At 72.2% G+C, this 54,883-nt stretch carries 57 protein-coding genes and 1 tRNA gene (2 of these 58 only partly in view); 29 read left to right on the top strand and 29 right to left on the bottom strand.

Annotated features, from left to right (window positions below):
* Together ABZ621_RS24710 and ABZ621_RS24705 are read left to right on the top strand one after the other, a co-directional pair.
* Positions 1-447, top strand: the 3' portion of a protein-coding gene (locus ABZ621_RS24710; RefSeq protein ID WP_360608037.1) for a hypothetical protein. Its footprint begins 264 nt before the window's first position; the window shows 447 of its 711 coding nt (coding positions 265-711); its start codon lies beyond the left edge, outside the window; it ends in the stop codon at positions 445-447.
* Positions 444-989: a GNAT family N-acetyltransferase gene (locus ABZ621_RS24705; RefSeq protein WP_360608035.1), complete on the top strand. Its 546-nt coding sequence runs from the start codon at positions 444-446 to the stop codon at positions 987-989. The genes ABZ621_RS24710 and ABZ621_RS24705 overlap by 4 nt, the downstream gene beginning before the upstream one ends.
* On the opposite strand, the gene ABZ621_RS24700 is transcribed toward ABZ621_RS24705, so the two are convergent.
* Positions 986-1,462 (bottom strand): helix-turn-helix domain-containing protein, encoded by a 477-nt coding sequence (locus ABZ621_RS24700; protein ID WP_360608033.1) that lies wholly within the window; start codon positions 1,460-1,462, stop codon positions 986-988. The two genes, ABZ621_RS24705 and ABZ621_RS24700, sit on opposite strands and share 4 nt — an antisense overlap.
* 736 nt (positions 1,463-2,198) lie before the next feature.
* Between ABZ621_RS24700 and ABZ621_RS24695 the strand changes: the two genes are divergently transcribed.
* On the top strand, positions 2,199-4,505 hold the full coding sequence (locus ABZ621_RS24695) for an immune inhibitor A domain-containing protein (protein WP_360608031.1): 2,307 nt from the start codon (positions 2,199-2,201) through the stop codon (positions 4,503-4,505).
* A 47-nt stretch (positions 4,506-4,552) separates the two neighbouring features.
* Here the strand turns inward: ABZ621_RS24695 and otsB are convergent, their stop codons facing one another.
* From otsB to ABZ621_RS24680, 3 genes are all read right to left on the bottom strand, one after another.
* Positions 4,553-5,395 carry a trehalose-phosphatase gene (gene otsB / locus ABZ621_RS24690; protein ID WP_360608029.1) on the bottom strand — a complete coding sequence of 281 codons (843 nt, stop codon included), beginning with the start codon at positions 5,393-5,395 and terminating at the stop codon, positions 4,553-4,555.
* Between the two features lie 65 nt (positions 5,396-5,460).
* On the bottom strand, positions 5,461-5,736 hold the full coding sequence (locus ABZ621_RS24685) for a DUF3263 domain-containing protein (protein WP_360608027.1): 276 nt from the start codon (positions 5,734-5,736) through the stop codon (positions 5,461-5,463).
* A gap of 34 nt (positions 5,737-5,770) precedes the next feature.
* Positions 5,771-7,054, bottom strand: coding sequence for an extracellular solute-binding protein (locus ABZ621_RS24680; protein WP_360608025.1), 1,284 nt, complete (start codon positions 7,052-7,054; stop codon positions 5,771-5,773).
* A 229-nt stretch (positions 7,055-7,283) separates the two neighbouring features.
* Between ABZ621_RS24680 and ABZ621_RS24675 the strand changes: the two genes are divergently transcribed.
* The 4 genes from ABZ621_RS24675 (at position 7,284) to ABZ621_RS24660 (ending at position 11,112) form a co-directional block, all read left to right on the top strand.
* Positions 7,284-8,234, top strand: coding sequence for an ROK family protein (locus tag ABZ621_RS24675; protein WP_360608023.1), 951 nt, complete (start codon positions 7,284-7,286; stop codon positions 8,232-8,234).
* The gene (gene nagA, locus ABZ621_RS24670; RefSeq protein ID WP_360608021.1) at positions 8,234-9,403 is read left to right on the top strand and encodes an N-acetylglucosamine-6-phosphate deacetylase; all 1,170 of its coding nucleotides are present in this window, start codon (positions 8,234-8,236) and stop codon (positions 9,401-9,403) included. Before ABZ621_RS24675 ends, nagA begins: the two co-directional genes overlap by 1 nt.
* A gap of 157 nt (positions 9,404-9,560) precedes the next feature.
* Positions 9,561-10,490, top strand: a complete 930-nt coding sequence (locus ABZ621_RS24665) for a 1-phosphofructokinase family hexose kinase (protein ID WP_360608019.1) — start codon at positions 9,561-9,563, stop codon at positions 10,488-10,490.
* A 193-nt stretch (positions 10,491-10,683) separates the two neighbouring features.
* On the top strand, positions 10,684-11,112 hold the full coding sequence (locus ABZ621_RS24660; protein WP_360608017.1) for a hypothetical protein: 429 nt from the start codon (positions 10,684-10,686) through the stop codon (positions 11,110-11,112).
* A gap of 60 nt (positions 11,113-11,172) precedes the next feature.
* Here ABZ621_RS24660 and ABZ621_RS24655 read toward each other — a convergent pair whose 3' ends face one another.
* The 3 genes from ABZ621_RS24655 to cdgB all read right to left on the bottom strand — a co-directional run bounded on the left by ABZ621_RS24655 (position 11,173) and on the right by cdgB (position 15,305).
* Complete coding sequence (locus ABZ621_RS24655) at positions 11,173-12,144, bottom strand: CBM35 domain-containing protein (protein WP_360608015.1); 972 nt, start codon at positions 12,142-12,144, stop codon at positions 11,173-11,175.
* A 92-nt stretch (positions 12,145-12,236) separates the two neighbouring features.
* A complete protein-coding gene (locus ABZ621_RS24650; RefSeq protein WP_360608013.1) occupies positions 12,237-13,433 on the bottom strand; it encodes an RNA-guided endonuclease TnpB family protein in 1,197 nt (398 codons plus the stop codon).
* Between the two features lie 165 nt (positions 13,434-13,598).
* Positions 13,599-15,305, bottom strand: a complete 1,707-nt coding sequence (cdgB, locus tag ABZ621_RS24645) for a diguanylate cyclase CdgB (RefSeq protein WP_360608011.1) — start codon at positions 15,303-15,305, stop codon at positions 13,599-13,601.
* A 250-nt stretch (positions 15,306-15,555) separates the two neighbouring features.
* Between cdgB and ABZ621_RS24640 the strand changes: the two genes are divergently transcribed.
* Positions 15,556-16,119, top strand: coding sequence for a flavin reductase family protein (locus ABZ621_RS24640; RefSeq protein ID WP_360608009.1), 564 nt, complete (start codon positions 15,556-15,558; stop codon positions 16,117-16,119).
* A 41-nt stretch (positions 16,120-16,160) separates the two neighbouring features.
* Here ABZ621_RS24640 and arfB read toward each other — a convergent pair whose 3' ends face one another.
* A complete protein-coding gene (gene arfB / locus ABZ621_RS24635) occupies positions 16,161-16,589 on the bottom strand; it encodes an alternative ribosome rescue aminoacyl-tRNA hydrolase ArfB (RefSeq protein ID WP_360608007.1) in 429 nt (142 codons plus the stop codon).
* A 125-nt stretch (positions 16,590-16,714) separates the two neighbouring features.
* On the opposite strand from arfB, the gene ABZ621_RS24630 reads away from it, so the two are divergent.
* On the top strand, positions 16,715-17,290 hold the full coding sequence (locus ABZ621_RS24630; RefSeq protein ID WP_360308411.1) for a TerD family protein: 576 nt from the start codon (positions 16,715-16,717) through the stop codon (positions 17,288-17,290).
* Positions 17,291-17,355: 65 nt separating this feature from the next.
* The gene (locus tag ABZ621_RS24625; RefSeq protein WP_360608005.1) at positions 17,356-17,877 is read left to right on the top strand and encodes a GNAT family N-acetyltransferase; all 522 of its coding nucleotides are present in this window, start codon (positions 17,356-17,358) and stop codon (positions 17,875-17,877) included.
* A 7-nt stretch (positions 17,878-17,884) separates the two neighbouring features.
* Here the strand turns inward: ABZ621_RS24625 and ABZ621_RS24620 are convergent, their stop codons facing one another.
* The 3 genes from ABZ621_RS24620 to ABZ621_RS24610 form a co-directional block, all read right to left on the bottom strand.
* Entirely contained in the window at positions 17,885-19,255 is a 1,371-nt protein-coding gene (locus ABZ621_RS24620) for a M1 family metallopeptidase (RefSeq protein WP_360608261.1), read from the bottom strand.
* A 165-nt stretch (positions 19,256-19,420) separates the two neighbouring features.
* The gene (locus ABZ621_RS24615; RefSeq protein WP_360608003.1) at positions 19,421-19,963 is read right to left on the bottom strand and encodes a heme-binding protein; all 543 of its coding nucleotides are present in this window, start codon (positions 19,961-19,963) and stop codon (positions 19,421-19,423) included.
* A gap of 196 nt (positions 19,964-20,159) precedes the next feature.
* Positions 20,160-20,444 carry a hypothetical protein gene (locus ABZ621_RS24610; protein ID WP_360608001.1) on the bottom strand — a complete coding sequence of 95 codons (285 nt, stop codon included), beginning with the start codon at positions 20,442-20,444 and terminating at the stop codon, positions 20,160-20,162.
* Between ABZ621_RS24610 and ABZ621_RS24605 the strand changes: the two genes are divergently transcribed.
* From ABZ621_RS24605 to ABZ621_RS24590, 4 genes are all read left to right on the top strand, one after another.
* Positions 20,439-21,551, top strand: coding sequence for a sensor histidine kinase (locus ABZ621_RS24605; protein WP_360607999.1), 1,113 nt, complete (start codon positions 20,439-20,441; stop codon positions 21,549-21,551). The two genes, ABZ621_RS24610 and ABZ621_RS24605, sit on opposite strands and share 6 nt — an antisense overlap.
* Before the next feature lie 44 nt (positions 21,552-21,595).
* The gene (locus ABZ621_RS24600) at positions 21,596-22,216 is read left to right on the top strand and encodes a response regulator transcription factor (RefSeq protein ID WP_030495583.1); all 621 of its coding nucleotides are present in this window, start codon (positions 21,596-21,598) and stop codon (positions 22,214-22,216) included.
* Positions 22,217-22,284: 68 nt separating this feature from the next.
* A complete protein-coding gene (locus ABZ621_RS24595) occupies positions 22,285-23,490 on the top strand; it encodes an FAD-dependent monooxygenase (protein ID WP_360607997.1) in 1,206 nt (401 codons plus the stop codon).
* A gap of 147 nt (positions 23,491-23,637) precedes the next feature.
* Positions 23,638-24,138 carry a hypothetical protein gene (locus ABZ621_RS24590; RefSeq protein ID WP_360607995.1) on the top strand — a complete coding sequence of 167 codons (501 nt, stop codon included), beginning with the start codon at positions 23,638-23,640 and terminating at the stop codon, positions 24,136-24,138.
* A 19-nt stretch (positions 24,139-24,157) separates the two neighbouring features.
* On the opposite strand, the gene ABZ621_RS24585 is transcribed toward ABZ621_RS24590, so the two are convergent.
* Positions 24,158-24,814 carry a pentapeptide repeat-containing protein gene (locus tag ABZ621_RS24585; RefSeq protein ID WP_360607993.1) on the bottom strand — a complete coding sequence of 219 codons (657 nt, stop codon included), beginning with the start codon at positions 24,812-24,814 and terminating at the stop codon, positions 24,158-24,160.
* A gap of 170 nt (positions 24,815-24,984) precedes the next feature.
* On the opposite strand from ABZ621_RS24585, the gene ABZ621_RS24580 reads away from it, so the two are divergent.
* Positions 24,985-25,983 (top strand): zinc-binding dehydrogenase, encoded by a 999-nt coding sequence (locus ABZ621_RS24580; RefSeq protein ID WP_360607991.1) that lies wholly within the window; start codon positions 24,985-24,987, stop codon positions 25,981-25,983.
* A 17-nt stretch (positions 25,984-26,000) separates the two neighbouring features.
* On the opposite strand, the gene ABZ621_RS24575 is transcribed toward ABZ621_RS24580, so the two are convergent.
* Genes ABZ621_RS24575 through ABZ621_RS24560 form a run of 4 tightly spaced genes read right to left on the bottom strand, consistent with a single transcriptional unit; the run spans position 26,001 to position 28,476 of the window.
* Positions 26,001-26,363, bottom strand: coding sequence for a hypothetical protein (locus ABZ621_RS24575; RefSeq protein ID WP_360607989.1), 363 nt, complete (start codon positions 26,361-26,363; stop codon positions 26,001-26,003).
* A 9-nt stretch (positions 26,364-26,372) separates the two neighbouring features.
* Entirely contained in the window at positions 26,373-26,855 is a 483-nt protein-coding gene (locus ABZ621_RS24570; RefSeq protein ID WP_360607987.1) for a GNAT family N-acetyltransferase, read from the bottom strand.
* A 4-nt stretch (positions 26,856-26,859) separates the two neighbouring features.
* Positions 26,860-27,747 carry an aminoglycoside phosphotransferase family protein gene (locus ABZ621_RS24565; RefSeq protein ID WP_360607985.1) on the bottom strand — a complete coding sequence of 296 codons (888 nt, stop codon included), beginning with the start codon at positions 27,745-27,747 and terminating at the stop codon, positions 26,860-26,862.
* 9 nt (positions 27,748-27,756) lie between these two features.
* Positions 27,757-28,476, bottom strand: a complete 720-nt coding sequence (locus tag ABZ621_RS24560) for a thioredoxin domain-containing protein (protein WP_360607983.1) — start codon at positions 28,474-28,476, stop codon at positions 27,757-27,759.
* Between the two features lie 140 nt (positions 28,477-28,616).
* Here ABZ621_RS24560 and ABZ621_RS24555 point away from each other — a divergent pair, with 140 nt between their 5' ends.
* Complete coding sequence (locus ABZ621_RS24555; protein WP_360607981.1) at positions 28,617-30,011, top strand: FAD-binding oxidoreductase; 1,395 nt, start codon at positions 28,617-28,619, stop codon at positions 30,009-30,011.
* A 43-nt stretch (positions 30,012-30,054) separates the two neighbouring features.
* On the opposite strand, the gene ABZ621_RS24550 is transcribed toward ABZ621_RS24555, so the two are convergent.
* From ABZ621_RS24550 to ABZ621_RS24540, 3 genes are all read right to left on the bottom strand, one after another.
* Positions 30,055-32,109 carry a restriction endonuclease gene (locus ABZ621_RS24550; protein ID WP_360607979.1) on the bottom strand — a complete coding sequence of 685 codons (2,055 nt, stop codon included), beginning with the start codon at positions 32,107-32,109 and terminating at the stop codon, positions 30,055-30,057.
* Positions 32,110-32,231: 122 nt separating this feature from the next.
* Positions 32,232-32,305 (bottom strand) — tRNA-Thr (locus tag ABZ621_RS24545).
* Positions 32,306-32,340: 35 nt separating this feature from the next.
* Entirely contained in the window at positions 32,341-33,231 is an 891-nt protein-coding gene (locus ABZ621_RS24540) for a helix-turn-helix domain-containing protein (RefSeq protein ID WP_360607977.1), read from the bottom strand.
* A 196-nt stretch (positions 33,232-33,427) separates the two neighbouring features.
* Here ABZ621_RS24540 and ugpC point away from each other — a divergent pair, with 196 nt between their 5' ends.
* The 3 genes from ugpC to ABZ621_RS24525 all read left to right on the top strand — a co-directional run bounded on the left by ugpC (position 33,428) and on the right by ABZ621_RS24525 (position 35,940).
* Complete coding sequence (ugpC, locus tag ABZ621_RS24535; RefSeq protein WP_360607975.1) at positions 33,428-34,525, top strand: sn-glycerol-3-phosphate ABC transporter ATP-binding protein UgpC; 1,098 nt, start codon at positions 33,428-33,430, stop codon at positions 34,523-34,525.
* Between the two features lie 235 nt (positions 34,526-34,760).
* The gene (locus tag ABZ621_RS24530) at positions 34,761-35,177 is read left to right on the top strand and encodes a hypothetical protein (protein ID WP_360607973.1); all 417 of its coding nucleotides are present in this window, start codon (positions 34,761-34,763) and stop codon (positions 35,175-35,177) included.
* A 46-nt stretch (positions 35,178-35,223) separates the two neighbouring features.
* Positions 35,224-35,940, top strand: coding sequence for a nucleotidyltransferase family protein (locus tag ABZ621_RS24525; RefSeq protein ID WP_360607972.1), 717 nt, complete (start codon positions 35,224-35,226; stop codon positions 35,938-35,940).
* A gap of 72 nt (positions 35,941-36,012) precedes the next feature.
* On the opposite strand, the gene ABZ621_RS24520 is transcribed toward ABZ621_RS24525, so the two are convergent.
* Positions 36,013-37,566 (bottom strand): DoxX family membrane protein, encoded by a 1,554-nt coding sequence (locus tag ABZ621_RS24520; RefSeq protein ID WP_360607970.1) that lies wholly within the window; start codon positions 37,564-37,566, stop codon positions 36,013-36,015.
* Between the two features lie 248 nt (positions 37,567-37,814).
* Between ABZ621_RS24520 and rfbA the strand changes: the two genes are divergently transcribed.
* From rfbA to rfbD, 4 genes are read left to right on the top strand one after another with little or no spacing between them, the layout of a single operon-like run.
* Entirely contained in the window at positions 37,815-38,705 is an 891-nt protein-coding gene (gene rfbA / locus ABZ621_RS24515; RefSeq protein ID WP_360607968.1) for a glucose-1-phosphate thymidylyltransferase RfbA, read from the top strand.
* Positions 38,692-39,336, top strand: coding sequence for a dTDP-4-dehydrorhamnose 3,5-epimerase family protein (locus ABZ621_RS24510; RefSeq protein ID WP_360607966.1), 645 nt, complete (start codon positions 38,692-38,694; stop codon positions 39,334-39,336). Before rfbA ends, ABZ621_RS24510 begins: the two co-directional genes overlap by 14 nt.
* Entirely contained in the window at positions 39,333-40,322 is a 990-nt protein-coding gene (rfbB, locus tag ABZ621_RS24505; RefSeq protein WP_360607964.1) for a dTDP-glucose 4,6-dehydratase, read from the top strand. The genes ABZ621_RS24510 and rfbB overlap by 4 nt, the downstream gene beginning before the upstream one ends.
* A complete protein-coding gene (rfbD, locus tag ABZ621_RS24500) occupies positions 40,319-41,272 on the top strand; it encodes a dTDP-4-dehydrorhamnose reductase (protein WP_360607962.1) in 954 nt (317 codons plus the stop codon). The genes rfbB and rfbD overlap by 4 nt, the downstream gene beginning before the upstream one ends.
* A gap of 28 nt (positions 41,273-41,300) precedes the next feature.
* On the opposite strand, the gene rlmB is transcribed toward rfbD, so the two are convergent.
* The 5 genes from rlmB to ABZ621_RS24475 all read right to left on the bottom strand — a co-directional run bounded on the left by rlmB (position 41,301) and on the right by ABZ621_RS24475 (position 45,823).
* Positions 41,301-42,257 (bottom strand): 23S rRNA (guanosine(2251)-2'-O)-methyltransferase RlmB, encoded by a 957-nt coding sequence (rlmB, locus tag ABZ621_RS24495; RefSeq protein WP_360607960.1) that lies wholly within the window; start codon positions 42,255-42,257, stop codon positions 41,301-41,303.
* Between the two features lie 89 nt (positions 42,258-42,346).
* Positions 42,347-43,744, bottom strand: a complete 1,398-nt coding sequence (gene cysS, locus ABZ621_RS24490) for a cysteine--tRNA ligase (RefSeq protein WP_360607958.1) — start codon at positions 43,742-43,744, stop codon at positions 42,347-42,349.
* 73 nt (positions 43,745-43,817) lie between these two features.
* Entirely contained in the window at positions 43,818-44,324 is a 507-nt protein-coding gene (gene ispF, locus ABZ621_RS24485) for a 2-C-methyl-D-erythritol 2,4-cyclodiphosphate synthase (protein ID WP_360607956.1), read from the bottom strand.
* Positions 44,314-45,063: a 2-C-methyl-D-erythritol 4-phosphate cytidylyltransferase gene (gene ispD, locus ABZ621_RS24480; RefSeq protein ID WP_360607954.1), complete on the bottom strand. Its 750-nt coding sequence runs from the start codon at positions 45,061-45,063 to the stop codon at positions 44,314-44,316. Before ispD ends, ispF begins: the two co-directional genes overlap by 11 nt.
* Before the next feature lie 277 nt (positions 45,064-45,340).
* Complete coding sequence (locus ABZ621_RS24475) at positions 45,341-45,823, bottom strand: CarD family transcriptional regulator (RefSeq protein ID WP_003953493.1); 483 nt, start codon at positions 45,821-45,823, stop codon at positions 45,341-45,343.
* Between the two features lie 612 nt (positions 45,824-46,435).
* Here ABZ621_RS24475 and ABZ621_RS24470 point away from each other — a divergent pair.
* Positions 46,436-47,068 (top strand): DUF461 domain-containing protein, encoded by a 633-nt coding sequence (locus ABZ621_RS24470; protein ID WP_360607952.1) that lies wholly within the window; start codon positions 46,436-46,438, stop codon positions 47,066-47,068.
* Between the two features lie 76 nt (positions 47,069-47,144).
* Here ABZ621_RS24470 and ABZ621_RS24465 read toward each other — a convergent pair whose 3' ends face one another.
* Both ABZ621_RS24465 and ABZ621_RS24460 read right to left on the bottom strand, forming a co-directional pair.
* The gene (locus ABZ621_RS24465; protein WP_043226173.1) at positions 47,145-47,825 is read right to left on the bottom strand and encodes a response regulator transcription factor; all 681 of its coding nucleotides are present in this window, start codon (positions 47,823-47,825) and stop codon (positions 47,145-47,147) included.
* Positions 47,822-49,102: an ATP-binding protein gene (locus tag ABZ621_RS24460; protein ID WP_360607950.1), complete on the bottom strand. Its 1,281-nt coding sequence runs from the start codon at positions 49,100-49,102 to the stop codon at positions 47,822-47,824. The genes ABZ621_RS24465 and ABZ621_RS24460 overlap by 4 nt, the downstream gene beginning before the upstream one ends.
* A 265-nt stretch (positions 49,103-49,367) precedes the next feature.
* On the opposite strand from ABZ621_RS24460, the gene phoU reads away from it, so the two are divergent.
* Both phoU and ABZ621_RS24450 read left to right on the top strand, forming a co-directional pair.
* Positions 49,368-50,048 (top strand): phosphate signaling complex protein PhoU, encoded by a 681-nt coding sequence (gene phoU, locus ABZ621_RS24455; RefSeq protein WP_031009786.1) that lies wholly within the window; start codon positions 49,368-49,370, stop codon positions 50,046-50,048.
* A 117-nt stretch (positions 50,049-50,165) separates the two neighbouring features.
* A complete protein-coding gene (locus tag ABZ621_RS24450) occupies positions 50,166-50,318 on the top strand; it encodes a hypothetical protein (RefSeq protein WP_360607948.1) in 153 nt (50 codons plus the stop codon).
* 86 nt (positions 50,319-50,404) lie between these two features.
* Here the strand turns inward: ABZ621_RS24450 and ABZ621_RS24445 are convergent, their stop codons facing one another.
* Positions 50,405-50,872, bottom strand: a complete 468-nt coding sequence (locus tag ABZ621_RS24445) for a GNAT family N-acetyltransferase (RefSeq protein ID WP_360607946.1) — start codon at positions 50,870-50,872, stop codon at positions 50,405-50,407.
* A gap of 96 nt (positions 50,873-50,968) precedes the next feature.
* Here ABZ621_RS24445 and ABZ621_RS24440 point away from each other — a divergent pair, with 96 nt between their 5' ends.
* The 3 genes from ABZ621_RS24440 to ABZ621_RS24430 all read left to right on the top strand — a co-directional run bounded on the left by ABZ621_RS24440 (position 50,969) and on the right by ABZ621_RS24430 (position 54,567).
* Positions 50,969-51,502 carry a hypothetical protein gene (locus ABZ621_RS24440; RefSeq protein WP_360607944.1) on the top strand — a complete coding sequence of 178 codons (534 nt, stop codon included), beginning with the start codon at positions 50,969-50,971 and terminating at the stop codon, positions 51,500-51,502.
* A gap of 92 nt (positions 51,503-51,594) precedes the next feature.
* Positions 51,595-53,865, top strand: coding sequence for a VCBS repeat-containing protein (locus ABZ621_RS24435; RefSeq protein ID WP_360607942.1), 2,271 nt, complete (start codon positions 51,595-51,597; stop codon positions 53,863-53,865).
* A 186-nt stretch (positions 53,866-54,051) separates the two neighbouring features.
* Positions 54,052-54,567: a hypothetical protein gene (locus ABZ621_RS24430; protein WP_360607940.1), complete on the top strand. Its 516-nt coding sequence runs from the start codon at positions 54,052-54,054 to the stop codon at positions 54,565-54,567.
* Between the two features lie 109 nt (positions 54,568-54,676).
* Here the strand turns inward: ABZ621_RS24430 and ABZ621_RS24425 are convergent, their stop codons facing one another.
* A protein-coding gene (locus tag ABZ621_RS24425; protein ID WP_360308299.1) for a phosphoglyceromutase crosses the window boundary here: on the bottom strand, positions 54,677-54,883 show its 3' end. 552 nt of this gene lie beyond the right edge of the window; only the last 207 of its 759 coding nucleotides appear in the window; the start codon falls outside the window, past its right edge — the gene reads right to left on this strand; the stop codon is at positions 54,677-54,679.

The raw sequence follows: 54,883 nt of genomic DNA, 5'->3' as shown, positions 1-54,883 counted from the left end.
GACGGCACGGCCGCCCACCGAGCCTTCCAGCAGTCGCAGGAAGCCCTGCTGCGCGCGGATCCGGATGCCCCACGGCCGGTGTGGCTGAACGCCTTCTACGACCAGGCCGAACTCGACAGCCTCGCCCTGTCCGCGTATCTCTCCCTCCGCGACTTCGAGCGGGCGGAAGCCCATGGGCACCGCTGCCTCGCGGCACTGCGCCCTCACATGCAGCGGTCCAAGGCCATCGCCACGACCCGTGTCGCGCGGGCCCAACTCGAACAGGGAGAAGTGGAAGCAGCCCTGGCGAGCGCCATGTCCATCTCGGCCGACGCCGCGACCCGTCACCCCCGCGTCGTGGGAATGCTCCGGGCCTTCGGCAGCCGTCTGGAGTACGCGGCCCCCGGCACCGCTTTCGCCCACACCTGGACGCAGCACACTCGCGAGACCTGGAGGCAGCCCGCATGATCCCCCGACTCCGCCGCTACGCGGGCACGCCCTCGGACCTCGAAGAGGTCACCGCACCGCTGATCGCGGTGTACGCGGAGGTACGCGAGCCCCTGCTCCATCTGCCGAACTACTCGGTGCAGACCTTCACCGAACGCCTGGAGCGCCACGGAAGGGAGCCGGGGTTCGGGGTGGTGCTGGCGTTCGATGCCGAGGACCGGCCGGTCGGCTATGCGTACGGGAACACCGTGGAGAACGGTGACCGGTGGTGGCAGCGGATGGGCGAGGTCGACGCGCGGTTCACCAGCCGTCCCGCCCTGGCCCTCAAGGAGATCGGCGTGACGATTTCCCATCGGGGCACGGGGCTGGCCCGGCGCATCCATGACGAGCTGCTCGCCGGTCGCAGCGAGGCGTACGTGTCCCTCATGGTGAACGCGGCGGCCGGCGACGGAAAGGTGCGGCGGGTCTACGAGTCCTGGGGGTACACGGTGATCGGCACGAGTCAGCCGTCCCCCGCCTCGCCCGTGCTCGCCGCGATGATCCGGCGGACCACGGCGGGTTAGTCGTTGCTGTCGCCGCCGCCGTCGATGACGGTCAGCCCGGAGTACGGGTCGGTGCTGTCGGCGGGGACGTTCTGGATGGCCCGGCCCTGCGCGGCCCCGTTCCCGTTGAAGACGAAGTCGGGCCGGAGGCGCCAGTCGCGACCGTCGGGGTAGATGAATCCGGCGTCCGAGAGCTGCTTGAGGGCGCGCGAGACGGTCGGCTGGGACATGCCTACCTGCTCGGCGAACTTCGCCTGGCTCTCCACCCGCACCAGGCCGTGGTCCTTGCGGTTCTGGAGTGCGCACATCTTGTGGAACAGCTTGTAGCCCGCCCCGCTGAGGTCCGCCTCGGCGAGGGCTTCATGAGCGTCGTAACCCATCGTGGTGTAGCCACCTCCCCGGAACCAGAGCGCGTGCGCGGCACCGACCGACGAGTGCACGGTGAGGTCCTGTACCTCACCCGTGGACCGGTTGACCGTCTCGATCTTCGTCACACGTCGGGCCGCACGCACAGAGTACCTCCGGGATGGATGGGCTTGACCCAGAACACCGAACATTTGATTCATTTATGAATGAGACATACAAGATCCGGGTAGCCAGTTATTCAATTTCGTATTGCTAGCCTACGGGCTCGCATGGTCCCTTGACCATTCCCGCAGGCCAGCGCCCCGCCAGGGTCGCTCCGTCTTTAACAGGTAAGGCACCCGCCGCGCGGGCGCGCCCCCCGCCCACCCTCGCCGCGCGGATCCCTCCGCCGCCGTGGGCCGAGGGCGGTGCCTTCGAGGGAAGCGTGGCCGGGGCCGGTGGCTGGTTGCTGGGGGCCACGTGGCGGACGACCGGTCGGCTCTCCCGCCGCCGTGGCCGCTTGTCTTGGGCCGAGGTCCGGGCGGGGTCTGAGGGCGCTGCGGTGATGGGTCGCGTACGGGGCCGGACCGGGGTGGGCCCACGGGGGCGTCGGCTCGGTGCGTACGGATTCCGCTTCACCCCGCACCGCTCCCGCCACGCCGCGCCCCACCCCGCGCGGTCGGCGCACGGGTTCCACCGGCGGGCGGCTCGGGGCGCGGCAGCAAGAGGCCGGCGCGGCGGCGCGGACCGTTGCGGCGGTGATTCGGTTCCGTTAATCGGTGACGACCCCTCCTCGGGGAGGGGTGTCCCGTGGCACACTCGCGGCGATCGTTCCCCCAGGCGATCCGTTTTCCCCCAGAGGCAAGCGGAAGGATCGCAACACACGTGAAGAAGATTGTCGTGGGCATGACTCTCGGGTCGGCGCTCACCGCACTCCTCGCCGCGGGGCTCACCCCCGCCGCCGCGCAGGAGGCCCGGGACACGGTGCAGGCCGGTGCGAAGGCCCAGCGGGCCGACAACCGGCCGGGGCCGCTCACCAAGCAGCGCACCGAGCTGCGCGAGAAGGCGATCGACCTGGTCGCCAAGGGCAAGGCCAAGGCGAACGCCCGGGGCGTCGTCGAGGTCGCGCCGGGGAAGTTCGCCGAGACCGAGACCACCACCGCCGTACGGCAGGAGAAGATCCTCACGATCCTCTCCGAGTTCGGCGACCAGGGGTCCGGGAAGCTCGGCACCACCCCCGGGCCGCTGCACAACCAGATAGCCCAGCCGGACCGGGCCACGGACAACTCCAACGCCTGGACGGCCGACTTCGACAAGGCCTACTACGAGAACCTCTTCAACGGCCCCGGCGAGTCGATGAAGACGTACTACGAGAAGCTGTCGAACGGCGCCTACTCCGTCTCCAACGTCGTCGAGGACTGGGTCAAGGTCCCCGGCAACGCCTCCGTCTACGGCGACAACGCCGTGGAGGACAACGGCGGTTCGTGGGCGTTCATCCAGGACACCGGCAACGCCTGGTGGGACGCGCAGCTCGCGGCCGGCAAGACGCCCGCCGAGATCGACGCGTACCTCGCGCAGTTCGACGTCTGGGACCGCAACGACTGGGACCACGACGGGAACTTCGACGAGGCCGACGGCTACATCGACCACTTCCAGGCCGTCCACGCCGGCATGGGCGAGGACGCCGGCGGCGGCGCCCAGGGCGAGGACGCCATCTGGTCGCACCGGTGGTACGTCAACGGGGACGACTACGGGCTCACCGGGCCCGACGTCGCCGGTACGCAGAACAAGGCCGGCGGCGCCCGCATCGGGCAGTCCAGGTACTGGCTCGGCGACTACACCACCGAGGGCGAGAACGGCGGACTCGGCGTCTTCTGCCACGAGTTCGGCCACGACCTCGGCCTGCCGGACTACTACGACACCGACGGCGGCGAGAACTCCACCGCCTTCTGGACCCTGATGAGCTCCGGCTCCTGGCTCGGCCACGGCGACGCCGCGAACGCCGGCATCGGCACCCACCCGGGCCTGATGGGCGCCGAGGAGAAGCTCTTCCTCGGCTGGCTCGACTACGTCGACGCGCCGCTCGGCTCCGACGGCGGCTACACGCTGAGCCCGGCCGCCCTCCAGGAGGCGGGCAAGGCGCAGGCCGTCCGCGTCGCGCTCCCCGACAAGGCCGCCTCCACCACCTATGCCACCCCGGCCTCCGGCACGCACGCCTGGTGGACCGGCTCGGCCGACGGCCTCAACCAGGCCCTCACCCGCTCCGTCCCGGCCGCCCCGCGCGTCACCGTGAAGGCGAGCGCCTGGTACGAGATCGAGGCGGACTTCGACTACCTCTTCGCCGAGTACTCCCTCGACGGCGGCGCCACCTGGGCCCGCGCCGGCGAGGCCGTCGACGGCTCCTCGGCCGGCAAGTGGACCACCCTGCGGTTCTCCTACGACGCCGCCGGACAGCCCTCGCTCTTCCGCTTCCGCTACCAGACCGACGGCGGCGTGCACCTCGCCGGCGCCTTCCTGGACGACATCGGCCTGTCCAGCGGCGGTACGACCCTGGTGACGGACGACGTCGAGCAGGGCGCGAACGGCTGGACCGCGCAGGGCCGCTGGAAGGTCTCCACCGGCACCGAGTCCGCCACCTACCCGCAGTACTACCTGGTGGAGAACCGCGAGTACGTCGGCGCCGACGCGCTCCTCGCCGAGGGCCCGTACCAGTTCGCCAAGCCGCTGACCGCCCCCGACTGGGTCGAGTACTTCCGCTACCAGAACGGCATGCTCGTCTGGTACGTCGACCGGTCCTACGACGACAACAACGTCAGCAACCACCCCGGCGGCGGCTCCGCCATGGCCGTCGACGCCCGCCCGACGCCGTTCACGTACCCGAACGGCGCCGCGCCCAGCAACCGCCGCCAGCCCTTCGACGCCACCTTCGGCCTGGAGGCCACCGACGCCACCTGCCTCCACACCGAGGTCCTGGCCGGCAAGGGCAAGCAGCAGACCGTCGAGACCCTCGCCGCCTGCGCGCCGTCGGTCCCGGGCATCCCGGTCTTCGACGACACCGACCCGAACGCCTACTACGACACCTCGGCGCCGCAGGCCAGCGTCAAGGTCGCCGGACACGGCGTGAAGGTCACCGTCACCGGCGACGCCGGCGACGACCTGACGATCACCGTGGCCAACCCGGCCGCGCGGTAGTCACCCCTGGAAGCGGTCACCCCCGAGAGGGCGGTGCGGCGGGACGCTCAGTCCCGCCGCACCGCCCTCGCCAGTTCCCCGAGGAACGCGACGACGCCCGACGGGCCGTCCACGGACAGGTCCGCGCGGTCGGCGAGCTCCGGGACCTCGGTGGAGCCGGAACAGACGAGGAGGCCCGGGAGGCCGTCGCCGCGGAGCTTCTCCACGGCGGCGAAGGCCGGCAGGTCGCCCAGGTCGTCGCCCGCGTACAGGACGGAACCCGCGCCCTTCTCGCGTACGAACTCCGCCAGCGCCACGCCCTTGTCCATGCCGGGGGGCCGCAGCTCCAGGACCAGCCGGCCCGGCTCCAGGACCAGGCCGTGCGCGGCGGCCAGCCCGCCGAGCGGGCCCTTCAGCGCCTCGAAGGCGCCTTCGGGGTCCCGGGCGCGGCGGGTGTGGACGGCGACCGCGCGGCCCTTCTCCTCGATCCAGACGCCGGGCCAGGCGCCGTGCCGGTCGAGGAAGCCGGGGAGCTCGGCGCGGACGCCGGCGACGCCGGGGTGCGGGGCGGCGGCCGTGACGGTGCCGGTGGCGGCGTCCCAGCGTTCGGCGCCGTAGTGGCCGAGGACGGTGAGGTGCTCCAGGCCCGGCACTCCGGCGAGGCCGCCGTGGCGGACGGCGACGCCCGCCGGGCGGCCGGTGACGATGACGACGGCGGCCAGGTGCGGGGCGAGGGCGGCGAGGGCGGGGACGGTGCCGGGGTGGGCCCGGGCCCGCTCGGGGTCGGGGACGATCTCGGCGAGCGTCCCGTCGAAGTCGAGGGCGACGACGGCCTCGGAGGGGCGCGCGAGGAGCGCGTCCAGGCCGTCGCGGCCGGAGGGTGTGGCCGGGTGCGGAAGGCTGCTGACCATACGGCCGACCCTACCGACGCCTTCGCCCGGCGTCAGCGTGGCCGGACTCACCTCCCCGCGGGGGTTTACCTCCGGCGCTGCTTCTCCTCCCGGACCCGGCGCAGCCGGTTCACCGTGACCGGGTCGTGGGCGAGGGCGCGCGGGTCGTCGAGGAGCGCGTTGAGGAGCTGGTAGTAGCGGGTCGGCGAGAGGCCGAGCCCCTCGCGCACGGCCCGCTCCTTGGCACCGGGCCCGGGCCAGGACCGCCGCTCGACGGCGAGCACGGCCCGCTCCCGCTCCCCGAGCCCGGAGGAGTCCTCCGGCTCGGCGGGGTCGGTGTCGGGCACGTGCTCTTCGGTCATAGGACCAACCTATATACGACGGCCGGCGAGGCGGTTACTCCGCCGCCTCCGCCGCCGTCGCCGTGCGGGCGATGGCGCCGAGGACGTCGGCGGGGCGGCCGGCGGGGGTGACGGCCCGGCCGATGTCCTGCTTGATGGTCTCGCTGACCTTGGCCCAGGAGGTCTTGCCGACGGGCGGCAGCTGGGCGGTGGGCAGGGCCTTCAGGAACTCGCGGAGGCCCGCGTGCTCGGTCCCGGACTCCATGCGGGTGGAGGCGCTGACCGTGACGGGCAGCAGGTCGTTGTCGCCGGCGAACTTCAGGACGTTCTCGTCGCTGAAGACGAAGTCGAGGAAGGCGCCGATCTCCTTGCGGTGACCGTTCTGCTTGAAGCCCATGATCCAGTCGGCGACGCCCATGGAGACCTTGGCGGGGCCGTCGACGCCGGGCAACGGGACCTGGCCGACCTTGACGCCCTGCTTGGCGGCCTCCTGGAGGAGGGACGGGTGGCCGTTGAGCATGCCGACCTCGCCCTGCGCGAAGGCGGCGAAGGCGGCCTTGCGGTTGAGCTTGCCGGGGGCGACGGGGCCGGTGAGGCCCTGGCCGACCAGCTCGTCCTTGAGCCAGGTGAAGGTGGCGATGTTGGCCTCGGAGGCGATGGCGTACCGGTCGGAGTCGTCGGTCCAGCCGCCCCCGCCGGCGAACAGCCACATCAGGGACTCGGCCTGCGCCTCCTCGGGCCCGAGGGGGAGGGCGAAGGGGGTGCGGACGCCCGCCTTCTTGAGCTTCTTCGCGGCGGCGGCGAGCTCGGCCCAGGTGGTGGGGGGCTCGACGCCGGCCTTCTCGAAGAGGTCGGCGTTGTAGAAGAGCGGGCGGGTGGAGGCGACGAACGGCAGGCCGTACTGGGTGCGGTCGTTCTCGCCGGCCTCGGCGAGCGCCGGGACGAAGTTGGCCTGCACGGGGATGGTGAGGAGGTCGTCGGCCGAGTAGAGCTGCCCGGCGGCCGCGTAGTCGGCGTAGGCGCCGATCTGGGCGACGTCGGGGGCCTGCCCGGCCTTCACCATCTCGGCGACCTTGCGGTCGACGTCGTCCCAGGACTCGACCTGCACCTCGACCTTGATCCCGGGGTGGCCGGCCTGGAAGGCGGCGACGAGGTCGTCCCAGTACTTCTGGGTGGTGTTGCCGCCGGTGAGGTCGTAGTCGGCGGCGACCAGGCGCAGGGTCACATCGCCGCCGTCCCCGCCGAGGGTGCCGCAGCCGGCGACCGTGGCGGTCAGGCCCAGGGCGGCGGCGGCCGCGGTCAGTCCAAGGAATCGTCGCCGCTCCACGGCTTCATCCACCTTTTGCTCGTCATTGAGCAGCAGTGAGCTGCACATTCACAGGGTTGGGGGTCGAAAGTCTCCCCCAGTCTCGAACTAGAGGTCTACACCAGTCGGGTATCACTTCCGCAACTCCGGAGGGACCTTCGCCACAAACCCCCCACACCACCGGCCCGAATTTGTATCCGAGCGCAACAATCCTCGGCAGTGGACTAGACCTTTAGGGCGGTCTCGCGCGAGACTGTCCCCCGTGAGACACGTCATCGCCCTCGATGTGGGCGGCACCGGCATGAAGGCCGCCCTCGTCGGGGCGGACGGCACCCTGCTCCACGAGGCCCGCCGCGCCACCGGGCGCGACCGCGGCGCGGAAGCCGTCGTCGAGACGATCCTCGGCTTCGCCGAGGACCTGCGCGCCCTCGGCGAGGAGCGGTACGGGGAGCCCGCCGCGGCCGCCGGGGTCGCCGTCCCCGGCATCGTCGACGCCGACCGCGGCATCGCCGTCTACGCCGCCAACCTCGGCTGGCGCGACGTCCCCCTCCGCGCCCTCCTCAGCGAACGCCTCGGCGGCCTCCCCGTCGCCCTCGGCCACGACGTGCGCACCGGCGGCCTCGCCGAGGGCCGCATCGGCGCGGGCAACGGCGCCGACCGCTTCCTCTTCGTGCCCCTCGGCACCGGCATCGCCGGCGCCATCGGCATCGGCGACCTCATCGAGGCCGGCGCCCACGGCTACGCCGGCGAGATCGGCCACATCGTCGTCCGCCCCGGCGGCACCGACTGCGGCTGCGGCCAGCGCGGCTGCCTGGAGCGGTACGCCTCCGCCTCCGCCGTCTCCCTCGCCTGGGCCGCGGCCTCCGGCGACCCCCGGGCGGACGCCGCCGACTGCGCCAAGGCGGTCGAGTCCGGCGACCCCGTCGCCGTACGCGTCTGGCAGGAGGCCGTCGACGCCCTCGCCGACGGCCTGGTCACCGCCCTCACCCTGCTGGACCCCCGCACCCTCATCATCGGTGGCGGTCTCGCCGAGGCCGGGGAAACCTTGTTCACACCCCTACGGGCCGCCGTGGAGGAACGCGTCACCTTCCAGAAGCTGCCCGTCATCGTCCCGGCGGCCCTCGGGGACACCGCCGGATGCCTGGGCGCGGGGCTCCTCGCCTGGGACCTGCTCGCCGACCAGCGCACCACCGACCCGGAGGTTTCCGCCTGATGTCCGCTCACAAGGTTCTCGCCGGCGCACGCGTCGTGCTGCCCACCGGGATCGTCGAGAACGGGCGCGTGATCGTCGACGGCGGTCGCATCGCGGGCGCGGCTCCCGAGGACGCCGAGGTCCTCGACCTCAGCGGCCACTGGCTGGTGCCCGGCTTCGTCGACATGCACAACCACGGCGGCGGCGGCGCCTCCTTCACCTCCGGCACCGTCGACGAGGTCCTCAAGGGCGTCCACACCCACCGGCTGCACGGCACGACCACCGTCGTCGCCTCCTTCGTCACCGGCGACATGGACTTCCTCACCGCCCGCGCCGGACTGCTCTCCGAGCTCGCCGAGCAGGGCGAGATCGCCGGCCTCCACTTCGAGGGCCCGTTCATCTCCCCCTGCCGCAAGGGCGCCCACGACGAGACCCTGCTGCGCGACCCGCACCCGGCCGAGGTCCTCAAGCTGATCGACGCCGCCCGCGGCCAGGCCAAGATGGTCACCCTCGCCACCGAGCTGCCCGGCGGCCTCGACTCCGTACGCCTCCTCGCCGAGCACGGCGTCATCGCGGCCATCGGCCACACCGACGCCAGCTACGAGCAGACCGTCCAGGCCATCGACGCCGGCGCCACCGTCGCCACCCACCTGTACAACGCGATGCCCGGCCTCGGCCACCGCGCGCCCGGCCCGATCGCCGCGCTCCTGGAGGACGAGCGGATCACCGTCGAGCTCATCAACGACGGCACCCACCTCCACCCGGCCGCCCTGGAGCTCGCCTTCCACCACGCGGGCCCCGAGCGCGTCGCCTTCATCACCGACGCCATGGACGCGGCGGGCTTCGGCGACGGCCGCTACATGCTCGGCCCGCTGGAGGTCGAGGTGAAGGACAGCGTGGCCCGCCTCGTCGAGGGCGGATCCATCGCCGGCTCCACCCTCACCCTGGACCGCGCCTTCAAGCGCGCCGCCACCGTCGACCGGCTCCCCGTCGAGTCCGTCGTCCAGGCCATCTCCGCCAACCCGGCCCGCCTCCTCGGCGTCTACGACCGGGTCGGCTCCCTGGAGCCGGGCAAGGACGCCGACATGGTCGTCCTCGACGCCGCGTTCGACGTGAAGGGCGTCATGCGCAAGGGCGAGTGGATCGTCGCGCCGCAGGGCATCCCCACCCGCGTGCCGCAGCGGGCCTGACGGACACCTGACAGACCACCGGACAAGCCCCCCGACAGACCGCCTGATCAGGCCGAAAGGGGACGGTTACCGGCCCAGGGGCTGGGCCGATCGCCGTCCCTTTGGCATGATCGCGGCTGTCTCCGCAGGTCTTACCGGAAGTACGGGGGGTGGACAGGTGATCCTCACGGTCACCCTCAACACGGCGCTGGACGTCACCTACCGCGTCCCGGCCCTCGTCCCGCACACCAGCCACCGGGTCGCCGACCACGCCGAACGGCCCGGCGGCAAGGGCGTCAACGTGGCCCGGGTGCTGGCCGCGCTCGGCCACGAGACGGTCGTCACCGGCTTCGCCGGCGGCCCCACCGGGGACCGGCTCCGCGCACTCCTCGCGCCCGTGCCCCGCCTCACCGACGCCCTGGTGACCGTCGCGGCGACGACCCGCCGCACCCTCGCCGTCGTCGACGCCGCCGCCGGGGACACCACCCAGTTCAACGAGGCCGGCGCCGCCGTCACCCCCGAGGAATGGACCGCCTTCCGCACCCGGTACGCGGAGCTGCTGCCCGGCGCCGCGGCGGTCGCCCTCTGCGGCAGCCTCCCGCCGGGCGTCCATGTCGGCGCCTATGCCGAACTGATCCGGACGGCCCGCGCGGCCGGCGTCCCGGTCCTCCTCGACACCGCCGGGGAACCGCTCCGCCGCGGCATCGCCGCCCGCCCCGACCTGGTGAAGCCCAACGCCGACGAGCTCGCCGGCCTCACCGGCTCCCGCGACCCGCGCCGCGCCACGCAGGACGCCCGCCGCAGGGGCGCCCACGCCGTCGTCACCTCGCTCGGCCCCGACGGCCTCCTCGCCGCCACCCCGGACGGCCTCTGGCAGGCGACGCCCCCGGCTCCGGTCCACGGCAACCCGACGGGAGCCGGCGACTCGGTGGTCGCCGCCCTCCTCGCCGGCCTGGTCACCGGCACCGAGTGGCCCACCCGCCTCGCCCACGCCGTCGCCCTCTCCGTGGCGACCGTCCTCTCCCCGGTGGCCGGCGAGTTCGACGAGACGGCGTACGAGGCACTGCTCCCGCGCATCACGGTGCGGGAGCTGGCGGCCGCGGCGTAGGGCGGGGCCACCGCGCCGCTCACAAGGACGAGAGCCGCTCGACGCCCGCATACCCGGCATCCACACCTACCGCCGTACGCGGCTGCTATGGGGCAACTTCCCGTCATCGAACATTAGTCCGGCATTCGACTTCACTCCCCTGCACCTTCGATAAATGATCAGCGCTGGGGCAATTCGATCGATGGGAGTCGACATGCGCAAGCTAACCCTGACCGCCGGGACCACCATAGGAGCCCTTGCCGTGGCCATTGGCGCCTCCACCCCCGCTCATGCGGCCACGACATCCGGCTTCAAGGGCTTTCGTAGTTGCGGCACTACGGGTGCCTTCGGCGACTATCAGTTCTCGAACTGGTATGGACCGGACGCCACTATCAACGTCGCCTTCAGCCTCACCGATACGGCATCCGACGGAAACAGCGTGCGCGTTCGCATGATTTCCAAGAACGTAAACGGGGCCGTCACATATTACCAGTGGCGTTCGAACACGAGCGGCTACGGCACAACCAGCCGATGGACGACGACCGCTTCCAACAGCATGGGACTCTTCGACATCGGGATCCAGGTGGCTCGCATCAACTCGGACGGCAGCGTCAGGAACATGTGCACGAGCTGGGGGGGCTGACCTGCTGAACGGGCCCGGTGCGGGGCGGCCTCGCCCTCCCCGCACCGGGCCCGTGGATGCCTACCCCTTCGCGTGTCCGGCCTTCAGTGCGACCTGGTCGAGTATCGCCTCGCACTGGTCGCCGGCCTCGCAGGAGATCTTCAGGGAGTTCTCGCCCTTGTTGAGGTTCACGTAGGCGTAAGTGTTGGTCCAGCCTTTCGCCCAGTCTCCTTCCGCCGCCTTAGCGAAGTTGGACATGTTCAGGGAGCGGGGCTCACCATTGTTGACCAGGAGGGACGTCTTGGCGTCCTTACCCGGCACGCTATACGTGATGTACAGGGTGTACTCGCCGCTCTCGGGCACATCCACGGTCCAGCTCGCGGCCCCGCCCTGGCCGTTGAACGACACATAGGCACCGTCCGCGCCCTTCGCACCGGCAATATCCTTGGCGAGAGTGGCGGGGCCGCCCAACTTCAGCGTCGCCGCGTCCTGCTGCGGCAGCTCCGCCGGGGGCTGCGAGGAGGTGCTGGGGTCGGTCGACGGGGACTCTGAAACCTGAGTGGGGGCACCCGTCGGGTTGCCGCCCGGGCCCTCCGCGTTCTTATTCTTCTCGCCCCCCATGTTGGAGATCACTGCCGCCGCGATGCCCGCCACCACGACCGCGACGACCGCGACCGCGCCGATCAGGAGGCCCCTGGTGTTGGGGCCGCGGCCGGATCCGCCGCGCTGAGGCGGGAGCGGGGACTGGCGGGTCTGCGAGCCGCTGCCGTAGACCTCGGGGGCCGCGTACTGGGGGTGCGGTTGACCGTACGGGACCTGCTGCTGGTGCGGGACATAGGACTGTTGCGGGGCCGGGTGGCCGCGACGCTCGCCGACCGCCCTGACCTGGTTATACGAGGTGCGGGGCACGCGGGACTGAGCGGGGGCCGGGCCCGGGTAACCGTAGCCGCCGCCTTGCGGGGCCTGGGCGCCTGCTGCCTGACCGTCCGCGTACAGGTAGCCGAACGGATCGTCGTCCTCGGGCTTGTTCGCGCCGTCGTTACCGGCAGCCATCCGGGTCATCCTCTCTATGCGCGCCGACCGTCGCCGACCACCGCGAGCCTACCCCGAACGATTGACGCTCTCCTCCCTGACGGGAGGGATTCTCACGGCTCGCGCCGTGAGACTTCCTGCTTCGTCGCCGACTGCCCGCCCGGAGAACTCCGTTGAGGTCTTACACCAGCTCCACAGGCCGACACCGCCCGTCCGGCGGCCAGCAGGTTCTTCGCGGCGTTCCCGTCCCGGTCGTGGGTCGTTCCGCAGCTGTCGCACGTCCAGGTGCGGACGTGCAGCGGCATCTTCCCCTGGAGGGTGCCGCAGGTGGAGCACAGCTTGGAGGAGGGGAAGAAGCGGTCGACCGCGATCACTTCCCGCCCGTACCACTGGGCCTTGTACTCCAAAAGGCTCCGGAACTCCGACCACGCAGCATCGCTGATGGCACGGGCCAGACTCCGATTCTTGACCATGTTGCGCACGGTCAGGTCCTCGATCACGATCGTTTGGTTCTCACGAACGAGTCGAGTGGTCAGCTTGTGCAGGCTGTCACGGCGACGGTCGGCGATCCGGGCGTGGATCTTGGCAACCTTACGCCGGGCCTTGGCCCGGTTCGCCGACCCCTTGGTCTTCTTCGCCAGGCGGCGCTGGGCCAGGGCGAGGCGGGCGCGGTCACGGCGCTCGTGCCGGGGATTGGCGATCTTCTCCCCGGTCGAGAGGGTCAGCAGATGATCCAGGCCGACATCCACGCCCACGGCGGTATCCGTCACGGGGAGCGGCGTGACGGCAGGGTCCTCGCACAGCATCGAGACGTACCAACGCCCGGCCGCGTCCTGAGACACGGTCACCGTCGAAGGCTTCACCCCCTCGGGCAGGGGCCGGGACCACACGATGTCCAGCGGTACCGCCATCTTGGCCAACGTCAGCTTCCCATCACGAAAGCGAAACCCGCTGGTGGTGTACTCGGCAGACCTCCGCGACTTCTTCTTCGACTTGAAGCGCGGGTACCTGGCCCGCTTGCCGAAGAAGTTTGTGAACGCCGCCTGCAGGTGCCGAAGGCACTGCTGGAGCGGAACCGACGACACCTCATTGAGGAACGCCAGTTCCTCGGTCTTCTTCCACGCCGTCAGCATCGCCGACGTGGCGTTGTAGTTCACCCGCTCCTGCCGCGCCCACGCCTCAGTACGGGCGGCGAGCGCCATGTTGTAGACCTTGCGGACGCAGCCGAACGTGCGCGACAGCTCGGCTGCCTGCTCGTCCGTGGGATAGAAGCGGTACTTGAACGCCCGCTTCACATGCGTCGTGGTCACGCTCACAAACTAGTGTCGCAACAGGTGAGGCACAAACTCGCTGGTCAGAGCACGGACCATCAGTCTTGCGGCGAAACCCCGCTCCGCAGGGCTTTCGTTCCCTCCCTCCACCCGAAGGTGGGGTGCCGACGAAAGGACTTCAGCCGGCCATCACGCGGGAAGCGATCATCCGGCCCGGCGGTGCACCTTGGCACGGGACCGTTTCTCCACGTACATCCGCTGGTCGGCGGAGTTCAGGACCTCTTCGACGGTCATCCCGCATTCGGCCCAGCCGATGCCGAAACTGGCCCCGACCCGCACCGCGCGGCCGTCCACCCGGATGGGCGGGATGATCGCGTTGCGCAGCCGGACGGCGAGGTCGGCGGCGTCGGCCGAGCCGAGTCCGTCGGCGAGGACGACGAACTCGTCACCGCCCAGACGGGCGACCGTGTCGCCGTCCCTGACGCCGGTGGTGAGCCGGCGGGCCACCTCGATGAGGACGGCGTCGCCGGTGTGGTGCCCGAAGCGGTCGTTGATCGACTTGAAGCCGTCGAGGTCGCAGAAGAGGACGGCGAGCCCCTTCGTGCCGTCGTCGACGTCGCCGCCGGTCGGCGCGACCGTGTGCACGTGGTGGTCGTACGCCCCGCCGCCGGCGGGTTCGAAGCCGAAGCCGTGCTCGTGCTCGTGGCCGTACTCGTACCCGCCGTCGTGGCCCCCTTCGTACCCGCCCTCGTACGCCTCGTAGCCGCCGCCCTCGTACGCGACGGGCAGCGGGTCGGGGCCGGGGCCCTGGTAGGCGTCGGCGTGCGCGGGGCGCTCGCAGAGCCGGGCGGAGAGCCGGGAGCGCAGTTCGGCGCTGTTGGGCAGGCCGGTGAGGGCGTCGTGGGAGGCCCGGTGGGCGAGCTGGAGCTCGTGCCGCTTGCGCTCCTCGATGTCCTCGACGTGGGTGAGGAGGAAGCGGGGCCCGTCGGCGGTGTCGGCGACCACCGAGTTCCGCAGCGAGACCCAGACGTAGGTGCCGTCGCGCCGGCCGAGCCGCAGCTCGGCGCGGCCGCCCTCGGCGGAGGTGCGGAGCAGGGTGCCGATGTCCTCGGGGTGGACGAGGTCGGCGAAGGAGTAGCGGCGCATCACCGAGGCGGGGCGGCCGAGGAGCCGGCAGAGCGCGTCGTTGGTGCGCAGGAGCCGGCCGTGCTGGTCGCCGCCGAGCTCGGCGATGGCCATGCCGGAGGGGGCGTACTCGAAGGCCTGCCGGAAGGACTCCTCGCTGGCGCGCAGGGCCTGCTGCTCGCGCTCAAGGCGGATGAGGGCGCGCTGCATGTTGGAGCGGAGCCGGGCGTTGCTGATCGCGATGGCGGACTGTGAGGCGTACATCTGGAGGGCTTCCTGCCCCCAGGGCCCGGGGTGCCGGCCGTTGCGCGGACGGTCGACGGATATGACGCCGAGCAGCTCCTGGCCGGTGCCGGAGGCGTACATGGGGGCGTACAGCCGGTCGTGGGGGTGCCACTCGTCCTCGAAGCGGGGCGCGGGGCCGTCGGTGTGCCACTGCGGCACGTCGTCGTCCATCAGGACCCAGCCCTCGGTGTGCGGTATGAACCGCAGGTCGCCCCAGGGGACGGACATGGCGAGCCGGCGCTCCCAGGCCTCGCGGGAGCCGACGCGGCCGGTGATGAGGGCCTCGGCGGCGGGGTCTCCGGCGAAGGCGGCGACGACCAGGTCACCGTCGGGCCGGACCAGGTTCACGCAGGCCAGCTGGTAGTTGAGGCCGGCGACGACGCCGTCGGCGACGGTCTGCAGGGTGTCCGCGAGGCTGCGGGCGGTGTTCAGGTCCGCCACGACCTGATGCAGCTGCCGCAGGGTCGAGAGACGGACGTAAGGCTCCGACTCGGTCTCCATCGCTCGCTCTCCCCGAGACCTCGACAGCAACTCCAGGGTTCTCATCGGCTTCGTGCTGTACTGTCCCCGCCACTGAATCACAGCGAGCTGCGCACCCGGTACACAGGGTCAGCAAATACTGCCCTCTGTGACTCAAGTCACAGGCGCCTCGCCGCCCCGGTACCGGCCGGGGTCCTAGGACCCTTGCCGGGCGCCCCTCTGGTCCCCCGGCCCGATGCGGCCCGCGCGGGCCCCGCCGTAGCGTGCCGGTGTGCTGCAGAAGACCCCGCCCTCGCCGCCCCTCACCGACCTCGCCATCCCTCATGCTGAGGGGGTGAGCGACGACGAGTTCCGGGCGGCCATGTCCCGCCTCGCGGCCGGAGTGGTCCTGGTGACCGCGCACGACCCCGACGACGGCCCGCGCGGCGAGGACGTCGGCATGACCGCCACCGCCTTCCTCTCAGTCTCGCTGGACCCGCCGCTGGTCCTGGTGAGCCTGCGCAACGGCTCCCGGATGGACGACCTCCTGGAGGAGGTCCCGGTCTGGGCGGTGTCGGTCCTCGCCGAGGACCAGCGGCAGGTCGCCGGCCGCTTCTCGATGAAGGGCCGCGTCTCGGACCGGCTGCTCTTCGCCGACCTGCCGTCCACGCGCGGCGCGGAGAGCGGGGCGCCGCTGCTCGACGGGGCGCTCGCCACCCTGGAGTGCCGCACGGAGAGCCGGGTGGTCGCGGGCGACCACACCCTCGTCGTCGGCCGCGTCCTCTCGGTCGGCCTGCCCGCGCCGGACGGCGAGCCCCTCGCCTACTTCCGGGGCCGCTACCGCCACCTGGGCTGAGCACCGGCAGGCCGGACCGCCGGGCCCCGGTCGCGGGCCCGTCAGCCCCAGTCGCGGCCCTGCCGGCCGCGCTTCGTCTCGGCGCGCTGCTTCTTCTGCCGCAGCCGGCGCTCGTTGATGCCCCGGGGGATCTTCGTCGCACGGCGCGGCTTCGGCGGCGGGGCGGTCGCCTCGGCGAGGAGCGCGGCGAGCCGGACGGCCGCCGTCTCGCGGTTGCGCCACTGGGAGCGGTGCTCCGAGGCCCGTACGGTCAGTACGCCGTCCACGAGCCGGGAGGCGAGCCGTTCCAGGGCGCGGGCCTTCCACACCTCGGGCAGGACCTCGGTCGCGGCGAGGTCGAAGAGCAGCTCGACACGCGAGTCGGAGGTGTTCACGTGCTGGCCGCCGGGACCCGAGGAGCGCGAGAATCGCCACTGGAGCTCGGCCTCGGGGAGCGAGACGGAGCCGCGGATCTGATACGGACCTGACATGCCTCCATGTTCCCCGCACCGGGCACGGACCGTCATCCTGTTTTCGCGGTCGGGAACCGTGGGACGCCGTTCCGCGTTTCTCCGGGCGAAGACAACGTGCTGAACCACGATGAAAGGGACTTCCCATGGCAGTGAGCCTCTCCAAGGGCGGCAACGTCTCCCTGACCAAGGAGGCGCCGGGCCTGACCGCCGTCACCGTGGGCCTCGGCTGGGACGTCCGCACGACGACCGGCACCGACTTCGACCTCGACGCCTCCGCCATCGGCGTGGACGCCGCCGGCAAGGTGGCCTCGGACGCCCACTTCGTCTTCTTCAACAACAAGTCCACCCCGGACCAGACCATCGTCCACACGGGTGACAACCGCACGGGTGAGGGCGGCGGCGACGACGAGCAGATCAACGTCAACCTCGCGGGCCTCCCGGCGAACGTCGACAAGATCGTCTTCCCGGTCTCCATCTACGACGCGGTCTCCCGCTCGCAGAACTTCGGCCAGGTCCGCAACGCGTACATCCGCATCGTGAACCAGGCCGGCGGCGCCGAGATCGCCCGCTACGACCTCTCCGAGGACGCCGCCGTCGAGACCGCCATGGTCTTCGGCGAGCTGTACCGCAACGGCGCCGAGTGGAAGTTCCGCGCCGTCGGCCAGGGCTACGCCTCCGGCCTGGAGGGCATCGCCCGCGACTTCGGCGTGAACCTCTGACACACGGCTCCCCGAGCCACCGGGCCCCGGCCGGGTTTCGACCCGCCGGGGCCTACCCTTGCCCCGTGATCGTCGAGACCCTCGCGCCCAAGGCCCTGGAGGACGGCGTCGCGCTGCCCGGGCCGCTGCTCACCGAACTCACCGCGCTGTACGCCTCGGACCGCGCGTTCCAGCAGCTCAGCGGTGACTTCCCGGACCCGGACGCGATCCGTCCCGAGCAGGTCGCGGCCGCCCTCGCCGACGAACTCGCCGAGCCCTCCGCCGAGGTCCTCCTGGCCCGCTCCGAGGGCCGCCTCGTCGCCGTCGCCGTGACGCTCGGCCACCACCCCGACCCGGCCGACCCGGACCCCTGGCTGGGCCTCCTCATGGTCCACGCGGACGAGCGGCGCGCCGGTTTCGGCCGCCGCCTCGCCCGGCACGTCGAGGACGGCTTCCGCGCCGGGGGCCGCACGGGCCTCAAGCTCGCCGTCCTGGAGAACAACCCCGAGGCCCTCGCCTTCTGGACCGCCCTGGGGTACGAGGAGACCGCCCGCCGCCCGGACCTGGCACACGGCCGCCCGTGCGTGGTCCTGCGGAAGTCCCTGTAGACAGGATCTACGGCTTCGCCGGCCGTCCGTCGCCGAACAGCCAGACGTCCCACACCCCGTCCAGGTCCCGGCCGGCGACCGACTCCGCGTAGGCCGTGAAGTCCGCCGTGGACGCGTTGGCGTGCCGGTACTTCGCGGCCCAGCCGCGCAGCAGCTCGTCGAAGACGCGGTCGCCGACGGTCTCGCGGAGCTGGTGGAGGACCATCGCGCCGCGCTGGTAGACGGGCGGGTCGAAGAGGTTCTCGGCGGTGGGCGGATCGGCGGGCGGGAAGGCCCAGTTGGCGTCCTCGGCGAAGGCGGCCGCGAAGCTGTCGGCGGCGGGCACGGAGCCGTACTCCTCCGCGTACAGCCACTCGGCGTAGGTGGCGAAGCCCTCGTTGAGCCAGATGTCCTGCCAGGACGCGGGGGTGACGGAGTTCCCGAACCACTGGTGGGCCAGTTCGTGCACGAGCGTCGTGCGGTCGAAGGAGCCGGCCGGGAAGACGGGCCGGGTCTGCGTCTCCAGGGCGTAGCCGAGGGACCCGTCGGCGGTGACGACGGCGCCGGCGGCGGAGAAGGGGTAGGGGCCGAAGCGGTCCTGCTGGCGGGCGAGGAGCGTGGGGAGCTCGGCCCGCAGCCCGGCCGTCGCGGAGACGAGCGCGGGCTCGACGGCGGTGACCACCGGGACCTCGCCGAGCGCCGTGCCGGTGGTGGTCTCGTACCGGCCGATCATCACCGTCGCGAGGTAGCTCGCCATCGGCTCCGACTGGCTCCAGACCGTGCGGGTGCGGCCGCCGGAGACGGGTTCGGCGGAGACGCGGACGCCGTTGGAGAGCGCCGCGAGCCGGCTCGGGGCGGTCAGCGCGATCTCGTACGCCGCCTTGTCGGAGGGGTGGTGGTTGCCGGGGAACCAGGTCATGGAGCCGGCCGGTTCGCCGACCGCGACGGCCCCGCCGGCGCTCCTCAGCCAGCCCTCCGTCGACCCGTCGGGGTCGGTGAGCTGCTCGGGCACCCCCGCGTACGCGACCGTGACGGTGAACTCCCGTCCGCTCGGCAGCTCGTCGCGCGGACGGAGCGTCAGCTCGGTCCCGGCGCGGTTGACGGCGGCGGGCTCGCCGTCGACGGTCGCGCCCGTCACGGTCAGCCCGGACAGGTCGAGGTTGAACGCGGAGAGGTCCTGGGTGGCGCGGGCGGTGATCCGCGCGGTGCCGTCGAGCCGGCCGGTGTCCGGGTCGTAGGCGAGGTCGAGGGCGTAGTGGCCGACGTCGTAGCCGCCGTTGCCGAGCTTGGCGAAGTACGGGTCGCGCAGCCCGGACGCGCCGGGCGTGCCCCGCACCCCGCCGGTCTCCGGCGAGCAGCCGGCGAGGAGGCCGCCGAGCACGGCGAGGGCCGCCGCCAGGGAGGCGGCGGCCCGGGGGGACCGTCCGGCCCGACGGGTCGGGATCACGGTACGGATCGCGGCACGGATCACGGTACGGATCCTAGACAAGTCGGGCAGAAGGTGTGGGTGAGGGCGTCCGTCGGGGGGAATCGGACGCCCTCACCGGTACGGGGGGAGCTCCGCTTACTTCGCGAGCTCGGCGACACCGGCGCGGGCGAACTTCTCGTCCAGGTCGCCGGAGGGGGCGCCCGCGACGCCGATGCCGGCGATCGGGCCGCCGTTGGCGGTGACCGGGGCGCCGCCGCCGAGGAAGAGGGTGCCCGGGATGTCCTTCAGGTTCGGGGCCTGCTCCAGGCGCTTGACCAGCTCGGAGGTGGGGGCGTTCCAGGAGACGGCGGTGTACGCCTTCTTCACGGCCGACTCGTAGGACTGCGGGCCGGCGCCGTCGCCGCGCAGGGTGACGATCGTGTTGCCGTTGCGGTCGACGACGGCGACGGAGACGCGCTGGTTCTCCTTGGCGGCGGCGTCGAGGACGGCCTCGGCGGCGTCGGTGGCGGCCTCGATGGTGAGGTGGTTGGTCTGGAACAGGTTGTCGCTGCCCGCGTCGGCCTTGACGACGGCGGCGGGATCGGCGGCCGGGGCGGAGGCGTTGGCGGAGACGGCGCCGAAGGTGCCGGCGGCCAGGACGGCGGCGACGGTGGTGCCGAGGACGAGCTTCTTCTTCATGGTGGGCTCCCGGGGAGGTCGTGTGGAGGAGGAGGGCGGCGCTTCGTTCGCTCTGCCTCCATCCTGGGTCCGGCACCGGCCCCGTACGGTCGACGGTCCGGCTGCCCTCGCGGCGCGCACCGGACGATGCGGGGGTCAGCCGATCGGCTGATGCCCGTGTGGTCCTCGCGGGTCAGCATGGATACGTACACCCAGGTCAGCGCGGCCCCGCGAGGGCGCGCCACCGAGCACGGCCCGCGAAGGAGGCGAGACGGTGGACCGCACCGGCCGGCACGCACGGCACCCCCAAGACCCCTCCCCCGCCCCGCACGGGCAGGCCCCACGCGGCCAGGCTCCGCACGGGCAGGCCCCACGCGGCCAGGCTCCGTACGGTCAGGCCCCACGCGGCCAGGCTCCGTACGGTCAGGCCCCGTACGGGCAGGCCCCGCGCGGCGGGCAGCCGCACGACCCGGACGCCGGGTGGCTGGCGCGCGTCATGCACGTCGCGTTCTTCCTGCTGCTCGGCGCCTCCCTGATCCGCTTCCTCATCCGCCACGAGTGGGAGGACCGCGGCCTCTGGATCGTCGCGCTCTCCGTCGCGCTCGCCGCGCTCTACCTCCTCGGCCCGGTCCTCGGCAGCCGCGCCACCCCCGGCCGCATCGCCTGGCTGTGCACGGTCGTCGCCGTCTGGGTGGTCCTCGTCGTCCTCGCGCCCAGCTTCGCCTGGTGCGCGGTCCCGCTCTTCTACACCGGCCTGCGGACCCTCCCGGCGCGGGCCGCCCTCGTCCTCGTCACCCTCCTCACCGCCTTCGTCGTCTTCGCGCAGGTGCAGCTCTCGCACGGCGGCTGGGACCCCAACCTGATCGTGGCCCCGCCGGCCGTCGCCGCCATCGCCACCGGCGTCTTCGTCCACGCCGACCGGCAGGCGGCACGCCAGCGCGCCCTCATCGACGACCTGATCCGCACCCGCCGCGAACTCGCCGCGATCGAACGGCGCGAGGGCACCCTCGCCGAGCGGCAGCGGCTCTCCATGGAGATCCACGACACCCTCGCCCAGGGCCTGTCCAGCCAGCAGATGCTGCTCCAAGCCGCCGACCGCACCTGGGACAGCGACCCGTCGACCGCCCGCCGGCACGTCCGTACCGCCGAGTCGATCGCCGAGCGGAACCTCGCCGAGGCCCGCCGCTTCGTCCACGACCTGGCCCCCGCCGACCTCGCCGAGGGCGGCGGCCTGGAGCAGGCGCTGCGCGGGCTCGCGGAGCGCGAGTCGGCCGCCTTCCGGGTCGACGGCACGCCGGTGCCGCTGCCGGACCGGGCGCAGTCGGCGCTCCTCCGGATCGCGCAGGGCGCGCTCGCCAACATCCGGGAGCACGCCGGCGCGACCTCCGCCGCCCTCACCCTCACCTACCTCGACGACCAGGTCGTCCTGGACGTCGCCGACGACGGCAGCGGCTTCGACCCTTCGGCCGCCCGCGACGGCGGCGGCGTCCGCGGCCACGGCCTGCCCGCGATGCGGGTCAGGGCCCAGCAGCTGGGCGGCACGCTTACGGTGGAGTCGACCCCCGGCGAGGGCACGGTGCTCTCCGCCGCGATCCCCCTGACCCTCTGAACCCCTCTGAGCCCCTCTGAGCCCCTCTGACGGAAGGCAGGTCCGTGACCGTACGCATCCTCCTCTGCGACGACCACGTCGTCGTCCGCGCCGGACTGCTCGCCCTCCTCGGCTCCACCCCCGACATCGAGGTCGTCGGGGAGGCCGGCAGCGGCGAGGAGGCCGTCGCGATGGCCGCGAAGCTGAAGCCGGACGTGGTCCTGATGGACCTCCAGCTCGGCGCCGGCATCGACGGCGTGGAGGCGACCCGCCGGATCGCGCCCACCGGCGTCCACGTCCTCGTCCTCACCACGTACGACACCGACGCCGACATCACCCGGGCCATCGAGGCGGGCGCCACCGGCTACCTCCTGAAGGCCGAGCGGCCCGAGGAGCTGTTCGCCGCGATCCACTCCGCCGCCCAGGGGCGCACGGCGCTCTCCCCGCCGGTCGCGAGCCGGGTCATGGACCGGATGCGCGGCGCCGCGGGCCCCTCGCTCACCGACCGGGAGCGCGACATCCTCGGCCAGCTCGCGCACGGCCTCGGCAACAAGGAGATCGCCCGCGCGCTCTTCATCAGCGAGGCCACCGTCAAGACCCACCTGGGCCGGATCTACGCGAAGCTCGGCGTCGACACGCGGGCCGGCGCCGTGGCCGTCGCGAAGGAGCAGCGCCTGCTCCCCTGAGCCCCCCGGGACTGCTACCGTGCGCTGTCGTTCCACTGCACAGTGTCATGTTCTCCTCGGGAGCGCACGTGAAGATCGCCGTCGTCGGTGGCGGGCCCGCCGGCCTGTACCTCTCGATCCTGCTCAAGCGCCAGGACCCGTCGCACGAGATCGCCGTGTACGAGCGGAACGCGGCCGGCTCCACCTACGGCTGGGGCGTCACCTACTGGGCCGGGCTCCTCGACAAGCTGCGGGCGGGCGACCCGGAGTCCGCCACGGCCGTCGCCGAGGCCTCGGTGACGTGGACCGACGGCCTCGCGATCGTCCGCGACGAGCGGACCGTGCACCGCGGCGACGCCGGCTTCGGCATCGGCCGCCGCCGGATGCTCGGGCTCCTCGCGGACCGGGCCGCCGGGCTGGGCGTGGAGGTCGCGTACGAGCACCCGATCGCGGGCCCGGACGCCCCGGAACTGGCCGGCGCGGACCTGGTCGTCGCGGCCGACGGCGTGAACAGCGTCCTGCGCGAGGCCCACGCCGACCACTACGGCACCGCCTTCACCACCGGCCGCAACCCGTACATCTGGCTCGGCACCGGCAAGGTCTTCGACTCCTTCAGCTTCGCCTTCAAGGAGACCGCGCACGGCTGGATCTGGTGCTACGCCTACGGCTTCAGCGGCGAGCGCTCCACCTGCGTCGTGGAGTGCGCCCCCGGCACCTGGACGGGCCTGGGCCTGGACACCATGCCCGAGGGCGACTGCCTCGCCCTCCTTGAGAAGCTCTTCCACGACCTCCTCGACGGCCACGCCCTCATCGGCCGCGACCGGGGCGCCGACCCCGCCCAGTGGCTCCGCTTCCGCACGCTCACCACCCGCGCCTGGCACCACGGCCGGACCGTCCTCCTCGGCGACGCCGCCCACACCACGCACTACTCGATCGGCGCGGGCACCACCCTGGCCCTGGAGGACGCCCTGGCCCTGGCCGAAGCCCTCCGCACCCACCCGGACGACCTGGAGACGGCCCTCACCGTCTACGGCCGGCGCCGCCGCGCCGAACTCGTCTCCGCCCAGAGCGCGGCCCGCCTGAGCGCCCAGTGGTACGAGAACCTCCCCCGCTACATGACCCTGGAGCCGGACCGGATGTTCGCCCTCCTCGGCCAGCGCCACTCCCCGCTCCTCCCCCACATCCCCCCGCAGCTCTACTACCGCCTCGACCGCGCCGCCGGCAGCCTGGAGCCCCTGCGCCGCCTCAAGCGCTGGCTCGGCCCGCGGCTGGCCCGGGCGACCCACCGCGCCTGACACCGGGCCGGGGACACCGGACCGGGGACGCCAGGCGGAGTACGCCGGGCCGGGGACGCCGGGCGGAGTACACCGGACCGGGGACGCCAGGCCGGTGGCCACCGGGCCCTGGGACCGCAGGGCCCGGGAGCGTGACACCATCGGTGGGTGCTCGACATCGGCTACTCCCTCTCCCGGCGCTTCCCCGACCCCCCGCAGACCGACTACCGGGGCGCGGACGTCCACGCGCTGCGGCACGACCTCTTCTGCGGCGACGTGTACCTCGCGGACACCAAGGAGGACCGCGAGGTGTCCACGGCCTGGGGATGGGTGCCGGTCCTCGACTTCGCGTGGGCGCTCTGCGACATCGTCGAGCGGCTCGACCGGGACCCGGCCGGCAGCCGCGCCTCCCGCCCCCAGTACGCCGAGCTCGACTTCACCGAGTCCTCGGACCGGATGCTCTTCGAGCGCCGCTTCGGCTGGGTCGACGTCGAGGCGGACTGGATGCCCGGCGACGAACGCCCCCTCACCTTCGCGCACACCGAACTCCGCCGCGAGGCCCGGGACTTCCTCCACGACCTGATCGCCGACCTCACCGACATGCACGAGGGCCTGGCGGACAACCCGGCCGTCTGGGCCCTCCAGGCCCGCTTCCCCCGCGTGAAGTAGACCCGCGCTCCGGGGGTGCTCAGTCCTCCACCCGCACCCCCAGCCGCGCCGCGAGGACCGGGGCCAGGTCGAGGAGCTGCACCGAGGAGATCACCGCGCCCGCCAGGGACTCCACCCCGCGCGCGATCTCCAGGCGCCGCACCCCGCGCAGGTCCGCGTCCGTCAGCTTCGCCCCGGCGAAGTCCGCCCCGACCAGCTCGCAGTCCACGAAGGCGACGCGCTCCAGCGTCGCCCCGCCGAAGTCCGGCTCCACCAGGACGCACCCCTCGAAGACGACGTCGCGCAGGGTCGCCGCCCGCAGGTTGGGGTAGTCCCACTTGCCGCCCCGCACCAGCACCCGCTCCCACGCCGAGCCGTGCAGCTGCGTCCCCCCGAACCGCGCCTCCCGCACCTCCGCGTCCCGCAGCTGCGCCCCCGCCAGATCGGTGCCCACGCCCCGTACCGCCTCCAGGCGCGAGTCCAGGAACCGCGCCCCCGTCAGCCGCGCCCCGTCCAGCGCGCACTCCCGCACCAGGCAGTCCAGGAACCGGGCGCCCTCCCCCGAGGCGCCCGTCAGATCGAGCCCGGCCAGCTCCAGGCCGTCGTAGTCCCCGTCGGGGGCGAGGCCGCCCTCGTACGGCTCCAGGGGCGGCAGCCGCAGCTCCACCCGGCGGGGCGGCCTGGTCGTTCGCTTCATGGACCCCATGGTGGCCCACGCCGCCGACAACCCGCCGAAACCCGCCCGCGGCGCCCTTGCCCCCTGCCCCCCTGCCCCCTTGCCCCCTTGACCCTTGCCCCTTGACCTCAAGCAAGGTTCAGGTACGAGGCTTGTCCCGTCCGCCCGCGAACGACGTCAGGGGAACCGTCATGCACGCCATCCGCCTCCACTCCTTCGGCCCCGCCGAGAACCTCACCCACGAGGAGGTCCCCGACCCCGTCCCCGCCGCCGGCCAGGTCCGCATCGCCGTCGCCGCCGCCGGTGTCCACCTCCTCGACACCGCCCTCCGCCAGGGCGCCCCCGGCCCCTTCCCGGCCCCCGCCGAACTCCCCACCGTCCCCGGCCGCGAGGTCGCCGGCACCGTCGACGCCGTCGGCGAGGGCACCGACCCGTCCTGGCTCGGCAAGCGCGTCGTCGCACACCTCGGCATGAACCCCGGAGGCTACGCCGAGCTCGCCGTCACCGACGCCGCCCGCCTCCACGCACTCCCCGACCACCTCGGCGAGGCCGAGGCCGTCGCCATGATCGGCACCGGCCGCACCACCCTCGGCATCCTCCAGTTCACCGCGCTCGGCCCGGACTCGGTCGCGATCGTGCCCGCCGCCGCCGGCGGCATCGGCACCCTCCTCGTCCAGTACGCCAAGAACGCCGGCGCCACCGTCGTCGGCCTCGCCGGCGGCCCCGCCAAGGTCGCCCGCGTCCGCGAGAACGGCGCCGACCTCGCCGTCGACTACACCCGCCCCGACTGGCCCGCCGAGGTCCGCGCCTTCCTCGGCGACCGCACCGCCACCGTCGTCTTCGACTCCGTCGGCGGCGACACCGGCCGCGCCGCCGTCGACCTCCTCGGCAAGGGCGGACAGCACCTCGTCTTCGGCTGGTCCGGCGCCGGACTCCACGACGGCGAACCCCTCACCTTCACCGACGGGGAACTCGCCGCGCGCGGCATCACGTCCGGCTCCGTCCTCGGCCCCGTCATGATCCAGAAGGCCGGCGGAGACGTCCGCGCCCTCGAACTCGCCGCGCTCGCCGCCGCCTCCGACGGCACCCTCCGCCCCGCCGTCCACCGCTTCCCCCTCGCCGAAGCGGCGGAAGCCCACCGCGCCCTGGAGACCCGGGGCACGATGGGCAAGGTGGTACTCGTCCCGTAGGGGACCCGAACGGCGCCTCAGACGCCGAGGACGTCCCAGGAGTGCGCCTTGAACTCCTTCCGGAAGTCCTCGTGGTCCTCCCACATCCGGGCGATGGAGCGCAGCGCGTCCCAGTTGTGCTCCAGCGCCTGGTCCACCACCTGACGCAGCTCCGGCGCCGTCTCGCGCTTCTCCACGAGCCCGGAGACCTGCGAGGCCGCCTGCACGGTGTAGCGCAGCGCCCGCAGGGCGCGGGAGGTGTCGTCCATCCCGAAGCCGTGGTCGCTGCCGTTCGCGGGGTCGAAGAGCGGGGTCAGGCGCGCCTCGATGAAGTCGGTGATCCGCTGGAAACGGGCCTCGACGCCCATGTCGTGACCGTGGTCCTTGTCGTCATTGCACATGGGGCATTCCTACACCTGGCCCCGCCCGCCGAGCGCCGCCAGGGCCCCGTCCGTGAGCCGGTACACCGACCACTCGTCCTGCGGGCGGGCGCCCAGCGACTCGTAGAAGTCGATCGACGGCCGGTTCCAGTTCAGCACCGACCACTCCAGGCGCTCGTAGCCGCGCTCCACGCAGATCCGCGCCAGCTCGGTCAGCAGCGCCTTGCCGTGGCCGCCGCCGCGCGCCTCCGGACGGACGTACAGGTCCTCCAGGTAGATGCCGTGGACCCCGCGCCAGGTCGAGAAGTTGAGGAACCAGAGCGCGAAGCCGACCGGCTCGCCGTCCTCGGTCTCGGCGATGTGCGCGAAGGCGGCCGGCCGCTCGCCGAAGAGCGCCTCGTGGAGCTGCCCGGGCGTGGCACGGACCTCGTCGAGCGCCTTCTCGTACGCGGCGAGGTCACGGATCAGGGCGTGGATGACGGGCACGTCGGCGGGTGTGGCGGTACGGATCATGCCCTCAGCGTGCCAGCAGCGCCCGCACGATGCCCACCTGGTCGTCGTCGAGCTCGTCCTCGCCCTCCTCGACCTCCCACAGCCCGTTCTGGAGCACCCGCCCCAGCGTCCACGCCCGTGCCCGCTCGCGGTCGAGCGCGAGCCGCTCGGTGAGCAGGTCGAAGCGCCACCGGATCACGGCCGGATCCGGGTCGGGGAGGTTGGTCAGCGCCGGCAGCAGCTCGAACCCGGGGTCGCCGGAGAGCGGCTTCGGGTCGATGACCAGCCACGGCTCGCGCTCCGCGCCCAGCACGTTGTCGTAGTGCAGGTCCCAGTGGAGCAGCCGGTCCCCCGGCTCGCCCGCCACCTCCCGCACGGCGGCGGCGCAGTCGGCGAGCAGCGCCGCGTCCCGCGCACCGAGCCGGGCCACCGCCTCCGGCACGCGCGCGAGCATCCGCGCCACGATCGCGTCGAGCCGCCGCAGCCCCGGCGGCGCCGGGACCGCGGACAGCCGGGCGAGCAGCCCGGCCAGGATCCGTACCGCCTCCCGCTCGTCCCCGAGCCGCGACAAGTGCCGCTTCTCGTCGGCCCGTTCGAGCAGCATCGTGCCCGTCTCCGGATCGTGCTCCAGGAGCCGTACGGCTCCGTCCCCGGCCCACGCGCGCAGCGCCGCCGCCTCCCCGGCCGTCTCCTCGTCGAGGAGCTGGAGCTTCAGCGCCGCCGGCGTGCCGTCCGCCCGCTCCACCGGCAGCACCAGGGAGGCCACCCCGTGCAGCGACGGCCCGTCGAGCCGCAGCCCCCACCGGCCGAGGAACTCCTCGGCGCGCCCGGGCAGCGCGGCGACGAAGGCCCGCCCCGCCTCGCCGTTGTACTGGGCCTGGGACTCGGCGAGTTCAGCCGGTACGTGGATCACCCCCCGACCCTACGACCCGAGCGCCCCGTCCAGCAGCTTCCCGAACTCCGCCGCGTCGTACAGCCCGGCCCCGCCGTCCAGGACCTCGCCGTCCACCCGCACCGTCGGCGTCCCGCCGACCCCCGACGCCTCGAAGGCCCGCTCCGCGTCCGCCACCCACGCCCGGTACGACTCCTCCCGCACCGCCCGGTCGAAGGCCTCGCCCCGCAGCCCCTCCACCCGGTCGGCGATCCGCAGCAGGTCGTCGGCGGTGAAGGCGTCCTCCGGCTCGCCCGCCGGCTGCGCGGCGAACAGCGCCGCCTGGAACGCGGCGAACGTCCCCGGCCCCGCGTCCGCCGCCGCCCGCAGCGCGTTCGCCGCCCGCGCCGAGGCCGTGCCGCCGGTCCGCGCGTCGAGGAAGGAGGCGAGGACGTACTCGACCTTCAGCTCCCCCCGCGCGGCCCGCTCGGTCAGCACCGCGCCCCCGCCCGCCTCGAACTTCGCGCAGTAGGGGCAGCGGGGATCCGCGTACACGGTCACCGTGTGCGGCGCGTCCGCGTCACCGACGACGATCTTCGTGCCGTCCACGGCCGACGGCAGCGCGCCCGACACCTCCACGCGCTCCGCCGCGGCCTTCCCGCCCGCGTCCGCCGGGGAACCGTCCGACGACGAACACCCCACCCCCGCAAGGCCGATGAGACCCGCGGCGGCCATGCCCGCGAGGGCACGCCGAGTCCTGCGCACAGCCATGGGGGGATCCTTCCGGAGCGACGAAATCCGCACTCCCGAACCTAGGCGCGCCGCCGGCCGCCACCGGCCGCCGAAAGACCCGTTTCCAGAGGACCAACGCCCCCGGTACCCTCCCGCCACGCACCGGGAAGAGGGACAACATGAACACCAGCACGGTCAATGGCGGCATCTCCTTCTGGTTCGCCCAGGAGGGCCTGCCGGAGCCGCAGGAGCCGCTCCCCGGCGACCGGACCGCCGACGTCTGCATCGTCGGCGGCGGCTACACCGGCCTGTGGACCGCCTACTACCTGAAGAAGGCGGTGCCCTTCCTCGACATCGTCGTCCTGGAAGCCCGCTTCTGCGGCTACGGCGCCTCCGGCCGCAACGGCGGCTGGCTCTACAACGGCATCGCCGGCCGCGACCGCTACGCCAAGCTGCACGGCCACGACGCCGCCGTCCGCCTCCAGCAGGCGATGAACGCCACCGTGACCGAGGTCCTCGACGTCCTCGACGCCGAGAAGATCGAGGCCGACCAGCACCGCGGCGGCGTCCTGGAGGTCGCCCTCACCCCCGCCCAGCTGGCCCGCCTCAAGGAGTTCCACGCCGTCGAGCACGCCTTCGGCGAGACGGACCGGGAGATCCACGGCGCCCGCGAGACCGCCGAACGCATCCGCGTCGCCGGCGCCGTCGGCTCCTCCTGGACCCCGCACGGCGCCCGCGTCCACCCGGTGAAGCTGGTCAACGGCCTGCGCGCAGCCGTCGAAGCCCTCGGCGTGACGATCCACGAGTCGACCCCGGTCACGGAGATCAAGCCGAAGCACGCCGTCACCCCCTACGGCACGGTCCGCGCCCCCTACGTGCTCCGCTGCACGGAAGGCTTCACCGCCTCCCTCTCGGGACAGCGCCGCACCTGGCTCCCCATGAACTCCTCCATGATCGCCACCGAACCGCTCACCGACGCCCAGTGGGAGTCCATCGGCTGGAACGGCCTGGAGACCCTCGGCGACATGGCCCACGCCTACATGTACGCCCAGCGCACCGCCGACGGCCGCATCGCCCTCGGCGGCCGGGGCGTCCCCTACCGCTACGGCTCGAAGACCGACAACGACGGCCGCACCCAGCCCCAGACGGTCCGGGCCCTCCACGACCTCCTGATCCGCTTCTTCCCCCAGCTGGCGGGCGTCCGCGTCGACCACGCCTGGTCCGGCGTCCTCGGCGTCCCCCGCGACTGGTGCGCCACCGTCGCCCTCGACCGCTCCACCGGCCTCGGCTGGGCCGGCGGCTACGTCGGCTCCGGCGTCGCCACCACCAACCTCGCCGCCCGCACCCTCCGCGACCTCATCCGCCAGGACTCCGGCCAGTCCGGCCCCACCGACCTCACCACCCTCCCCTGGGTGAACCACAAGGTCCGCACCTGGGAACCGGAACCCCTCCGCTGGCTCGGCGTCCACACCCTCTACACCGCCTACCGCGCCGCCGACCACCACGAGGCCACCACCCACACCCCCGCCACGGCCCGCACAGCCCACTGGGCCAACCGCATCGCGGGCCGCTGACGCGCACCGGGGGAGGGCGTCAGGCCGCCCTCCCCCGGGCCCCTCACTCCACCTCGATCCCGAAGTCCCCGACCAATTCCTCAAGACCACCCCGGTACCCCTTGCCGCCCAGGACGAAGTCCCAGTCACCGCCAGCCCGACGCCGGAAGGACCCGAGGACGAGCGCGGTCTCGCCCGGCCGCCCTTCGGACACCTCCAGTCGGTCGAGCTCGGCACCCGAGTCGTCCCGCAGCCGGATCCCGGCCTCCGTGAATCCGCCCAGGTCCGCCTCGGGGTTCACCTCGGGGTCCACGGCCGCGACGAGGACCAGCCGGTCCGCCCGCGCGGGCAACGCGTCGAATCCGACCCGCACGGCCGCCCGGTCACCCGGTACGGCCGGCACCATCGCCACCGAACCGTCGGGCGTGGCGGGGTTGTTGAAGAAGACGAACCAGTCGTCCCCGAGGACCCGGTCCCCGGCGCAGACCAGCGCGCACACGTCCAGGGCGGCGGCTCCCGACCACACCATGCCCAGCAGGTTGAAGTCATCGGCCGCCTCGGCGGGAGCGGACACGGGCGTCGCCGCCGGCGTCGGTGTCGTGGCGCCTCCGCCCAACCGGCCCCGCAGACCGTGCTGATGGAGCAGGTCGACGAGTTCGGTCCCGGAGATCAGCGTCAGCGGCTTGCCGTTGGCGAAGGTGTACGAACCGGGCCCGAACTTCGAGGTGGTGACGAGCACCCCCTTGTTCGCCCCCGCGCCCTGCACGGTGCCGAAGAGATCCCGGACGGCGGAGGGCGGCACGGTGTTCCGGTAACGCTTCACCTGCACCACGATCGAACCCCCGCTGATCGGGTCGGGATCGAGAGCCTCGACGTCGACGCCGCCGTCGTTCGACCGGCGCGTGGTCACGGCCTGCAGCCCCCGCGCGCGGAACAGTTCGGCCACGAGCCCCTCGAAGGCGATCGGATCCATGGACAGCAGATCGGGCTCCTCACCGTCCCCCTGCACCACCACATCGGAACCCACCTGCCCGGGCTCCCGCAGCGGAACCACGGCCGCCCGCTCCTCCGGCTTCGCCGCCAGACGCCCCGCGAGCGCCCCCGTCAGGCACTCCACGGCCCCCACCAGTTCCAGGTTCAGCCGCTCGAAGGCCTGCCTCTCCACCACCACCGACGCCACGCACACCCGAGCGTCCAGGCCCGTCGCCGGATCCACCCCGCTCACGTACCCGTTCAGGGCGACGGCGTCCAGCGCCCCGAACCGGTCCGCGGCGTACAGCTCACGCACCGCGAGAAGCACGCTCTGCGCGAGCACGTCCCGGTACAGCGCCCGCCGCTGCGTCACCGGCCGCGGAACCTCCTTCTCCTGGTCGGTGCTCGGCAGGTACTTCACGCCCTTCGCCTCCGGCACGACCTCGTACCCCGGCAGGCCCCAGTCGAGGACCAGGGTCCGACCCGGCCGGTCGTACGCCGCCGACACCTCGCGCGGGAATCCTTCCGGCCACGCGGTCGAAGCGAAGAGGACCGCCGAGAAGAACTCCACCGCGGTGTCCGCGTCCCCCGCGCGCAGCGCCGCCGCCGTCCCCTCGATCCCGGCGTTGTGCGCACGGATCTCGGCGAGCCGGGCCGCCGCCCAGGCGTCGTACTCGCGCCGGTAGGCCGTCAGCGTCTCCACCCGCCTCGCCTCCGCCGCCTGCGCCGCGTACCAGTCGCGCTCGAAGCGCTCCCGCGCCCCGAACCCGTGGTAGTTCCGCTGCTCCGGCATGGCCACCGGCTGCCCCAACGCACCCGGCGCGAAAGGCTCGACGCCCTCCGCCCGCCGCAGCGACTCCACCCCGAAACCCGGAGCCCGGCACCCTGCCGCGAGCAGTCCCCGCAGAGCCTCGACCCGCTCGTCCAGCTCCCGCGTCCGACGCAGCGCGTCCTCCTCCCGGTGCTGCCGGTAGGCCGCTTTCTGCTCCCGCTGCACCCGGGCCAGACCCTGCTCGTACACCCGCTGCTGCTGCACCGCGTCGCGCTGCTGCCGCAGCACCGCCTGGTGCCGGCCCTCCCGCTGCCGCTGCGCCGCCCGCTGCGCTTCCGCCCAGGTCCCGATCAGTCCACCGGAACGCCGCCCCATCCCTCGCACCCCTCCCCGGAGAAACCCACACCACCGGCGCGTCCAGGCCAAGGGCGCGCCGCACTCCCCCGTAACGCACAAGTGTCCCGGACCAGAATGGTCCGGGACACCTGAATGATCAGAGCCGCCTGTCGGAATCGAACCGACGACCTCAAGATTACAAGTCAAGCGCTCTAGCCAACTGAGCTAAGGCGGCGGGCGCGCACGTCGGGCACGCGCGCGTGGCCCACTCTACACAGGGTCCCGAAATCGGTCGGGGGGAAAGCCAGGGGGGACCTCGGGGGTGGGGGCTGGGGTGGGATCGGGGGTGGGGGCGTCGGGGAGGTAGATGCTGAGGTTGAGGCGGGCGCCGGGGGCGACGATGGGTTCGGCGAGGCAGGTGGTGAGGCGGCCGGGGCCGTGGACGGCGTGGTGGACCGGGAGTTCGGTGCCGTCCTCGTACGGGAGGGGGACGGCCGCGCGGGCGCGGTAGAGGGGGCCGGCCACCGGGTCGGCGAGGACGTCCCGCTCCAGGCGGGCCAGCGACGCGTTCCGGGGGCGGGACTCCACCGTCTGCCGCAGGTGGGGCATGATCGCCGGTGCCCAGCGGTCCGCCCAGTCCACCAGGACCTCGGTGCGGGCCTCCGGGTCGAGGAGCAGCCAGCGCATCACGTTGGCGGGGGGCCGGCGGCGGGGGAAGAAGGCGCGGAAGTCCTCGTTGTGGGCGACGACGCCGTACTCGACGTCGCTGAGGTACACGAGCGTGCCGGTGATCCCCTCGACGATCCGCCGCCACACCCCGGCGACGTCGGTGCCGGCGCTGCCGTGCAGGGCACCCGGCGGGTTCTCCTTGCGGGTCACCCGCCACAGGAAGGTCCACTCGTGCTCGTCGAGCCCGAGGGTCTGGGCGACGGCCGTGAGGAGGTCCGCGCCGGGGTGGGCGAGCCGGCCGTTCTCCAGGCGGTTGTACGTGCCCCGGGCGCGCGCGAGGAGCTCGTCCATCTGCTCCTGGCTCAGCCCCTCGGCGCGTCGCCCCGGGCCCGGGAGCCGTGGGGGAAATCCCCTGGTCACCGGGGATATGGCGGCCCGGCGGCGCTGGAGGACCCGCTTCAGGGAGCGCCGGTCGTCGGCGGAGAGCCGCATGGGACGCCTCCATCGGTGGGGGGAGCGGCAGGGGCGGTGCCGGACGATTATCCGAAAAAGTCACCGCCTGCGACTACTGACAGACCCGACATCGCCGGGGTAGCGTCAAGCGGAGTTCACCCTGGTGGACTAGACCTCAATCCTTCCTTTACTCGGATCGTCCGGCACGTTCCTGCCGGTGAAGGGACACATCACCATGGCTTCCGTCACTTTCGACAAGGCGACCCGCATCTACCCGGGTGCCACCAAGCCCTCCGTCAACCAGCTCGACATCGAGATCGCGGACGGCGAGTTCCTCGTCCTCGTCGGTCCCTCGGGCTGCGGCAAGTCCACCTCGCTGCGCATGCTCGCCGGCCTGGAGGACGTGAACGCGGGCGCCATCCGCATCGGTGACCGCGACGTCACCCACCTGCCGCCGAAGGACCGGGACATCGCCATGGTGTTCCAGAACTACGCGCTGTACCCGCACATGACCGTCGCCGACAACATGGGCTTCGCGCTCAAGATCGCCGGCGTCAACAAGGCCGAGATCCGCGCCAAGGTCGAGGAGGCCGCGAAGATCCTCGACCTCACCGAGTACCTCGACCGCAAGCCGAAGGCGCTCTCCGGCGGTCAGCGCCAGCGCGTCGCCATGGGCCGCGCGATCGTCCGCGAGCCGCAGGTCTTCCTCATGGACGAGCCGCTGTCGAACCTCGACGCCAAGCTCCGCGTCTCGACCCGTACGCAGATCGCGGGCCTCCAGCGCCGCCTCGGCATCACGACGGTCTACGTGACGCACGACCAGACCGAGGCGCTCACCATGGGCGACCGCGTCGCCGTCCTCAAGGACGGTCTGCTCCAGCAGGTCGACACCCCGCGCAACATGTACGACCGGCCCGCGAACCTCTTCGTCGCCGGCTTCATCGGCTCCCCCGCCATGAACCTGATCGAGGTCCCGATCACCGAGGGCGGCGTGAAGTTCGGCAACAGCGTCGTCCCGGTCTCCCGTGACGCGCTCGCCACCGCCGCCGCCAACGGCGACACCACCGTCGTCGTCGGCGTCCGCCCGGAGCACTTCGACGTCTCCGGCGCCACCAGCAAGGACGGCGTGGCCGTGACCGTCAACGTCGTCGAGGAGCTCGGCTCCGACGGCTTCGTCTACGGCTCCACCCGCGTCGGCGGCGAGGACAAGGACATCGTCATCCGCGTCGGCGGCCGCGAGATCCCCGCCAAGGGCTCCACGCTGCACGTCGTCCCGCGCGCCGGCGAGCTGCACGTCTTCTCCAAGTCCACGGAGCAGCGCATCAGCGAGTGACCCGCCGGGCCGGAAACGGCCCGTGGCGAACGGCCCCGTATCCCTGGCGGATGCGGGGTCGTTCGTTTAAACGGGATCGCCCCGCCGATAAGCGGTCTTACCCCGGAAAACCCCGGCATTCGGGGCCCGCCCCACCACCCCGCGTCAACACGGAATTCGAAAAGCCGCGTCGAACCATCCCTCGCGAGAGTGACTAAATGTCGCCATATCACTACCGGCCGCTACGCTCGCCTGCGTGACGCACACTGCCCGCCGAATCGGCCGCTCCCTCGCCCTCGTCCTGCCCGTCGTCCTGGTCCTGTCGGGAACGCTCGCGGTGTCCGCCGTCCCGTGGGCCGGCCAGGACGCCGAAGGCCGGATGCTGACCGCCTCGTCGGCGGACGTCTCCACCCGCGCCAAGTCCCGCGCCCCGCAGGACGTCCTGCGCGACCGGCTCCTCGCCGAGCTCCAGGAGAAGGACCCCGGCGTCGCCCTCACCCACCTCCAGCGCGAGGTGGAGAACCGCCCCTCGCTCGCCGAGCACTGCGTGTCGATCGCCCGCGCGCTGGGCCGCGCCGCCGTCGAGCACTACGGCCCGGCCCGCGCCCAGGCCTTCTCCCGCCCGGTCTGCGACACCGCGTACGCGACCGGCGTGATGCGCGCGACGGCCTGAGCGCGCTCCCCGCGTCCGCGCCCGCGGGGCACCTATCGTTCCCCGTATGCACACCACTCCGACGCAGGCCGTGGTCCTGGCGGGCGGCCAGGGCTCGCGGCTGCGCCCCTACACCGACGACCGCCCCAAGCCGATGGTCGAGATCCCGGGCACCGGGACCCCGATCATCGGCCATCAGCTGTCCTGGCTGGCCGCCGAGGGCGTCACCGACGCCGTCGTCTCCTGCGGTCATCTCGCCGAGGTCCTCCAGGAGTGGCTGGACTCGGCCGACCTCCCGCTCAAGGTGACCACGGTCGTCGAGACCGAGCCGCTGGGCCGCGGCGGCGGCCTCAAGTACGCCGCCGCGCACCTGCCCGCGCCGGACCGGCCGTGGTACGCCACCAACGGCGACATCTGGACCCGCTTCTCGCTGCGCGAGATGGCCGCCTTCCACGACGAGCGCGACGCCACCGCCACCCTCGCCCTGGCCCGCCCCCGCATCCCGTGGGGCGCCGTCGAGACCGACACCTTCGGGCACATCACCGACTTCGTCGAGGCCCCGCCGTCGCCGTTCCTCATCAACGCCGGCGTGTACGTCTTCTCCCCCGCCTTCACCGAGCTCCTCCCCGATCTCGGCGACCACGAGCGGACCACCTTCCCCCGCCTCGCCCGCGAGCGGCGCCTGGCCGGCTTCCCGCTGCCCCAGGGGGCGTACTGGAGGGCCATCGACACCGCGAAGGACCTCACGGAGGCCGCGAAGGAGCTCGCCGCCCAGAGCCACTGACACGCCGTACGGGAGAGGCGGCACCGTCCCTCCGGACGGTGCCGCCTCTCCCGTACGCGTACGGCCCCGGGCTCAGCCCAGCAGGCCGCCGATCGGGTTCTTCGGCGCGTCGCCGCCGGTCGTGGCCTCCTCGGTCGGCGGCTGCTCGCTCGTCGAACCGGTGGAGCCGGAGCCGGTCGTCCCGCCCGTGGTGCTCGGGGTGTCGCTGGTGGACGGCGGCGGCGCGGGCTTGGACTGGGTCGGCGAGGAGCTGCCGCTGGTCGTCCCGCCGGTGGTGCGCGGGGCCGTCGGCAGGGTCTCCTGCGTCGGCGCGGAGCTGCCGCTGCCCGTCTCGGCCGGCCGGGTCGCCTCCTGGGTCTCCTCCGCCTCCTCGCGGGCCTCGGTGCTCGTCGACGCCGACGGCTCCGGGCGGTCGCCGCGCGGCGACTCCGACGGGGTGCGGCGCCGCTCCGGCTCGGTGGGGAGCGGCTGGCCCGGCAGGTGGTTGATCGGGTCGTCGTTCGGGCCCGGCACGGTCACCATCTCGGTGGAGCGGACGGCCCCGCCGAGGACCGAGCCGATCAGCAGCGTGAGGCCGACGACGATGGAGGCGAAGAGGGTCGAGCGGCGCACCACGCGGCGGCGCAGCTGCCACAGTTCGGCGCGCGGGCCGAGGGTCCGCCAGGCCTCGCCGGCCAGACGGGCGTCGACGGAGTAGACGGGGGCGCCGGCGATGATCAGCGGCGACCAGGCGGCCAGGTAGATGATGTCGGGCGCGTCGTAGACGGGCACGGTCCGCCAGCTGACGGTGAGGATGAGCGCGGCCGACAGCAGCGCGCCGACGACGGCGGCGGCCCGCTGCCAGAGGCCGAGGACGGTGAGGACGCCGACGACGACCTGGAGGAAGGCGACGGTGAGTCCGGCGCCGACCGGGTGCTGGAGCGCGAAGTCCCGCAGCGGCTCGGCGAGCGGCCACGGGTGCAGCTGGGTCAGCCACTTGACCATGGAGCCGCGCTCGCCGCCGTCGAAGTAGACGGGGTCGCAGAGCTTGCCCATGCCGGCGTAGACGGAGATGAAGCCGAGGAAGACGCGGAGCGGGAGGAGCACCACGCCGAGGTTCATCCGGCGGCCCGGGTAGTAGGCGTGCCGGACCCCCGCCGCGGCGGCGCCCGCCCGGCCCTCGTCGTACGGCTCCGGATCGGGCCGCAGGTCGTACACCTCGTCGTAGGCGCCCTCGGCGCGCCGCATCGGCGGCAGCAGGGGGGCGGCGGCCGCGGCGGGCACGACGGGGGTGGGCATCGTGTCGTCGATGCGCGGGATGGTCTGGGTGGTCGGCTCCAGCGTGGAGACCGCGGCGCCGGGGGCGGCCTCGGCCTCGCGCACGGCCTGGAGGAGCCCGGTGGCGCCCGGCGTCGCCTTCCCGGTCCACACGACGGGGCGGCGCCGCGGCGCGCCCGCGCCGCCGACGCCGGAGAGGCCGGCCAGGCGCGCGTTCGCGGCGGACCTCGGCGGCTGGGCAGGCGCGAGCCGCACCCGGAAGCTGGCGTGGTTCACGATCACCTGGGCGGGATCGGAATCCACCTTGACCATGCTCAGCGCCGGCTGATCGTCGAACCCCGGCCGGGGCGTTCTGGTGTCCACACTCATCTAACCGAGTGACGCGGGGTTAGGACACTGCCTTGACAGTCGGGAAATGTCCGAGACCCGTCAAGATCGCCGACGGCGGGGTGACGCGCCCAAGGGAACTGCTGTTCACTGATGTGGCATCAGTTCGGTTTGTGGGCTGATGAATGCGAGCCGAGGGCAGCGGCACGACATCCCGGACTGCATGCCGCAGCCGGCCGCGCCCGGCCCCTCGGCGCCCAGCGACTTCCGACGGAGGAAACGGCACCGGAATGCGTGGAATCATACTTGCCGGCGGCACCGGATCTCGGTTATGGCCCGCGACCAAAGCAGTGTCGAAGCAACTCATACCCGTCTTCGACAAACCCATGATCTACTATCCGCTCTCCACACTCCTCATGGCCGGCGTGAGCGAGGTGTTGATCATCACCGCCCCGTCGAGTCAGGAACAGTTCCAGCGACTCCTTGGCAGTGGACATCACCTGGGGATCGACATCGAGTACGCGGTCCAGAACCACCCCGGTGGTCTGGCCCAGGCTTTCCTGGTAGGGGAGAAGTTCATCGGTGACGGACCCGTCGCTCTCATACTGGGCGACAACATCTTCCATGGGCCTGGCCTCGCTCGACACATGGCGCACAGCACCCCCGTAAAGGGCGGCCACATTTTCGCCTGCGTCGTTCCACAGCCGCAGCCCTACGCGGTGATCGAGTTGGACGGAGGCGGGAATCCGGTGTCACTGGAGGAGAAGCCCGGCCACCCCAGATCGCACTACGCCGTCCCCGGCCTGTATTTCTACGACAACCAAGTGATCGATATCGCCCGCTCGCTCACGCCGAGTCCTCGCGGCGAGTTGGAGATCACGGATGTCAATACCTCCTACCTGGAGCGCGGCGAGCTCCACGTCACCGTGTTCGACCGAGACACCGCCTGGATGGACGCAGGAACCTTCGCCGCGCTCACCCACGCCTCGGAGTTCGTCCGGGGCGTCGAGGAGCGCCAGGGGATCAAAATCGGCTGCGTGGAGGAAACAGCCTGGCGCTTGGGCCGAATTGACGACGATCAGCTGGCACGCCTCGCGGCGCCTCTGACCGGCAACGGATACGGAGAGTACCTGCTCAGTCTTCTCGACCGAGGCGAGGGGAGCATCCGTGCACATCAGTGAGCTCGGCATCCCTGGCGCTCTTCGAGTGACACCCCGTCATCATTCCGATGAACGCGGCCTCTTCCTGGAGTGGTACCGCCCCGATCTCATCGCCGAGGCGCTGGGGCACCCCGCCGCACCCATGGTCCAGGGGAACCTGTCGACGTCTGCGCGAGGCACGATCCGAGGGATCCATTTCGCGGAAGTGCCGTACGGGCAGGCCAAATACGTGACGTGTGTCCGGGGCGCGGTGCTCGACGTCGTCGTCGACCTGCGGGTGGGTTCTCCCATGTTCGGTCGATGGGCAGCCGTCGAGCTCGACGACATCCGACGGGAAGCGGTCTACGTCCCCGAGGGCTTGGGGCACGGATTCTTCGCGCTCACCGAGACCGCGACCGTCAGCTATCTGGTATCCCGCCCGTTCGAGCCGGAGCGCGAACACTGCGTCAACGCCTTCGACGCGGAACTCGCCCTCCCTTGGCCGTCTCGGAAGGCCATACGGTCCGAGCGCGACCGGTCTGCCCCTCCGCTCTCCGACCTGCTCCACCGAGGGCTGCTGCCCAGTTACGAGGGCTGCCTCTCCCTCACGCGGAGAAGGAGCACACCCCCACCAGACTCAGCCACGGATGGGCCGGGCACGGAGGTCTCATGAAAATTCTCGTCACAGGTGGCGCCGGATTCATCGGGTCGCACTTCGTCCGCTCCACGCTCTCCGGATCGCTGCTCTCCCCTGCCGGCATCCAGGTCACGGTTCTGGACAAGCTGACCTACTCCGGGAGCCTGTCCAATCTGAAGCCCGTCGCCGATCACCCCGGACTGACCTTCGTGCACGGTGACGTCACGGACGCCGAGCTCGTCGATGCGGTGGTCTCCGGTCACGACGCGGTGGTGCACTTCGCCGCCGAATCCCACGTGGACCGTTCTCTGATGGGTGCTCGCGATTTCGTCACCACCAACGTGCTCGGAACGCAGACGTTGCTGGAGAGCGCCCGCAGGCACCGAGTGGACCGTTTCGTGCACGTCTCCACCGACGAGGTGTACGGGTCCATCGCACGGGGCTCATGGACCGAGCGTCAGCCCCTGTCACCCCATTCTCCTTACGCCGCCAGCAAAGCGAGCTCCGACCTCATGGCTCTGGCTGAACACCACAGCCACGGGATGGACGTGGTGATCACCCGGTGCTCGAACAACTACGGCCGCTATCAGTTCCCCGAGAAATTGATACCGCTGGCCATCACGCGGCTCATGGAAGGGCGAAAGATCCCGCTCTACGGTGACGGCAGCAACGTTCGAGACTGGCTCCACGTCTCGGATCACTGTGCCGGCATCGACCTGGTCCTCCACCACGGCAGGGCCGGAGCGGTCTATCACATCGGTGGCGGAACGGAGTTGACGAACAAGGAACTGACAGGGCTCCTGCTCGATGCGTGCGGTGCCGGCTGGGAAAGCGTCGAGTTCGTCTCCGACCGAAAGGGACACGACGCACGCTATTCCCTGGACAGCACACGGATCCGCGAGGAACTCGGCTACCGGCCCGTGGTTCCCTTTACGGACGGGCTCGCCGATACCGTCCGGTGGTACCAGGAGAACCGGGGCTGGTGGGAACCGCTCCTCACCCGAGCGGGGTTCACCAGATGACGCGATGGCTGGTCACCGGCGCGACCGGAATGCTCGGCCGGGACATGGTCACAGCGCTCCGTCAGGCCGGGGAGGCCGAGGTCACCGCACTCGGCCGCGGCAAGCTCGACATCACGGACGCCGCCGGGGTGCTGGACGCGGTGGCAGAACACGATCTGGTGATCAACACGGCAGCCTGGACCGACGTGGACGGCGCGGAAGCCGACGAGGCCGCTGCCTTCGCCGTCAATGCCACGGGGGTGCGCCACCTCGCGGTCGCCTGCGCCCGGCACAGGTCCCGACTGCTGCACATCTCCACGGACTACGTGTTCTCCGGTGCCACCACGCTGCCCTGGGCCGAGGGGGCCGTGCCGTCGCCGGCCAACGCCTACGGTCGCACCAAACTCGCGGGGGAACGAATGCTGCACACGGTCCTGCCCGACCACGGGTACACCGTGCGCACCGCCTGGCTCTACGGTGCGCACGGCCCCAATTTCGTCGACACCGTCCTCCGCCTGGCGGCTGACCGGGAGGTGTTGGAAGTCGTCGATGACCAGACGGGACAACCCACGTGGAGTCACGCGCTGGCCACACGGCTGGTGGAACTCGGGCGAGCCGCAGCGACCGGCACCGCGCACCCCGGTGTGTACCACGGCACCGCGTCGGGCCGGGCCACCTGGTACGCGCTCGCCCGGGAGGCCTTCGCCCTGGCCGGGCTCGCCCCTGAACGGATCGAGCCGGTGACCTCGGACCGATACCCTCGGCGGGCCCCACGGCCGTCATGGAGCGTCCTCGGCCATCAGGGTTGGGAACGTGCCGGCCTGGCTCCCCTCGCGCCATGGCGAGCGATGCTCTCACATGCCTTCACCGCAGGCGTCTTCGCCTTCGGGTCACCCCCGCCCGAGACTGATCGCGCCGGGGCGACCCCAGGTGCGGTCACCCGGGCCCGGCTGGCCGGCCTGACGGGCTGAGCCGCCCGTCAGGCCGTACCGGCCGCGCTCAGGCCATGCGGCGGCGGGCCGCCTCGTACAGCACGACGCCGGCGGCGACACCGGCGTTGAGGGACTCGGCGCCGCCGGGCATCGGGATGCGGACGAGGAAGTCGCAGTTCTCGCCGACGAGGCGGGAGAGGCCCTTGCCCTCGGAGCCGACCACGATGACGACCGGGCCGGAGAGCGCCTCCAGCTCGTGGACCTCGGTGTCGCCGTCCGCGGAGAGGCCGACGACCGTGAGACCGGCCTTCTGGTACTCCTGCAGGCAGCGGGTGAGGTTGGTGGCGCGGGCGACCGGGGTGCGGGCGGCGGTGCCGGCCGAGGTCTTCCAGGCACCGGCGGTCATGCCGGCGGCGCGCCGCTCGGGGACGACGACGCCGTGGCCGCCGAAGGCGGAGACGGAGCGGACGACTGCGCCGAGGTTCCGCGGGTCGGTGACGCCGTCGAGGGCGACGATCAGCGGGTCCTCGTGCTCGTCGTAGGCGGCCGCCGCGAGGTCCTCGGGGTGCGCGTACTCGTACGGCGGGACCTGGAGGACGAGGCCCTGGTGGTTCAGGCCGTTGGTCATCCGGTCCAGCTCGGGGCGCGGCGCCTCCATGATGTTGATGTTGCCGCGTCCGGTGGCGAGGTTGAGGGCCTCGCGCACGCGCTCGTCGTTGTCGATGAACTGCTGGACGTAGAGGGTGGTGGCGGGCACTCCGTCGCGCAGCGCCTCGAAGACCGGGTTGCGGCCGACGACCATCTCCGACTGGCCCTTGCCGCCGCGGCGTGCCACGGGCTTGCGCTTGGCCGCGTTCCTGGCCATCGCGTTGGAGACGCGGAAGGCCTTGTGGCCCTTGCGGTCCTCGGCCTTGGGCGTCGGGCCCTTACCCTCCAGGGAGCGGCGTCGCTTGCCACCGCTGCCGACCGTCGCGCCCTTCTTGTTGGACGTGCGACGTCCCCTGCGCTGGCTGTTCCCGGCCATGACTGCTACCTGTTCCTCTGGCGTACGTGCGGAAGTCTTTAAGTGAAGTGTGCCGCCCGGGGCTCCGGGCGGCACGTCTTCGGGGTGTTCTATCGGTTGGCGATGGTCCAGCGGGGGCCGTCGGGGCTGTCCTCGATCGCCAGGCCGGACTGGGTGAGCTGGTCGCGGATCGCGTCCGCCGTGCCCCAGTCCTTGCGCTCGCGGGCGGCCTCGCGCTGCTGGAGCACGAGCCGGACGAGGGTGTCGACGACGCCGTGGAGCTCCTCGCCGCCGCCGGACTCGTCGGCCCACTGGGGGTCGAGCGGGTCCAGGCCGAGGACGCCGAGCATGGCGCGGACCTCGGCGAGGCGGGCGATGGCCTCGTCCTTGTCGTCGGCGCCGAGCGCGCTGTTGCCCTGGCGGACGGTGGTGTGGATGATCGCCAGCGCGTGCGGGACGCCCAGGTCGTCGTCCATGGCCTCGGCGAAGGCCGGCGGCACCTCGGCGGCGGGCGGGACGGTCCGGCCGGCCTTCTCGGTGGCGCGCTGGACGAAGCCCTCGATGCGGCCGAAGGCGGCCTCGGCCTCGCGCAGGGACTCCTCGCTGTACTCGATCATCGAGCGGTAGTGCGGGGTGCCCAGGTAGTAGCGCAGGACGATGGGGCGCCAGTTCTTCACCATCTCGCTCACGAGGACCGAGTTGCCGAGCGACTTCGACATCTTCTCGCCGCTCATGGTGACCCAGGCGTTGTGCACCCAGTAGCGGGCGAACTCGTCGCCGAAGGCCTTGGCCTGGGCGATCTCGTTCTCGTGGTGCGGGAAGATCAGGTCGAGGCCGCCGCCGTGGATGTCGAAGGCGGAGCCCAGGTACTTGTGGGCCATGGCCGAGCACTCCAGGTGCCAGCCGGGACGGCCGCGGCCCCACGGGGTCTCCCAGTCGGGCTCGCCGGGCTTGGTCGCCTTCCACATGGCGAAGTCGCGGGGGTCGCGCTTGCCGGAGACGCCCTCGTCGGGCTGGCGGAGATCGTCCAGGTCCTGGTTGGAGAGCTCCAGGTAGCCGGGGAAGGAGCGCACGTCGAAGTAGACGCTGCCGTCGGCCTCGTAGGCGTGGCCGCGCTCGATGAGGCCGCGCATCATCTCGATCATCTCGGGCACGTGGCCGGTGGCGCGGGGCTCGTAGGTGGGCGGCAGGCAGCCGAGGGCCTCGTAGCCGGCGTTGAACGCGCGCTCGTTGTCGTACCCGATCGACCACCAGGGGCGGTTCTGGTCCCTGCCCTTGGCGATGATCTTGTCGTCGATGTCGGTGACGTTGCGGATGAACGTGACGTCGTAGCCGCGGTAGGCGAACCAGCGGCGCATGATGTCGAAGTTCAGCCCCGACCGGATGTGGCCGATGTGCGGGGCCGCCTGCACGGTGGCGCCACAGAGGTAGATCGAGACGCGGCCCGGCGTGAGCGGGGTGAAGTCACGGATCTGCCGCGCGCTGGTGTCGTACAGGCGAATAGTCACGGGTCCAGGGTAGTGGGCGTGTGGTGGTGCCCCGCGACCGATTCCCGGTCCCGGGGCACGTTTTTCCCCCGGGCTAGCGCGATACGGGGTACACCAGGGCGGTCGCGAGGGCGGCGAGGCCCTCGGCGCGGCCGGTGAGCCCGAGGCCGTCGGTGGTGGTGCCGGAGACGGAGACGGGGGCGCCGGCGGCCTCGCTCAGCGCCTTCTGGGCCTCGTCGCGGCGCTTGCCGACCTTGGGGCGGACGCCGACGACCTGGACGGCGATGTTGCCGATCTCGTACCCCTCGGCGCGCACGATCCGGGCGGCCTCGGCGAGCAGGGTGGTGCCGGAGGCGCCGGCCCACTCGGGGCGCGAGGTGCCGAAGTGGGCGCCGAGGTCGCCGATGCCGGCGGCGGAGAAGAGGGCGTCGCAGGCGGCGTGGGCGGCGACGTCGCCGTCGGAGTGGCCGGCGAGGCCGTACTGCTCGTCCTCCCAGAGGAGGCCGGCGCACCAGAGCTCGCGGCCCTCCTCGAAGGCGTGCACGTCGGTGCCGATGCCGGTGCGGGGGATGACGGGTCGGCCGGTGGGGTCAGAAGCCATCGTTGGCCCTCCTGCGGGCGAGTACGGCCTCGGCGAGGACGAGGTCGAGGGGGCGGGTCACCTTGAAGGCCTCTTCGTGGCCGGGGACGACGACGACGGGGGCGCCGAGCTTCTCGACCATGCCGGCGTCGTCGGTGGCGCCCTCGCCGGCGAGGGCGACGGTGGCGTGGGCGTCGACGAGGGTGGCGCGGTCGAAGCCCTGGGGGGTCTGGACGGCGCGGAGGCGGGCGCGGACCGGGGTGGCGACGACCTGCTCGGGGCCGCCGGGCTCGGTGGCCGGCTCGACCTCCTTGACGGTGTCGGCGACGGGCAGCGCGGGGACGACGGCGACGGCGCCGTCGCGGACGGCCTCGATGACGGCGTCGACGGTGTCGACGGGGACGAGGGGCCGGGCGGCGTCGTGGACGAGGACGATGGAGACGTCGTCGGGGACCGCCTTGAGGCCGAGGTGGACGGACTCCTGGCGGGTGTCGCCGCCGGCGACGACGAGGTAGTCGGTCCTCTCGGGCAGGGCGTGGTCGTCGAGGAGGTGCTTGACCTCGGCGACGCCGTCGGCGGGGGCGACCACGACGACGAGCCGGACCGCGCGGGAGGCGGCCATCGCGCGGACGGCGTGGACGAGCATGGGGGTGCCGTTCAGCGCGCGCAGCGCTTTGGGGGCGCCCGGGCCGAGGCGTACGCCCCGTCCTGCGGCCGGGATCACCACGGCGGTACGAGGAGGACGCACTTCGTCTGACATCGGTTGCACTCCGGCAGGTTTGTTTCCGCGGGCGACGTGGGTATGGCGTCAGCAGGCTGAGATGCGACGCCTCGACCGGGCCCTTTCCGTGACGACGGTCGAGGCGTCGCCATGCTGCAGGCCTGGAGCTCGCACGGAGCTCAGGGGAGGGAAAGGAAGAGACGAACATGCCGCAGTGCCCGGCGACGGCACTGTGGAATCGTGGGATTCACAGCGCGTCAGCGGGCACCGCGGCATTGCTGCTGGGATCGCTTCCCGGCATGGCGTGAGCCATGGGTCAGGACGCGAGCACCTCGTCGAGGAGGGCCTCGGCCTTGTCCTCGTTGGTGTTCTCGGCGAGTGCCAGCTCGCTCACCAGGATCTGGCGAGCCTTGGCGAGCATGCGCTTCTCACCTGCGGAGAGACCGCGCTCGCGCTCGCGGCGCCAGAGGTCGCGGACCACTTCGGCGACCTTGATGACATCGCCGGAGGCGAGCTTCTCGAGGTTCGCCTTGTAGCGGCGGGACCAGTTCGTCGGCTCCTCGGCGTACGGCGCGCGCAGCACCTCGAAGACCCGGTCCAGCCCGTCCTGCCCGACAACGTCGCGCACGCCTACGAACTCCGCGTTGTCCGCCGGCACGCGAACCGTCAGGTCGCCCTGCGCGACCTTGAGCACCAAGTAGGTCTTGTCCACGCCTTTGATCTGGCGAGTTTCGATGGCCTCGATCAGCGCGGCCCCGTGATGGGGATAGACCACGGTGTCGCCAACCTTGAACGTCATGTGACAGGTACCCCTTCCGTGGCTATCCAGGGTAACACGGAAACGGCTTCTTCTGAATGGCGTTTCCGCAGGTCAGGGCATATCTCAGGGCTTGACAAGTGCCTCGCCCGCATGCTGCGGAGGGCTTCCGGAAGGCGGTATTCGCAGGTCGGAGCGGCTGCGTCGACGGAGAGAAACGCGCACGTTACACACATCCGGGACCTGCCCGGGAGGGCACTATGTCCCGTTTCATCCGGTCAGGAGTGGGCCTCTTCACGTACTCCGTTCGAGGATCGACCACCCGTACGGAGGGATCATGCCGGGATTCCCGAATTGATCAGCGGGCGAACCGGTCGTGCTTTTCCGTAAGGGGAGGCATGCGGAATGCGACGCCGCCCCCGAATTGATCACGTCGGTTATGTGAACGCCGGGCCAATGCGATGTGTTCCGGCCACGCGCGAACCGCGCGCGGGCGTCTCCCACAGCGCCCGCCGGCGGGGCGGCGGGCGCTAAGGGGCGGGTCGGGTGCGGGACGGAGAGTCAGGGTCGGTAACCTAAGCGCGCTGACGCGCCTTTAGCTGGGCCTTAGCCGTTTCCGTCCGTAGTCCGTACGTCCTAGGAGTTGCCGCCGCCGTGAGCCGCAGCCTTCGACGCGGCGCTCTCGCCGCCACCGCCATCGTGTTCTCGATCGCCGCGCTGTCCGCCTGCGGTGCCGGCAACGACGCCCAGACGCTCGGCGTCCGGCCGGACAACGCCGCCGTCACGGTGGACGACGTCAAGATCCAGAACGCGATCGTCATCACCCAGCCGACGCCCGGCGTCAAGGGCCCGGCCGTCGTCTCGGCCACCGTCTTCAACAACGGCCGCGCCCCGCAGACGCTGCAGTCGATCAGCCTGCCGGGCAGCAACGCCGCGGTCGTCCTGAAGTCCGCGAAGGGCTCCGGCCCGGTCGTGGTCCCCGCCGGCGGCTCGGTCGTCATCGGCGGCGAGGGCAACGCCACCGCCACCATCGCCGACGGCAGCGAGGCCGCGAAGAACGGCGACGCGCAGAAGGTCGTCTTCACGCTCAGCGAGACCGGCGACGTCTCCCTGGAGGCGTTCGTCGTCCCGTCGACGAGCTACTTCAAGGACTTCGGCCCGTCCGAGGTGCCCCTCCCGCCCGGCGCCAAGCCCACCGAGAGCGCCTCGGCCGAGGCCGGCGAGCACGCGGAGTCCGGCGAGCACGGCACCGAGGGCAGCGGCGCCGGCCCCGCGGCCGGCCACTGAGCCACACCGTAGGACGCAAGACATACGAGAGGGGCGCCCCCGACGGGGGCGCCCCTCTCGGCGTACCGGCGACTCTCTACGGCTCGAACTTGTAGCCCAGGCCCCGGACCGTGACCAGGTAGCGGGGGGCGCCCGGGTCCGGTTCGATCTTGGCGCGGAGGCGCTTGACGTGGACGTCGAGGGTCTTGGTGTCGCCCACGTAGTCGGCGCCCCAGACCCGGTCGATGAGCTGCATGCGGGTGAGGACGCGGCCCGCGTTGCGGAGCAGCATCTCCAGGAGGTCGAACTCCTTCAGGGGGAGGTCGATCTTGCCGCCGCCGACCGTCACCACGTGGCGGTCGACGTCCATGCGGACCGGGCCGGCCTCCAGGGCCGCCGGGGTGACCTCCTCCGGCTCGCCGCGACGGCGCAGCACCGCGCGGATGCGGGCGACCAGCTCGCGCGAGGAGAAGGGCTTGGTCACGTAGTCGTCGGCTCCTATCTCCAGGCCGACGACCTTGTCGATCTCGCTGTCCTTCGCGGTCACCATGATGACCGGGACGTTGGAGCGCCCCCGCAGCTGCCGGCAGACCTCCGTGCCGGGCAGGCCCGGCAGCATCAGGTCGAGGAGGACGAGGTCCGCTCCGTTGCGCTCGAACTCGTCGAGGCCGTCGGGCCCGGTCGCCGCCACGGCGACCTCGAAGCCCTCCTTGCGGAGCATGTACGACAGGGCGTCGCTGAAGGATTCCTCATCCTCGACGACAAGGACTCGGGTCACGGAAGGACCTCCGGTGCAGGAAGCGGTTCGGTCATGAGATCGGGGGTGAGGGAGGCGGCGGTCCGGCGGTCCCGTGCGGAGCCCGCCTCGGGCAGCCGCAGGGTGAAGGTGGAGCCCTGACCCTCGGTGCTCCACACCGTGACCTCTCCGCCGTGCGAGGCGGCCACGTGCTTGACGATCGCGAGCCCGAGCCCCGTACCGCCGGTGGCACGCGAGCGTGCCGGGTCGACGCGGTAGAAGCGCTCGAAGATCCGCTCGCGGTCCTTCTCCGGGATGCCGATGCCCTGGTCGGTCACGGCTATCTCGATGAGGTCCCCGCCGGGTGCCGCGACGCGGCGGGCGGCGATGCCCACGCGGGTCCGGGCCGGCGAGTAGTTGACGGCGTTCTCGACGAGGTTGCCGAGGGCCGCGGCGAGCTGGCCGCGGCTGCCCCAGACGAACAGGTCCGCGGAGCCGCCCTCGCGTCTCCCGCCACCCCCCTGTTCGTGCCCTTCGGGCGCCCAGACGTTCGAGACCATCGTGATCTGCTTGGTGGAGGCCGGGTGCCGCGAGCGGTCGATCGCCTCGGCGACCAGCTCGTCCACGGACACCGGCTCGGAGTCCTCCAGCGGGTCGTCGTTCTGCACCCGCGAGAGGTCGATGAGCTCCTGGACCAGGTTGGTCAGCCGGGTCGCCTCGATCTGCATCCGGCCCGCGAAACGCATGACGGCCTCGGGGTCGTCCGAGGCGTCCATGACGGCCTCGGAGAGCAGCGAGAGCGCCCCGACCGGGGTCTTCAGCTCGTGGCTCACGTTCGCGACGAAGTCGCGCCGTACCGCTTCGATACGACGGGCCTCCGTGAGGTCCTCGACCAGGAGCAGCACGAGCCGCGAACCCAGCGGGGCCACCCGCGCCGAGACCGCGAGGGCCTCGCCGCGTCCGCCGCCGCGCCGGGGCAGGTCCAGCTCGACCTGGCGTATCTCCCCGTCCCTGCGGGTGTCGCGGGCCATGTTGAGCATCGGCTCCACGGCCAGCTTCCCGCCGCGGACGAGCCCGAGGGCGTACGCCGCCGAGCTGGCCTTCACCACGGAGTCGCTCTCGTCGAGCACGACCGCGGAGGAGCGCAGCACGGAGAGCACGGTGTCGACGCCGGGCGGCAGCACGGCGTCGGTGTGCAGGGAGGTACGGGTGGGTCGCGCCTGGTCGCGTTCGCTCCAGCGGAACGCCAGCATGGCGATCACGCCGGTGCACACGCCGGCGATCGCGGCCAATGCGGCGACCGCCGCGTTCACGTCCATGCCATCCAGGTTATGCGTGGTCACGGACTCCCTCCCAGCCGTCCGAGTGCCTGCTCGAACACTCGTCGCTCAGAGTTCACCCTGGAGACCGGGGCGGTTCACTTGCCCTGGAAGGGGCAGGGACCCACGTCGCCCAGAGTTCACCTTCAGGCCAGAACTGGTTCATACGAGGGGTCGGAGCCGGACGCACAGGGGGTCGAACGTGGGAGCGTGGGGGTCCAGAGCGGCCCCTGAAGAAGAGGCACTCCCGGAGAGAGGGACATCCATGCGGGACGCGTACCACGAGGAACTTGATTCGATCGGCGAGGGCCTGGTCGAGATGGCCCGCCTGGTCGGATCGGCGATCGGGCGCGCCACCACGGCGATGCTCGACGCGGACCTGAAGCTCGCGGAGAGCGTGATCGCCGCGGACCAGAAGGTCGACGACCTCCAGCACGACCTGGAGGCGCGGGCGATCGCCCTGCTCGCGCGCCAGCAGCCGGTGGCGACGGACCTGCGGATCGTGGTCACCTCGCTGCGGATGAGCGCCGACCTGGAGCGCTCCGGCGACCTGGCCCAGCACGTGGCCAAGCTGACCCGGCTGCGCTTCCCGGACCGCGCGGTCCCCAACGACCTGCACGCGACCATCCTCCAGATGGGCCAGCTGGCGCAGCGCCTGATGGCCAAGGCCGCCGAGGTCATCATCACCAAGGACGTCGACCTGGCGATGCAGCTGGAGCAGGACGACGACGAGATGGACCTGCTGCACCGGGCGCTCTTCCAGCACCTGATGGACGACCGGTGGAAGCACGGCATCGAGACGGCCGTGGACGTGACGCTGCTGGGCCGGTACTACGAGCGGTTCGCCGACCACGCGGTGTCGGTGGCGAAGCGCGTCGTCTACCTGGTGACGGGTGAGCACGCGGACGAGCTGCAGCCGCAGGACACCCCGGTCGAGGGCGCGTAAGGCGTACGGCGAGGGCGCCCGGGCGCACGGGGCTTCCGTGCGCCGTTGATGCGCCGGTCCGGGCGGGCATGGAATGGGGGACGAGGGACGATCCGCGTCCCGTCAGGGAGGGACCCCATGGCCGATTCCCCCATCACGACCGAGACGGCGGCGCAGGCCGCGCACGAGCGGACGCACCTGCCGGTCCTGGGCGCCTGCGGCTGCGGCTCCGGCTGCGGCTGCGGCTGCCAGTCGGGCGCGCCGTGCCAGTGCGGCGGCTGCTCGGGCTGACGTACGGGGGGAGGGGGTCTCGCAGGAGCCCCCTCCCCCTCTCCTCTCTCCTTACAGCTCAGAGCTCAGAGTTCACAGCTCACAGCTCACAGCTCCAGGACGCCGACGACCTGCCCGCCGCTCTCCTCCCCCGTGGTGCGGAACCCGAGCCGGCGGTAGAACGCGCCGGGCCCGTCCTCGCCGGGCTCCCAGGTCACGTACATCCGACGGGTCCCCCTGCGGCGCAGCTCCTCGGCGACGGCGTCGACGGCGAAGCGTCCGTACCCCTCGCCCTGCGCGTCGGCGGAGACGTTCAGCCGCCACAGTCCGCTGCGCCGGTCGTCGGGGTCCTTCTCCTCGTTCCAGACGATGTCGAGGAAGGCCATGAGGAAGCCGACGAGCCGGTCGCCGTCGAAGACCAGGCGGGGCCAGGCGGTGTCCCCGTGGGCGTACGCCTCGGCGAGCGACGTCGCGACGGGCGCGACGTTCCTCTCCTGATGGGGGTGGACCCGCAGGGCGAGGGCGGCGTCCACGGTGGCGGGGGTGACCGGCTCCAGGCGCGGCGATCGTGTCATGGACAGGACGGTATCGCCGTCCCGCCCCGGCCCACCTCGAATTACCGCCGGTCACCCCCTGGGCAGGCCGCCCCTCGGCCCGACAGAATTACGGCCATGCCCTCCGCGCGAGCGACCCTCCTGACGGCGGCAGCGGCCGGTACCGCCGCCCTGCTGCTCACGGGCTGCGCGACGACCCCGGCCGGCCTCGCGGGCGTGTCGGTGGCGGAGGACGGCACCCCGCTCGGCGTCCTCCTGATGTGCCACGACCACGTGGACGGGGCGATGCTCTACCCCGACGACGTGCCGAAGGAGTCCCGGGAGGTCACCGGCGACTGGCGCCACGACGGCCCGGTCACCGGCTTCACCTCCTGGCCCCTGATGCAGACCGCGGGCGCCCCGGAGGCGGAGCGCTGGACCCCGGAGACCCGGACCGCCCGCCTGGAGAAGGGCCGCAGCTACCGCCTCGCCGGCTGGACCGAGGACGGCTCCTGGTCGGCCGCCCCCGTCAGCTTCACCCCGGAGGACCTGGCCCGCCTGAAGCCCGGCCAGGTCCGCTACACCCTCGACGACGAGATCCGCGTCTCCTCCCTCGACGACTTCCGCGACCGCGCCTGCGACGAGGCGGCGGGCGGAGCCCAGGAGCACTGACCCCCGTACAACCCTTCGGTGCGGGCGGGAGTCTCAGGGAACGGCGTCGGCAACGTCGGGCGTCGTTCCGATTTCCCGGGGAGGAACCTGAGATGTACAGATCCACGACCCGCCGGGGTGTGTCCACCGCGATCACCACGGTCCTCGCCGCCACGCTCGGCGCGGGCGTCCTGTCCGTCCCGGCCACCGCCGCGCCGCCGCCCGCCGCCGTGACGGCCGGGACGGGCACGCAGGCGGCGCCCGTCGCGTTCCCGGTACACGGGTACCTCGCCGCGGCCGGACAGTCCGGCTTCCTCAGCTACGCGCTCGTGGACCGCGTGTGGACGTACCAGTGGACCCGGTACGCGGACGGATCCACCACCAAGCTCGCCGACCCGGTGGCCGACGCCACCGGGACGGACGTCATCATGACCGGCCGGGGGCAGAACCTCACCCGCTCCCTGAAGGTGACGCTCCACGACATGGCCGCCGGCGGCTCGACCGTCACCATCGACCTCGGCCCGCTGAGCGGCACCTACGTGAAGGCCGTCTCCGCGAACTCGGTCCTGGCGCAGATGAAGCAGGCGGACGGCTCCCCGGAGCTGCGCCTGGTCACCCGCACCGGCGACACGCTGACGCAGCGGACGATCGTGGGCCTCCCGGCCGGGATGTCGAGCATCATCGCGACACCCGCCCGCGACGGCGAGGTGCTCGTCGCGTACTACCTGAAGAGCGGGGACACGTGGCGCAAGGAGTACGCCGTCGTGGACCTCGCCGCCGCCAAGGTGGTCTCCACCCACGCGACCAAGGCGTACTTCGTCTCCGACAGCGCGCTCTCCGCCACGCACCTGGCCTGGTCGGAGGAGGGGGGCAAGTACTACACGGTGAACCGTGCCACGGGCGTCGAGTCCGTGACCGACTTCCGCCTGTACGAGGGCGAGTCCATGGCCGTGGGCCTGCTGGGCTCGTGGGCGATGTACGGGACCCCGGGACGACTGGAGGGCGATGGGACGGGGGACTCCCGGCCGGTGACCCCGTTCACGGCGAAGTCGCTGACCACCGGCGAGACGATCAAGCTCGTCGACTACGTCACCAGCGTCCGGCCGGGCCCCGGCGACACGCTGTACGTGCGCGGCGGTTCCGTCGGCCAGGGAGACGGGCTCTTCCGGGTCTCCCTCGGCGCGGACGGCAGGCCGACCGCGCGGCTGGTCGCCACCACCGGGAAGCCGGTGGAGCTCCGCTACCTCGGCGCGCAGATCCCCAAGCCGTTCGACGTCGCCTCCCCGGCACCCCTCAAGTGGCGGCTGTCCCGGGAGAACGCCGACGTCGACCTGAGGATCACGCACCGCGCGACCGGCAAGTCCTTCTCGAAGACGCTGCACCTCTACAGCGAGTCGGCCGGCAGCGAGTACTACTACGGCGACAACACCTTCGGCATCACCTGGGCGGACATCGCGGAAGGGTCCCAGATGGGCCGGGACGCCCTGGCCGGGACGTACGACTGGTCCTTCACGGCCCATCCGCAGAACGGCGTCGGCCCGGACCTGGAGGCCTCCGGAAGCTTCACGGCCGTCAAGAACGCCTCCGCCGCGCACGACCTCGACTGGGACGGCCGCCCCGACCTCATGGCCCGTGACGCGCAGGGCGTGCTGTGGTACACCGACAGCGCGTACGACCCCGCCAGGAAGACACTCGTCCCGCACTTCGGCACCAACCGGGTCGGCAGCGGCTGGGGGATCTACGACCGCATCGAGACCCTCGGCGGCGTCGGCGGCGGCGCCACCGACTTCGTCGCCCGGGACAAGGCCGGCTACCTCTGGCTGTACGACGTGACCGGCACCGGCTACAGGGCGACCTTCGCGGGCCGCAAGCCGATCGGCGGCGGCTGGAACACGTACACCCGGCTCGCCGGCGGCAGCGACCTGAACGGTGACGGCAGGCCCGACCTGGTCGCCACCGACAAGGCCGGCGCCCTGTGGCTCTACAAGGGCACCGGCAGCGTCGCCGCCCCCTTCGCCAAGCGCCAGAAGATCGGCAACGGCGGCTGGGGCGTCTACAACCAGATCACCGCCACCGGCAACATCGGCGGAGCGGCCGCCGGCGACCTCATCGCCCGCGACAAGGACGGCATCCTCTGGCTGTACCTCGGCAAGGGCGACGGCACGTTCGCACCCCGCAAGCAGATCGGCGGCGGCTGGAACGCCTACACCGACACCGTCGCGATCGGCGACGCCGACTACGACGGCCGCCCCGACCTCCTCGCCCACGGCCCGAACAAGACCGCGTACTTCTACGCCGGCACCGGCGACTACCGCAAGCCCTTCGCGCCCCGCGTCTCCAGCCCGGTCCTGGCCGGAGAACCCGCCTACGACCACATCTCCTGACCCACCCCCCGAGAAAGCCCCCCACCAGCGGAACCGCGCCGCGGCGGGGGGCTTTCGGGTGGACGGCAGAGGAAGGACTCAGCATGTCGAACTCGTCGCCCGTACCCGTCCTGCGCGGCTCCCGCGGCACCGTGCTCCCTGCCCGAGCGCGCCGGGGAGGACGGGACGGTCGACGGCTCGACGCCGGTGTCCGCGCGCACCGTGCCCGACGCGGAGGACGATCCGCGGGAGCGGATGATGATCAGGATCGGCGTCGGCATCGGCATCGTGTCGGTCCTCTCGGCCCTGGTCGTCGGACTCCTCGGGCCATGGGCCGCCGCGCTCGTGATCGTGCTGTTCGCTCCCCTGGGCCTGGGGGTCGCCGTGTTCGGCGTGCTGATCCTCCACATGGCGTACCTGGACTGGTACCTGCCCCGGTACGGCATCACCGTCGAGGTGGAAAGGGTCGAGGTGTCCAGCCACAGCGGGAGCGCGGTCTACGCGTGGACGGACCCGCACGGCCGGACGCGCGGCATCTCCGGCAAGGTCACCACCGAGACCGCCCCTCTCGCCTACCACCCGTCCGACGCCGACAAGTTCACGCTCTGCACCTCGCCGCGCAAGGTGGCGGGGGACATGTTCCTCGGCCTGGTGGTCCTCCTCGTCGGCCTCGGCATCCTGGCCGGGGTCGCGTTCGTGACCCGGCTCACGTTCGTGGCCTAGCCCTCGCCGGCCGGTCCCGCTTCGCTCAGGGCCCAGAGTGGGCCCAGAGCGCGAAAATGCCCCCGCCCTGCGCCGTGTGCGCAGGTCAGGGGCATGATCACTGTTCCTGTTACTTCTTGCCCTGGTTCTTGACGGCCTCGATGGCGGCCGCGGCGGCCTCCGGGTCGAGGTAGGTGCCGCCGGGGTTGAGGGGCTTGAAGTTCTCGTCGAGCTCGTACGAGAGGGGGATGCCGGTGGGGATGTTGAGGCCCGCGATGTCGGCGTCGGAGATGCCGTCGAGGTGCTTCACCAGGGCGCGGAGGCTGTTGCCGTGGGC

This window comes from Streptomyces sp. NPDC007863 (assembly GCF_040633895.1).
Lineage (GTDB): Bacteria > Actinomycetota > Actinomycetes > Streptomycetales > Streptomycetaceae > Streptomyces.
Note: the sequence above shows the minus strand (reverse complement) of the source record. Positions and strands in the feature narration are given on the sequence as shown.

Coding starts and splice junctions, on each gene's coding strand:
- ispF (WP_360607956.1), bottom strand. CDS start 44,324: ATGGCTTCTGACCCCACCGGCCGACCCGTCATCCCCCGCACCGGCATC.
- ABZ621_RS24550 (WP_360607979.1), bottom strand. CDS start 32,109: ATGGGGCGGCGTTCCGGTGGACTGATCGGGACCTGGGCGGAAGCGCAG.
- ABZ621_RS24580 (WP_360607991.1), top strand. CDS start 24,985: ATGCACGCCATCCGCCTCCACTCCTTCGGCCCCGCCGAGAACCTCACC.
- ABZ621_RS24475 (WP_003953493.1), bottom strand. CDS start 45,823: ATGACGTTCAAGGTTGGCGACACCGTGGTCTATCCCCATCACGGGGCC.
- ABZ621_RS24630 (WP_360308411.1), top strand. CDS start 16,715: ATGGCAGTGAGCCTCTCCAAGGGCGGCAACGTCTCCCTGACCAAGGAG.
- ABZ621_RS24570 (WP_360607987.1), bottom strand. CDS start 26,855: ATGATCCGTACCGCCACACCCGCCGACGTGCCCGTCATCCACGCCCTG.
- rlmB (WP_360607960.1), bottom strand. CDS start 42,257: ATGGCCGGGAACAGCCAGCGCAGGGGACGTCGCACGTCCAACAAGAAG.
- ABZ621_RS24685 (WP_360608027.1), bottom strand. CDS start 5,736: ATGACCGAAGAGCACGTGCCCGACACCGACCCCGCCGAGCCGGAGGAC.
- ABZ621_RS24615 (WP_360608003.1), bottom strand. CDS start 19,963: ATGAAGAAGAAGCTCGTCCTCGGCACCACCGTCGCCGCCGTCCTGGCC.
- phoU (WP_031009786.1), top strand. CDS start 49,368: ATGCGGGACGCGTACCACGAGGAACTTGATTCGATCGGCGAGGGCCTG.
- rfbD (WP_360607962.1), top strand. CDS start 40,319: ATGACGCGATGGCTGGTCACCGGCGCGACCGGAATGCTCGGCCGGGAC.
- ABZ621_RS24460 (WP_360607950.1), bottom strand. CDS start 49,102: ATGGACGTGAACGCGGCGGTCGCCGCATTGGCCGCGATCGCCGGCGTG.
- ABZ621_RS24585 (WP_360607993.1), bottom strand. CDS start 24,814: ATGAAGCGAACGACCAGGCCGCCCCGCCGGGTGGAGCTGCGGCTGCCG.
- otsB (WP_360608029.1), bottom strand. CDS start 5,395: ATGGTCAGCAGCCTTCCGCACCCGGCCACACCCTCCGGCCGCGACGGC.
- ABZ621_RS24575 (WP_360607989.1), bottom strand. CDS start 26,363: ATGTGCAATGACGACAAGGACCACGGTCACGACATGGGCGTCGAGGCC.
- ABZ621_RS24445 (WP_360607946.1), bottom strand. CDS start 50,872: ATGACACGATCGCCGCGCCTGGAGCCGGTCACCCCCGCCACCGTGGAC.
- arfB (WP_360608007.1), bottom strand. CDS start 16,589: ATGTCAGGTCCGTATCAGATCCGCGGCTCCGTCTCGCTCCCCGAGGCC.
- ABZ621_RS24655 (WP_360608015.1), bottom strand. CDS start 12,144: ATGGCTGCCGGTAACGACGGCGCGAACAAGCCCGAGGACGACGATCCG.
- ABZ621_RS24440 (WP_360607944.1), top strand. CDS start 50,969: ATGCCCTCCGCGCGAGCGACCCTCCTGACGGCGGCAGCGGCCGGTACC.
- ABZ621_RS24555 (WP_360607981.1), top strand. CDS start 28,617: ATGAACACCAGCACGGTCAATGGCGGCATCTCCTTCTGGTTCGCCCAG.
- cdgB (WP_360608011.1), bottom strand. CDS start 15,305: ATGGAGACCGAGTCGGAGCCTTACGTCCGTCTCTCGACCCTGCGGCAG.
- ABZ621_RS24705 (WP_360608035.1), top strand. CDS start 444: ATGATCCCCCGACTCCGCCGCTACGCGGGCACGCCCTCGGACCTCGAA.
- rfbB (WP_360607964.1), top strand. CDS start 39,333: ATGAAAATTCTCGTCACAGGTGGCGCCGGATTCATCGGGTCGCACTTC.
- ABZ621_RS24435 (WP_360607942.1), top strand. CDS start 51,595: ATGTACAGATCCACGACCCGCCGGGGTGTGTCCACCGCGATCACCACG.
- ABZ621_RS24450 (WP_360607948.1), top strand. CDS start 50,166: ATGGCCGATTCCCCCATCACGACCGAGACGGCGGCGCAGGCCGCGCAC.
- ABZ621_RS24605 (WP_360607999.1), top strand. CDS start 20,439: ATGCACGTCGCGTTCTTCCTGCTGCTCGGCGCCTCCCTGATCCGCTTC.
- ugpC (WP_360607975.1), top strand. CDS start 33,428: ATGGCTTCCGTCACTTTCGACAAGGCGACCCGCATCTACCCGGGTGCC.
- ABZ621_RS24520 (WP_360607970.1), bottom strand. CDS start 37,566: ATGAGTGTGGACACCAGAACGCCCCGGCCGGGGTTCGACGATCAGCCG.
- nagA (WP_360608021.1), top strand. CDS start 8,234: ATGTCCGCTCACAAGGTTCTCGCCGGCGCACGCGTCGTGCTGCCCACC.
- ABZ621_RS24660 (WP_360608017.1), top strand. CDS start 10,684: ATGCGCAAGCTAACCCTGACCGCCGGGACCACCATAGGAGCCCTTGCC.
- ispD (WP_360607954.1), bottom strand. CDS start 45,063: ATGTCAGACGAAGTGCGTCCTCCTCGTACCGCCGTGGTGATCCCGGCC.
- ABZ621_RS24560 (WP_360607983.1), bottom strand. CDS start 28,476: ATGGCTGTGCGCAGGACTCGGCGTGCCCTCGCGGGCATGGCCGCCGCG.
- ABZ621_RS24525 (WP_360607972.1), top strand. CDS start 35,224: ATGCACACCACTCCGACGCAGGCCGTGGTCCTGGCGGGCGGCCAGGGC.
- ABZ621_RS24540 (WP_360607977.1), bottom strand. CDS start 33,231: ATGCGGCTCTCCGCCGACGACCGGCGCTCCCTGAAGCGGGTCCTCCAG.
- rfbA (WP_360607968.1), top strand. CDS start 37,815: ATGCGTGGAATCATACTTGCCGGCGGCACCGGATCTCGGTTATGGCCC.